Source organism: Catellatospora sp. TT07R-123, assembly GCF_018327705.1.
In the GTDB taxonomy this organism is placed as follows: domain Bacteria; phylum Actinomycetota; class Actinomycetes; order Mycobacteriales; family Micromonosporaceae; genus Catellatospora.
In genome coordinates this window covers 2,750,395-2,805,821 of sequence record NZ_BNEM01000001.1, presented here as the reverse complement: position 1 = coordinate 2,805,821, position 55,427 = coordinate 2,750,395, and the positions used below count along the sequence as shown (strand labels likewise).

The 55,427-nt window shown below is 72.9% G+C and carries 53 protein-coding genes (1 of these 53 running past the window's edge); 25 read left to right on the top strand and 28 right to left on the bottom strand.

The window, feature by feature from the left end; genetic code table 11:
- The first annotated feature begins 136 nt into the window (after nt 1-136).
- Nucleotides 137-1,405, top strand: coding sequence for an aspartate--tRNA(Asn) ligase (aspS, locus tag Cs7R123_RS11915; RefSeq protein ID WP_212826046.1), 1,269 nt, complete (start codon nt 137-139; stop codon nt 1,403-1,405).
- A 277-nt stretch (nt 1,406-1,682) separates the two neighbouring features.
- Here the strand turns inward: aspS and lipB are convergent, their stop codons facing one another.
- Nucleotides 1,683-2,336: a lipoyl(octanoyl) transferase LipB gene (gene lipB / locus Cs7R123_RS11910; RefSeq protein WP_212826044.1), complete on the bottom strand. Its 654-nt coding sequence runs from the start codon at nt 2,334-2,336 to the stop codon at nt 1,683-1,685.
- A gap of 314 nt (nt 2,337-2,650) precedes the next feature.
- Here lipB and Cs7R123_RS11905 point away from each other — a divergent pair, with 314 nt between their 5' ends.
- Entirely contained in the window at nt 2,651-4,657 is a 2,007-nt protein-coding gene (locus Cs7R123_RS11905) for an MMPL family transporter (RefSeq protein WP_244871994.1), read from the top strand.
- A gap of 71 nt (nt 4,658-4,728) precedes the next feature.
- On the opposite strand, the gene Cs7R123_RS11900 is transcribed toward Cs7R123_RS11905, so the two are convergent.
- Both Cs7R123_RS11900 and Cs7R123_RS11895 read right to left on the bottom strand, forming a co-directional pair.
- Nucleotides 4,729-5,859 carry a hypothetical protein gene (locus Cs7R123_RS11900; RefSeq protein ID WP_212826040.1) on the bottom strand — a complete coding sequence of 377 codons (1,131 nt, stop codon included), beginning with the start codon at nt 5,857-5,859 and terminating at the stop codon, nt 4,729-4,731.
- A gap of 66 nt (nt 5,860-5,925) precedes the next feature.
- The gene (locus Cs7R123_RS11895; protein ID WP_374706936.1) at nt 5,926-7,776 is read right to left on the bottom strand and encodes a DUF2079 domain-containing protein; all 1,851 of its coding nucleotides are present in this window, start codon (nt 7,774-7,776) and stop codon (nt 5,926-5,928) included.
- A gap of 83 nt (nt 7,777-7,859) precedes the next feature.
- Between Cs7R123_RS11895 and Cs7R123_RS11890 the strand changes: the two genes are divergently transcribed.
- The 3 genes from Cs7R123_RS11890 (at nt 7,860) to Cs7R123_RS11880 (ending at nt 10,601) form a co-directional block, all read left to right on the top strand.
- A complete protein-coding gene (locus Cs7R123_RS11890; protein WP_244871768.1) occupies nt 7,860-8,831 on the top strand; it encodes an ATP-binding protein in 972 nt (323 codons plus the stop codon).
- 14 nt (nt 8,832-8,845) lie between these two features.
- A complete protein-coding gene (locus tag Cs7R123_RS11885; RefSeq protein WP_212826036.1) occupies nt 8,846-9,241 on the top strand; it encodes an SCO5389 family protein in 396 nt (131 codons plus the stop codon).
- 211 nt (nt 9,242-9,452) lie between these two features.
- Complete coding sequence (locus Cs7R123_RS11880; RefSeq protein WP_212826034.1) at nt 9,453-10,601, top strand: polyprenyl synthetase family protein; 1,149 nt, start codon at nt 9,453-9,455, stop codon at nt 10,599-10,601.
- Nucleotides 10,602-10,644: 43 nt separating this feature from the next.
- Here the strand turns inward: Cs7R123_RS11880 and Cs7R123_RS11875 are convergent, their stop codons facing one another.
- The 3 genes from Cs7R123_RS11875 to lpdA all read right to left on the bottom strand — a co-directional run bounded on the left by Cs7R123_RS11875 (nt 10,645) and on the right by lpdA (nt 14,853).
- The gene (locus Cs7R123_RS11875; protein WP_212826032.1) at nt 10,645-11,547 is read right to left on the bottom strand and encodes a TIGR01777 family oxidoreductase; all 903 of its coding nucleotides are present in this window, start codon (nt 11,545-11,547) and stop codon (nt 10,645-10,647) included.
- A gap of 128 nt (nt 11,548-11,675) precedes the next feature.
- On the bottom strand, nt 11,676-13,412 hold the full coding sequence (sucB, locus tag Cs7R123_RS11870) for a 2-oxoglutarate dehydrogenase, E2 component, dihydrolipoamide succinyltransferase (RefSeq protein WP_212826030.1): 1,737 nt from the start codon (nt 13,410-13,412) through the stop codon (nt 11,676-11,678).
- Between the two features lie 64 nt (nt 13,413-13,476).
- Nucleotides 13,477-14,853 carry a dihydrolipoyl dehydrogenase gene (gene lpdA / locus Cs7R123_RS11865; RefSeq protein ID WP_212826029.1) on the bottom strand — a complete coding sequence of 459 codons (1,377 nt, stop codon included), beginning with the start codon at nt 14,851-14,853 and terminating at the stop codon, nt 13,477-13,479.
- 196 nt (nt 14,854-15,049) lie between these two features.
- On the opposite strand from lpdA, the gene Cs7R123_RS11860 reads away from it, so the two are divergent.
- A complete protein-coding gene (locus Cs7R123_RS11860) occupies nt 15,050-15,361 on the top strand; it encodes a hypothetical protein (protein ID WP_212826027.1) in 312 nt (103 codons plus the stop codon).
- A 115-nt stretch (nt 15,362-15,476) separates the two neighbouring features.
- Here the strand turns inward: Cs7R123_RS11860 and Cs7R123_RS11855 are convergent, their stop codons facing one another.
- Entirely contained in the window at nt 15,477-17,045 is a 1,569-nt protein-coding gene (locus Cs7R123_RS11855) for a leucyl aminopeptidase (RefSeq protein ID WP_212826025.1), read from the bottom strand.
- A gap of 72 nt (nt 17,046-17,117) precedes the next feature.
- Between Cs7R123_RS11855 and gcvT the strand changes: the two genes are divergently transcribed.
- The gene (gcvT, locus tag Cs7R123_RS11850) at nt 17,118-18,239 is read left to right on the top strand and encodes a glycine cleavage system aminomethyltransferase GcvT (protein ID WP_212826023.1); all 1,122 of its coding nucleotides are present in this window, start codon (nt 17,118-17,120) and stop codon (nt 18,237-18,239) included.
- A 19-nt stretch (nt 18,240-18,258) separates the two neighbouring features.
- Nucleotides 18,259-18,606 (top strand): MmcQ/YjbR family DNA-binding protein, encoded by a 348-nt coding sequence (locus tag Cs7R123_RS11845; protein ID WP_212826021.1) that lies wholly within the window; start codon nt 18,259-18,261, stop codon nt 18,604-18,606.
- A 6-nt stretch (nt 18,607-18,612) separates the two neighbouring features.
- Here Cs7R123_RS11845 and Cs7R123_RS11840 read toward each other — a convergent pair whose 3' ends face one another.
- From Cs7R123_RS11840 to Cs7R123_RS11830, 3 genes are read right to left on the bottom strand one after another with little or no spacing between them, the layout of a single operon-like run.
- Complete coding sequence (locus Cs7R123_RS11840) at nt 18,613-19,671, bottom strand: hypothetical protein (protein ID WP_212826019.1); 1,059 nt, start codon at nt 19,669-19,671, stop codon at nt 18,613-18,615.
- Between the two features lie 10 nt (nt 19,672-19,681).
- The gene (locus Cs7R123_RS11835; protein ID WP_212826017.1) at nt 19,682-20,470 is read right to left on the bottom strand and encodes an adenosylcobinamide-GDP ribazoletransferase; all 789 of its coding nucleotides are present in this window, start codon (nt 20,468-20,470) and stop codon (nt 19,682-19,684) included.
- On the bottom strand, nt 20,445-22,343 hold the full coding sequence (locus Cs7R123_RS11830; protein WP_212826015.1) for a bifunctional adenosylcobinamide kinase/adenosylcobinamide-phosphate guanylyltransferase: 1,899 nt from the start codon (nt 22,341-22,343) through the stop codon (nt 20,445-20,447). The genes Cs7R123_RS11835 and Cs7R123_RS11830 overlap by 26 nt, the downstream gene beginning before the upstream one ends.
- A gap of 89 nt (nt 22,344-22,432) precedes the next feature.
- On the opposite strand from Cs7R123_RS11830, the gene Cs7R123_RS11825 reads away from it, so the two are divergent.
- Nucleotides 22,433-22,630 (top strand): hypothetical protein, encoded by a 198-nt coding sequence (locus tag Cs7R123_RS11825; protein WP_212826013.1) that lies wholly within the window; start codon nt 22,433-22,435, stop codon nt 22,628-22,630.
- Between the two features lie 88 nt (nt 22,631-22,718).
- Here Cs7R123_RS11825 and Cs7R123_RS11820 read toward each other — a convergent pair whose 3' ends face one another.
- Nucleotides 22,719-23,717 (bottom strand): aldo/keto reductase family protein, encoded by a 999-nt coding sequence (locus Cs7R123_RS11820; RefSeq protein WP_212826012.1) that lies wholly within the window; start codon nt 23,715-23,717, stop codon nt 22,719-22,721.
- 62 nt (nt 23,718-23,779) lie between these two features.
- Nucleotides 23,780-26,407 carry a WG repeat-containing protein gene (locus tag Cs7R123_RS40130; RefSeq protein ID WP_244871767.1) on the bottom strand — a complete coding sequence of 876 codons (2,628 nt, stop codon included), beginning with the start codon at nt 26,405-26,407 and terminating at the stop codon, nt 23,780-23,782.
- Between the two features lie 171 nt (nt 26,408-26,578).
- On the opposite strand from Cs7R123_RS40130, the gene Cs7R123_RS11810 reads away from it, so the two are divergent.
- From Cs7R123_RS11810 to Cs7R123_RS11785, 6 genes are all read left to right on the top strand, one after another.
- Complete coding sequence (locus tag Cs7R123_RS11810) at nt 26,579-27,388, top strand: ABC-2 family transporter protein (RefSeq protein ID WP_212826010.1); 810 nt, start codon at nt 26,579-26,581, stop codon at nt 27,386-27,388.
- On the top strand, nt 27,381-28,184 hold the full coding sequence (locus tag Cs7R123_RS11805) for an ABC transporter permease (protein ID WP_212826008.1): 804 nt from the start codon (nt 27,381-27,383) through the stop codon (nt 28,182-28,184). The genes Cs7R123_RS11810 and Cs7R123_RS11805 overlap by 8 nt, the downstream gene beginning before the upstream one ends.
- Before the next feature lie 11 nt (nt 28,185-28,195).
- Entirely contained in the window at nt 28,196-29,170 is a 975-nt protein-coding gene (locus Cs7R123_RS11800; protein ID WP_212826006.1) for an ATP-binding cassette domain-containing protein, read from the top strand.
- A gap of 123 nt (nt 29,171-29,293) precedes the next feature.
- Nucleotides 29,294-30,547 (top strand): MFS transporter, encoded by a 1,254-nt coding sequence (locus Cs7R123_RS11795; protein WP_212826004.1) that lies wholly within the window; start codon nt 29,294-29,296, stop codon nt 30,545-30,547.
- A gap of 263 nt (nt 30,548-30,810) precedes the next feature.
- Entirely contained in the window at nt 30,811-31,536 is a 726-nt protein-coding gene (locus tag Cs7R123_RS11790) for an AzlC family ABC transporter permease (protein ID WP_244871766.1), read from the top strand.
- Nucleotides 31,533-31,859 (top strand): AzlD domain-containing protein, encoded by a 327-nt coding sequence (locus Cs7R123_RS11785; protein WP_212826002.1) that lies wholly within the window; start codon nt 31,533-31,535, stop codon nt 31,857-31,859. The genes Cs7R123_RS11790 and Cs7R123_RS11785 overlap by 4 nt, the downstream gene beginning before the upstream one ends.
- A gap of 146 nt (nt 31,860-32,005) precedes the next feature.
- On the opposite strand, the gene Cs7R123_RS11780 is transcribed toward Cs7R123_RS11785, so the two are convergent.
- The 7 genes from Cs7R123_RS11780 to nadA form a co-directional block, all read right to left on the bottom strand.
- Entirely contained in the window at nt 32,006-32,611 is a 606-nt protein-coding gene (locus tag Cs7R123_RS11780; protein ID WP_212826000.1) for a response regulator transcription factor, read from the bottom strand.
- The gene (locus Cs7R123_RS11775; RefSeq protein ID WP_212825998.1) at nt 32,611-33,798 is read right to left on the bottom strand and encodes a sensor histidine kinase; all 1,188 of its coding nucleotides are present in this window, start codon (nt 33,796-33,798) and stop codon (nt 32,611-32,613) included. The genes Cs7R123_RS11780 and Cs7R123_RS11775 overlap by 1 nt, the downstream gene beginning before the upstream one ends.
- A complete protein-coding gene (locus Cs7R123_RS11770) occupies nt 33,795-34,526 on the bottom strand; it encodes an ABC transporter permease (RefSeq protein ID WP_212825996.1) in 732 nt (243 codons plus the stop codon). The genes Cs7R123_RS11775 and Cs7R123_RS11770 overlap by 4 nt, the downstream gene beginning before the upstream one ends.
- On the bottom strand, nt 34,523-35,425 hold the full coding sequence (locus Cs7R123_RS11765) for an ABC transporter ATP-binding protein (RefSeq protein WP_212825994.1): 903 nt from the start codon (nt 35,423-35,425) through the stop codon (nt 34,523-34,525). Before Cs7R123_RS11765 ends, Cs7R123_RS11770 begins: the two co-directional genes overlap by 4 nt.
- Before the next feature lie 77 nt (nt 35,426-35,502).
- Nucleotides 35,503-36,132 (bottom strand): DUF3043 domain-containing protein, encoded by a 630-nt coding sequence (locus Cs7R123_RS11760; protein WP_212825992.1) that lies wholly within the window; start codon nt 36,130-36,132, stop codon nt 35,503-35,505.
- 142 nt (nt 36,133-36,274) lie between these two features.
- Nucleotides 36,275-37,591, bottom strand: coding sequence for a UDP-N-acetylglucosamine 1-carboxyvinyltransferase (gene murA / locus Cs7R123_RS11755; protein ID WP_212829099.1), 1,317 nt, complete (start codon nt 37,589-37,591; stop codon nt 36,275-36,277).
- A gap of 181 nt (nt 37,592-37,772) precedes the next feature.
- Complete coding sequence (nadA, locus tag Cs7R123_RS11750) at nt 37,773-38,927, bottom strand: quinolinate synthase NadA (protein WP_212825990.1); 1,155 nt, start codon at nt 38,925-38,927, stop codon at nt 37,773-37,775.
- Between the two features lie 106 nt (nt 38,928-39,033).
- Between nadA and Cs7R123_RS11745 the strand changes: the two genes are divergently transcribed.
- The 3 genes from Cs7R123_RS11745 to Cs7R123_RS11735 all read left to right on the top strand — a co-directional run bounded on the left by Cs7R123_RS11745 (nt 39,034) and on the right by Cs7R123_RS11735 (nt 41,789).
- Entirely contained in the window at nt 39,034-40,158 is a 1,125-nt protein-coding gene (locus Cs7R123_RS11745) for a glycerate kinase (RefSeq protein WP_212825988.1), read from the top strand.
- A 114-nt stretch (nt 40,159-40,272) separates the two neighbouring features.
- Entirely contained in the window at nt 40,273-40,620 is a 348-nt protein-coding gene (locus Cs7R123_RS11740; RefSeq protein WP_212825986.1) for an iron-sulfur cluster assembly accessory protein, read from the top strand.
- Nucleotides 40,621-40,799: 179 nt separating this feature from the next.
- Nucleotides 40,800-41,789, top strand: coding sequence for a carbohydrate kinase family protein (locus tag Cs7R123_RS11735; protein ID WP_212825984.1), 990 nt, complete (start codon nt 40,800-40,802; stop codon nt 41,787-41,789).
- A 109-nt stretch (nt 41,790-41,898) separates the two neighbouring features.
- On the opposite strand, the gene Cs7R123_RS11730 is transcribed toward Cs7R123_RS11735, so the two are convergent.
- Both Cs7R123_RS11730 and Cs7R123_RS11725 read right to left on the bottom strand, forming a co-directional pair.
- Nucleotides 41,899-42,162 carry a sulfurtransferase TusA family protein gene (locus Cs7R123_RS11730; protein WP_244871764.1) on the bottom strand — a complete coding sequence of 88 codons (264 nt, stop codon included), beginning with the start codon at nt 42,160-42,162 and terminating at the stop codon, nt 41,899-41,901.
- A complete protein-coding gene (locus tag Cs7R123_RS11725) occupies nt 42,159-43,295 on the bottom strand; it encodes an aminotransferase class V-fold PLP-dependent enzyme (RefSeq protein ID WP_212829097.1) in 1,137 nt (378 codons plus the stop codon). Before Cs7R123_RS11725 ends, Cs7R123_RS11730 begins: the two co-directional genes overlap by 4 nt.
- A 272-nt stretch (nt 43,296-43,567) precedes the next feature.
- Here Cs7R123_RS11725 and coxB point away from each other — a divergent pair, with 272 nt between their 5' ends.
- Together coxB and Cs7R123_RS11715 are read left to right on the top strand one after the other, a co-directional pair.
- A complete protein-coding gene (coxB, locus tag Cs7R123_RS11720; protein WP_212829096.1) occupies nt 43,568-44,398 on the top strand; it encodes a cytochrome c oxidase subunit II in 831 nt (276 codons plus the stop codon).
- A 6-nt stretch (nt 44,399-44,404) separates the two neighbouring features.
- A complete protein-coding gene (locus Cs7R123_RS11715) occupies nt 44,405-44,830 on the top strand; it encodes a cytochrome c oxidase subunit 4 (RefSeq protein ID WP_212825982.1) in 426 nt (141 codons plus the stop codon).
- A 79-nt stretch (nt 44,831-44,909) separates the two neighbouring features.
- On the opposite strand, the gene trpD is transcribed toward Cs7R123_RS11715, so the two are convergent.
- The 3 genes from trpD to Cs7R123_RS11700 all read right to left on the bottom strand — a co-directional run bounded on the left by trpD (nt 44,910) and on the right by Cs7R123_RS11700 (nt 47,498).
- The gene (gene trpD / locus Cs7R123_RS11710) at nt 44,910-46,007 is read right to left on the bottom strand and encodes an anthranilate phosphoribosyltransferase (protein WP_212825980.1); all 1,098 of its coding nucleotides are present in this window, start codon (nt 46,005-46,007) and stop codon (nt 44,910-44,912) included.
- Nucleotides 46,008-46,124: 117 nt separating this feature from the next.
- Nucleotides 46,125-46,532, bottom strand: coding sequence for a hypothetical protein (locus tag Cs7R123_RS11705; RefSeq protein ID WP_212825978.1), 408 nt, complete (start codon nt 46,530-46,532; stop codon nt 46,125-46,127).
- Between the two features lie 9 nt (nt 46,533-46,541).
- Nucleotides 46,542-47,498, bottom strand: a complete 957-nt coding sequence (locus tag Cs7R123_RS11700) for a cytochrome c oxidase assembly protein (protein WP_374706935.1) — start codon at nt 47,496-47,498, stop codon at nt 46,542-46,544.
- A 108-nt stretch (nt 47,499-47,606) separates the two neighbouring features.
- On the opposite strand from Cs7R123_RS11700, the gene Cs7R123_RS11695 reads away from it, so the two are divergent.
- The 5 genes from Cs7R123_RS11695 to Cs7R123_RS11675 all read left to right on the top strand — a co-directional run bounded on the left by Cs7R123_RS11695 (nt 47,607) and on the right by Cs7R123_RS11675 (nt 52,968).
- Entirely contained in the window at nt 47,607-48,212 is a 606-nt protein-coding gene (locus Cs7R123_RS11695) for a heme-copper oxidase subunit III (RefSeq protein ID WP_212825976.1), read from the top strand.
- Between the two features lie 8 nt (nt 48,213-48,220).
- Nucleotides 48,221-49,036: a c-type cytochrome gene (locus Cs7R123_RS11690; RefSeq protein WP_212825974.1), complete on the top strand. Its 816-nt coding sequence runs from the start codon at nt 48,221-48,223 to the stop codon at nt 49,034-49,036.
- Nucleotides 49,033-50,097: a ubiquinol-cytochrome c reductase iron-sulfur subunit gene (locus tag Cs7R123_RS11685; protein ID WP_212825972.1), complete on the top strand. Its 1,065-nt coding sequence runs from the start codon at nt 49,033-49,035 to the stop codon at nt 50,095-50,097. The genes Cs7R123_RS11690 and Cs7R123_RS11685 overlap by 4 nt, the downstream gene beginning before the upstream one ends.
- Nucleotides 50,094-51,683: a cytochrome bc complex cytochrome b subunit gene (locus Cs7R123_RS11680; RefSeq protein WP_212825970.1), complete on the top strand. Its 1,590-nt coding sequence runs from the start codon at nt 50,094-50,096 to the stop codon at nt 51,681-51,683. Before Cs7R123_RS11685 ends, Cs7R123_RS11680 begins: the two co-directional genes overlap by 4 nt.
- Nucleotides 51,684-51,768: 85 nt before the next feature.
- On the top strand, nt 51,769-52,968 hold the full coding sequence (locus Cs7R123_RS11675; RefSeq protein WP_212825968.1) for a cytochrome P450: 1,200 nt from the start codon (nt 51,769-51,771) through the stop codon (nt 52,966-52,968).
- Nucleotides 52,969-52,995: 27 nt separating this feature from the next.
- Here the strand turns inward: Cs7R123_RS11675 and Cs7R123_RS11670 are convergent, their stop codons facing one another.
- The 4 genes from Cs7R123_RS11670 to Cs7R123_RS11655 all read right to left on the bottom strand — a co-directional run.
- Nucleotides 52,996-53,826: an alpha/beta fold hydrolase gene (locus Cs7R123_RS11670; RefSeq protein ID WP_212825966.1), complete on the bottom strand. Its 831-nt coding sequence runs from the start codon at nt 53,824-53,826 to the stop codon at nt 52,996-52,998.
- Between the two features lie 66 nt (nt 53,827-53,892).
- Nucleotides 53,893-54,168, bottom strand: a complete 276-nt coding sequence (locus Cs7R123_RS11665) for an Lrp/AsnC family transcriptional regulator (RefSeq protein ID WP_203687908.1) — start codon at nt 54,166-54,168, stop codon at nt 53,893-53,895.
- A gap of 89 nt (nt 54,169-54,257) precedes the next feature.
- The gene (locus Cs7R123_RS11660; protein ID WP_212825964.1) at nt 54,258-55,091 is read right to left on the bottom strand and encodes a sugar phosphate nucleotidyltransferase; all 834 of its coding nucleotides are present in this window, start codon (nt 55,089-55,091) and stop codon (nt 54,258-54,260) included.
- Nucleotides 55,088-55,427 carry the 3' portion of an NUDIX hydrolase gene (locus Cs7R123_RS11655; protein WP_244871762.1) on the bottom strand. 212 nt of this gene lie beyond the right edge of the window, so the window shows 340 of its 552 coding nt (coding positions 213-552); its start codon lies beyond the right edge, outside the window — the gene reads right to left on this strand; it ends in the stop codon at nt 55,088-55,090. Before Cs7R123_RS11655 ends, Cs7R123_RS11660 begins: the two co-directional genes overlap by 4 nt.

The following is a 55,427-nucleotide window of genomic DNA, read 5'->3' as shown; positions in this document are numbered from 1 at the left end:
CGTGTGGCTCCGAACCCGCTGCAAGAGGCCCCGATCCGTCCGGATCGCGGGTGAAGGTGTGGTGGCACCGCGGGTTCCCAAACCGCCCACACCCCTTTGGGGATGGCGTTGCGGAAGAACCCGGAGGTAAACACCCATGCAACGCATCCTTTCCGCTGAGCTGCCCGCGCACGTGGGCGCACGGATCACCATCGCCGGCTGGATCCATCGCCGCCGGCTGCTCAAATCGGTCGCCTTCCTGATCGTGCGCGACGCCGCAGGACTGAGCCAGGCCGTCATCGCCGAACCCGGGCTGCGCGAGCTGGTCGAGACGCTGCCCGAGGAGACCGTCGTCGCCGTCGAGGGCACGGTGACCGCCAACCCGGCGGCTCCCGGCGGGGTCGAGCTCACCGAGGTGGGCGTACGGCTGCTCGGCGAGCCCGCGCAGGCGCCGCCGTTCGACCTGTACCGGCCGGTGCTGACCGCGGGCCTGCCCAGTCAGCTCGACCACGCGCCGGTGTCGCTGCGCCACCCGTCCCGCTCGCGCGGGCTGCGGGTCGCCGCCGCCGCCACGGGCGGGTTCCGCCGGACGCTGGACTCCCTCGGCTTCACCGAGATCCACACGCCGAAGATCACCGCGACCGCGACCGAGTCCGGCGCCAACGTCTTCGCGATCGACTACTTCGGCCGCCCGGCCTACCTGGCCCAGTCGCCGCAGTTCTACAAGCAGATGATGGTCGGCGTCTTCGAGCGGGTGTACGAGGTAGGGCCGGTGTTCCGGGCCGAGCCCAGCGACACCACGCGGCACCTGGCCCAGTACACGTCGCTCGACGCGGAGCTGGGGTTCGTCGGCGACCACCGGGACGTGATGGCGGTGCTGCGCGAGGTGGTGGCCGGGATGGTCGGCCGCGTCGGCGAGCTGGGCTTCGAGCTGAACCTGCCCGAGGTCCCGGCCGAGATCCCGGCCCTGCACTTCAGTGAGGCGCTGAAGATCGCGGGCGCGCCGGAGGACGAGCCGGACCTGGCGCCCGCGCACGAGCGGGCGATCGGGGACTGGGCGGTGCGCGAGCACGGCAGCGAGTTCGTGTTCGTCACCGGGTATCCGATGGTCAAGCGGCCGTTCTACACCCACCCCGAACCGGGCGACCCGCGCTGGTCCAACAGCTTCGACCTGCTGTTCCGGGGTCTGGAGATGGTGACCGGCGGTCAGCGGCTGCACCGGTACAGCGACTATGTCGCGGCGCTGGCGGCGCACGGCGAGAGCCCGGCGGCGTACGAGTCGTACCTCCAGGCATTCCGGCACGGCATGCCTCCGCACGGCGGCTTCGCCATCGGGCTGGAGCGCTTCACGGCGCGCATCACCGGCGCCCCCAACATCCGCGAGGTCACCGCCTTCCCGCGCGACCTCAACCGCGTCACGCCCTGACCCGGCGACCGCGCCGCGCCCGTTCGCTCCGCGTTCGACCGCGCCGTGTCCGGCCGGGGCGCGGCGCGGCCGTTCGGGCTGCGCTTGACTGCCCTGCCCTGCCCCGCTGCGCCCTGTCCGCGCCGCACTTAGCATCGACGCTGGCCTATCTAGAAGACGGATTCTTTGAAAATGTCCTCTAGATAGGCCAGCGTCTATGAAAACGGGCTGGGCGGCCGGGCGGCCGGTCGCCCGGGTGGCTGGGCGCTGGGTGGGCCGGAGTCGGGGGCCGGGATGGTCAGCCGAGGATGGCGGGGAGGTGGTGTTCGACGATGGGGAGGACCTCGTCGACCGTCACGTCGCGGCCGAGTTCGGCCGTCAGCGAGGTCACCGAGGCGTCCTTGATGCCGCACGGGACGATGCGGTCGTACCAGGTCAGGTCGGGGTTGCAGTTGAGGGCGAAGCCGTGGAGGCTGACGCCGCGCGCGACGCGGATGCCGATCGCGGCGACCTTGCGGTCGGGGCCGCGCTCGTCGGCGCGCACCCACACCCCGGACCGGCCCTTGACCCGCTCGGTGGCCAGGCCGAGTTCGGTGCAGACGTCGATGAGCATCTGCTCGGTCCGGCGTACGTGCGCCACGACGTCGGCCAGGCCGCCGCGGATGACGGGCAGCTTGACGATGGGGTACCCGACGATCTGGCCCGGCCCGTGCCAGGTGATCTTGCCGCCGCGGTCGACGTCGACGACCGGGGTGCCGTCGAACGGTCGTTCCCAGGGTTCGGTGAGCTTGCCGGCGGTGTAGACGCTCGGGTGCTCCAGCAGCAGCACGGTGTCGGGCTCGGTGCCCGCCACGACGCCCTCGTGCAGGCGGCGCTGCTCGTCCCAGGCGGTCAGGTAGTCGACGGTGCCCGCGCGGCGTACGGCGAGCGTGGGGATCGCAGTGCTGGTCACGTCGCCAGGCTACTCGCGCGGCGGGTCGCGGCGGCCGACAGTGGCGGGGGTCACCCGCACCCGTGAATGCGTGCCCCGCTCGCGATCGGTAATGTGAGCCACAAGCGTGCTCGTGAAAGTTTTCACAAATAGTGGCACGTACTGCCATCTTATGAAGTTGACAGGGAAGGCTCGCTATGACGGCGACGCGGGAGAAGAAGGAGCCCCGGGTGGGCGACCCGGGCACGGGCGAGGACCGGCCGGGTCCGGCCCGGCGGCTGCACTGGGTGCTGCCGGCCGTGGCCCTGGTGCTGTGGCTGCTGGTCGGCGGCGGCATGGGCAGCCTGGCCCAGAAGGTCAGCGAGGTGCAGAAGAACGACAACGCCTCGTTCCTGCCCGAGAGCGCCGAGGCCACGTCCGTGCTCGACCTGGCCCAGAAGTTCGCCGGGATCGAGGCCGTGCCCGCGCAGCTGATCTACGGCCGGAGCACCGGCCTCACCGCGGCCGACGAGGTGACGATCGCCGACCAGCTCCGTGCGATCAAGGCGGAGCTCGGCGCGCACCTCGTCGACGTCCCGCTGATGCCCGAGCGTTCGACCGACGGCAAGTCGATGCAGGTCACCGTGCTGTTCTCGGAGACCGACGCGCAGAAGAACGTCGAGTACGTCGAGTGGATCCGCGACCACACCGGCACCGCCGACGGCCTGGAGGCGCACGTCGGCGGCCTGGGCGGCATCCTCACCGACATGATGGCCGTCTTCGGTTCCATCGACGGGCTGCTGCTCGGCGTCACCGTCGGCATCATCGCGGTCATCCTGCTGATCGTGTACCGCAGCCCGATCCTGCCCGTGGTCGTGCTGGTCGGCGCCGGGCTGGCGTTCGCCCTGGCCAACGGCGTGGTCTACCTGCTGGCCAGGAACGACGTCATCACCGTCTCCGGCCAGAGCCAGGCCATCCTGGACGTGCTCGTGCTGGGCTCCGCCACCGACTACGCGATGCTGCTGGTCTCCCGCTTCCGCGAGGAGCTGCGCCGCACCGAGAGCCGGTATGACGCGATGCGGGTCGCCCTGCGCGCCTCGTTCGAGCCGATCCTGGCCAGCGGCGCCACCGTCATCCTCGGCCTGCTGTGCCTGCTCGTGTCCGACCTCGCCTCCAACAAGGGCCTGGGCCCGGTCGGGGCCATCGGCATCGCCAGCAGCCTGCTCGTCTCGCTGACCCTGCTGCCCGCCATCCTGGTCCTGCTCGGCCGGGTCGCCTTCTGGCCGGTGCGCCCCAGGTTCGGCTCCGCCCCCGCCGAGGAGCGCGGCATCTGGGCGAAGGTCTCCGCCCTGGTCGGGCGCCGCGCCCGGCTGGTCTGGATCGCCACCGCGTTCCTGCTGCTGGCTGGCGTGGCCGGGCTGACCCAGCTCAAGGCCGACGGCATCCCGCAGACCGAGGGCTTCACCGGCCACCAGGACTCCGTCGCCGCCCAGGAGCTGACCAACGCGCACTTCCCCGGCGGCACCGGCAGCCCCGCCGAGATCGTCGTCCGGGCCGACAAACTGGACCAGGCCCTGGCGGTGGTACGGCAGACCGCCGGCGTCGCCGAGGCGCACGTCTACACCGGCCCGTTCCCGATCCCGGGCGCGCCGCCCAAGGTGGTCGACGGGCTGGTCCGCATCGACGCCACGCTGGCCGACGCGGCCGACTCGCCCGCCGCCACCGCGGCCGTCCAGCGGCTGCGCGACGGCGTGCACGCGATCGAGGGCGCCGACGCCAAGGTCGGCGGGTTCACCGCGATCAACATGGACGTCCAGCACACCTCGCAGCGCGACCGCAACGTGATCATCCCGCTGGTGCTGGGCGTGATCTTCCTGATCCTGATGGTGCTGCTGCGCTCGATCGTGGCACCGCTGCTGCTCATCGCCACGGTCGTGCTGTCGTACCTGGCGACGCTGGGCATCTCCGGGTTCGTGTTCACCGACATCCTGGACTTCCCGGGCGCCGACTCGTCGTACCCGCTGTTCGCGTTCGTGTTCCTGGTGGCGCTCGGCGTCGACTACAACATCTTCCTGATGACGCGGGTCCGCGAGGAGGCCGGGAAGATCGGCCACCAGGCGGGCACGCTCAAGGGCCTGGCGGTGACCGGCGGCGTGATCACCTCGGCGGGCGTGGTGCTGGCGGCGACGTTCGCGGCCCTGGCCGTGCTCCCGCTCGTGTTCGTGGTCGAGATCGCGTTCGCGGTGGCGTTCGGCGTGCTGCTGGACACGCTGCTGGTGCGGTCGCTGCTGGTCCCGGCGCTGACCGTGGACCTCGGCCGAGTGGTGTGGTGGCCGGGCAACCTCTGGCGCCAGTCCCGCTGACCCAGGCAGCAGAAAGGGCACCCTCTACATCGCATTCGATGAGAAGGTGCCCTTTCTGCCGCCCGCCGGTTCTACTGCCCGCCGGGGCGCTGGTAGCGCCAGCGGCGGACCCCGCCGGTGACCGGCTGCGCGAAGTCGCCGGTGACCGGGTCGTGCCCGGTCGGGTCGATGCCGTCGATCCGCCCCAGGTGCGCGCCGCCCGCCGGGTCCCAGACGTCCACGCCGGACCCGCCGGCGCTGAACAGGTGCCAGCCATCGCTGAACAGCGCACCCTTCGGCCCGTCGAACCGTGCCGTCTCGGCGCACCAGTCGTGGCCGTGCCGCCGCTGCGTGCGGGTCACGTCGTAGACGGCGACATCGGGACGGCCCGGCTCGCCGCCGCCGCCCAGCGCGACCGTGTGCGCGTCCAGCCAGAGCATGGGCGCGTTCCAGCCGTAGTCGCGGTCGCACACGTCGACGCGGCTGCGGCCGTCCTCGGACTCGTACGGGTCGAGCTCCAGCCACCGGCCCAGCTCCCATACGGCGGGCAGGCCCACCGGGTGCCACATCCAGCCGCTGTCGAGCACCCGGGCGCCGTTCGGGCTGACCAGTAGCGCGCCGTGGAAGTAGTCGAGGTAGTGGGCGCTGTCGCCGTCCGCCGGCGACTCCCGGGCGGTGAGCAGTTCACCGGTGGCCGGATCGCTCACGTCCAGCCGGTTCCAGGCGGTCCGGTGGAGCACCACCGGCCGCCCCCGGTGCTCGGCGAACGCCAGCGAGAACGGCACGGTCTCCGGGTTGTCGTCGTCGGCGGACAGCTCCATCGTGACCCGGCCCCCGGCCAGGTCCAGCACCTGCCCGCGACTGCCGCCGTCGAGCACGACCGCCGCGTACCGCCCGCGCGGGTCGGCATGCAGCCGCCGCCCGGGCCGGAAACCGTGCTGGGGTGCCTCGTCGTCGTCCGGTGCGGGCACGCTCGACTTGGCGAGCAGCCGGTACGCGCCGAAGTCCCGGTCGCACCACCCGATCCGGCCCGAGGCGTCCAGCACCAGCCAGCCCCGCCCGCGCCGGGCGTCGACCGGCACCAGGTCGGCCACCCCGCCCACGGCGTCGGGCAGTTCGATCTCGTCGACCACCCCGGACCAGTCCGTGCACAGCCCGTCGAGGATCAGCGACGCCCGGACCGGCTCCTCGCGCGCGTCGCCGCCCTGCGTGTCGCCGTCCATCCGCTGCCGCCGTTCGTCGTCGTCGCCGTCAGACCGCCCGGGTGACCGGTCCCCACATCCTCGCTGTCAGGCGGGGACGTGCCAGAGCCAGACGTCGTCGACGCGCTCGGGGGCGCCGAGCAGCGCGGTCATCGTCTGGAGCAGGGCGGGCTGGTACGTCTGCCAGTGGGCGCCGTGCACGTCGTCGGCGAGCACCACGATCGAGCCCTGCCAGTACCGCAGGTCCTCGCGCAGCGCGGTGCGCTCGGCGTCGCCGATCGGCGGGACGGTGCCGGTCTTGGCGACCTCTTCCAGCAGGGTCTGCGTCGGGCGCGGGACGGGGCCGATGCGGCCGGTGCCGTTGGGGCCGCCGGGGCCGAGGAAGAACCCGGCGGGCAGGCGGAACACGCTGCCGCCGTCGGTCAGGGCGGCAGCCTGCCAGCGCTGGCCGTCGGGGAGCAGGTCGTTGGTGATCGGTACGGGCACGACGGTGCCGCCGTCGGCGACGTACTGCCGCCAGGTGCCCGCGGCGAAGAAGTGCGGCACGGGGGCCCGGTCGCGGGCCAGCAGCGGGGTGGGCACCAGCGGGACCAGCGCGACCGCGAACGCGGCGACCCAGGCCCAGCGCGGGCCGGGCAGCGGGCGGGCGGCGCCGGGGCGGGTCAGCGCGGTGCCGAGCCAGGCCAGGATCAGGCCGAACACCGGGGCGACGATCAGGGCCAGCCGGGACGGCAGCGCGGCGTTGAAGACGGGCAGGCCGCCGACGAGCGCCTCGGGCATCGGCACTCCGGTGAGGTGGTGCAGCCAGCGCAGTTCCGGGCCGAGCGACAGCAGGGCGAAGGCGCCCGCGACGACCGCCAGGGCGCGCAGGGTGGCCCGGTGCGCTCCGTCGGCGCGGCGCCACAGCAGCACCAGGCCGACGGCGATCAGCACCAGCAGCGGGGCGCCGAAGAACGAGTTCTCCTCGGTCGGGTTGGCGGCGAGTTCGGCGTTCAGGCCGAGTGCCCCGGCGAGCGAGCGCTGCGGCCAGGCGGCGTACGCGGCGAGGTCCTCGTTATGGATCTTCGGGTCGAAGCCGGTGCCGTGGTAGCCCTGCGGGCCGAGGAAGTGCAGCCACAGCGGGTATGCCAGCAGGACGCCCGCGACCAGCGCGGCGGTGCCCAGCCCGGCCAGGGCCGGGCGGACCAGCGACCGCGCCGCCGTGCGCTGGGACAGCGCCCAGACCAGCGTGAACACGCCGAGGGCGAGGGCGGTGAAGAACAGCGCCTCGGCGGCGATGGAGAAGCAGACCGCGATCAGCAGGCCCAGGATCACGCCGTCGCGGACCGGCCTGCCGCGGCGGACGAGCAGCAGGCAGCGCCCGATGATCAGCGGGATGACCCACTGCGCGGTCCAGTTCAGGTGCGCGTTGGCGTGGGAGATCATCGCGGGGGCGAAGCCGCAGAACAGGCCGCCGACCGCGGCCGCCCAGGGGGCGGCGCCCAGGTGCCGGGTGAACAGGCGATACCAGGCGAAGGCGCTCAGGGCCAGGTTCAGGGTGAGGATGACCAGGAAGGTCACGGCCGGCCCGGCCAGGTAGGTCAGCGGGGCGAAGGCGACCGCGTACACCGTGATCGAGGTGTTGACGGCGAGGTTCACGCCGTCGGGCACGTTGAGCAGGTGGGTGAAGAGCGGGTCGGCGCCGTGGCCGACCGCCCACGCGCCGTACGACAGCAGCCACTCGAAGAACGCCTGGTCGCCGGAGTTGACGCCGCTGGCGCGGTGCGCCGGATCGGCCCACAGGGAGCTGGTGACCCACAGCGCGGTGAGCAGCGACACGGCTGCGACCAGCAGATCCGCGCGCCAGGCCCGGGGACGGGCCGGTGCCGGGTCCGCGGGCGGGGTGCTCGGCTCGGACGCGGGCGGGTTCAGCGGGGCGTGCTGCGGGGCGATCGACACTCGGCGCAGTTTATCAGCGGGGACACGCCGGGCCGGTGGTGGTTGAACCCTTATTGAAAATGGGTATCAATAGCAGTATGAAGATGGCATTCGTTGGCAAGGGCGGTAGTGGCAAGACCACCCTTGCGGCGCTGGTGGCCCGGCACCTGGCCGCGGAGGACTCCGCGGCCCTGCTGGCCGTCGACGCCGATATCAACCAGCACCTGGCCGCGGCCCTGGGCATCAGCGAGGACGAGGCGGTCCTGCTGCCCTCCCTCGGCGACCACCTGGGCCAGATCAAGGAGTACCTGCGCGGGGACAACCCGCGGATCTCCTCGGCCGCCGCGATGGTCAAGACCACCCCGCCGGGGCGCGGCTCGCGCCTGCTGCGGGTGGCCGAGCCCAACCCGCTCTACGACCGGCTGGTCCGCCGCGTCGGCGGGGTCCGGCTGGCGGTGACCGGCCCGTTCGCCACCGAGGACCTGGGCGTGGCCTGCTACCACTCCAAGGTCGGCGCGGTCGAGCTGCTGCTCAACCACCTGATCGACGGGCCGGGGGAGTACGTCGTGGTCGACATGACCGCCGGCGCGGACAGCTTCGCCTCGGGGCTGTTCACCCGCTTCGACGCCACCTTCCTGGTGTGCGAGCCGACCCTGCGCAGCGTGGGGGTGTACCGGCAGTACATCGGGTACGCCCGGGAGTTCGGGGTGCGGGTGCACGTCGTCGGCAACAAGATCGACGACGACTCGGACGTCGACTTCCTGCGGGAGCACGTCGGCGCGGACCTGCTCACCTGGATCGGGCGGTCGTCGTTCGTGCGCGCCGCCGAGCGGGGCGTCGCGCGCCCCATCGCCGAGCTGGAGCCCGCCAACCGGGCCGCGCTCGACCGGATCCGCGCCGCCGTGGACGGCAGCGTCAAGGATTGGGCCCGCTACACCGCCCAGGCCGTCGAGTTCCACCTGCGCAACGCGCAGGCCTGGGGCAACGCCCGCAGCGGCGAGGACCTCGCCGCCCAGGTCGACCCCGGATTCGTGCTCGGGCCGCAGTGGCTCGAGCTCGCCGAGCACCACCGCTGAAGAGAGGAAAGTCCATGTCCCTTGAGGTGCCCGTGGCACTGCTGGAGCGCGCCGAGGCCGGTCAGGTCGACGACGCCGAGTTCGTCGACTGCGTCCGCCAGTCGCTGCCGTACGCGTGGGAGGTGTTCACCGTCGCCGCGCAGCGCCTGGCCGACGAGCCGGGTGCGGCGTTCGGCGAGCACGCCGTGCCGCCGCCGAGCGAGGCCGAGCGCGGTCAGCTGCTGCGCGCGCTGGCCAGCGACGCGATCCGGGGCGGGGTGGAGCGGCACTTCGGCGTGAAGTTCGCGTTCCAGAACTGCCACCGGGTGGCGGCGTTCGCCCTGTCGGCCGTCGGCGGCCCGGAGTACGTCGAGTTCGTCTCGCCGCTGGCGCAGGTGCGCAACCAGTCGCCGGAGCTGCGCGACTGCTGAACGGCGCGACCGTCGCGTGCGGCCGGGGGATGGTGCATCCCCCGGCCGCCGTAACGTCCGGGCCCGTTTCATCGATGAATGAGAGGGCCACTCGCGTGAGTGGACAGGCTGAGGTTCAGTGTCATGTATGCATTGATGCAACTTGCTATATGATTGACTAAGTCAAGTTGGTAGCGCTGTACTCGGGCGCCCAGCCGGAGAGGAGCCGGCCATGTCGACCGTCCGCGCCGTACCCACGATCGCTCCCCGCGCCACCGGCACCACCCGCACCGCACTCACCGAGCCCGCACCGCTGCGCCAGCGTTTCGACGCCGCGCTCGCGCACTTCCTGAACCACCGCGCCGACGAACTGGGCGCGCTCGAAGCGCAGACCCCGGCGACCCGGGCGTCCGGGCTCGCCGAGGCGATGAGCCTCATCCGCCGCTTCGTCCTGGCCGACGGCAAGCGCCTGCGGCCGCTGTTCTGCTACTGGGGCTGGCGCTGCGCCGGGCCGGACCACGACCCCGCCGCCGAGGACGCGGTGATCGCGGCCGCGGCCGCGCTCGAACTCTTCCACAGCTTCGCGCTGATCCACGACGACCTCATGGACGCCAGCGACCTGCGCCGCGGCGAACCGACCCTGCACCGTGCCTTCACCGGGCTACCGCCGCTGAGGGGGGCGAAGGCCGAGCGCGAACGGCTGGCCGCGAGCCTGGCCATCCTCGCGGGCGACCTGTGCGCGATGTGGTCGGACCAGATGTTCGAGGAGGCCGGTGCCGACCGCGACCGCGTCGTGGCCGCCCGGCACTGGCTCGCGCTGATGCGCAGCGAGGTGATGGTCGGGCAGTACCTGGACCTGACCGTCGCGGGCGGCTCGCTGTCCCTGGCCGAGCAGGTCATCAGGTACAAGACGGCGCGGTACACCGTCACCCGGCCGCTGCAGATCGGGGCCGCGCTCGCGGGTGCGCCCGCCGAGCTGCTAGACGGCTTCGAGCGCTTCGGCGACCCGCTGGGCGCGGCGTTCCAGCTGCGCGACGACCTGCTCGGCGTGTTCGGCGAGCCCGAGCAGACCGGCAAGTCGGTCGTGGACGACCTGCGCGAGGGCAAGCCGACCGTGCTCATCGGACTGGCGCTGGCCCGCGCCGACACGGCCCAGACCCGGACCATCACCTCGCTCTACGGCCGCGCCGACCTGACCGAGCGCGCCGCTCGGCGGCTGCGTGCGGCCATCGCCGCCACGGGTGCGCCCGAGGCGGTCGAGATGCTGATCGAGCAGCGCTGGGCACAGGCCCTGGCGGTGCTCGACGAGCTGCCGGTCGCCGCCGACGCCCGTGCCGCGCTGTGTTCCCTGGCCGCGGCCGCCGTCACCCGGCGCCGCTGAGCCCGACCGGCGCCCGGCCGCGCACCCTGCGCGGCCGCGGCGCTCACCGCGGGACGGAGGTGGGCAGGGGGTCGGTCAGGGCGGCGCGCAGCGCCAGGGACAGGGTGCGGTGCTGGTACGGGTACGCCGTCTCCTTGAGCACCGTCGGCAGCACCCGCAGGCTGCGGAAGGCCTCGTTGCCGAACTCGCCGTACAGCATCTTCAGGGCGGCCTTGGGGATGGGCAGCAGGGTGGGACGGTGCAGCTCGGCGCCGAACGCCTTGGTGAACTGGGTGTTGGTCACGGGCTCGGGGCCGACCATGTTGACGGGGCCGTCGATGCGGTCGTCGCCGAGCACGTGCAGCGCCGCGCCCAGCCAGTCGGCCAGCGAGATCCACGGCACCCACTGCCGCCCGCTGCCCAGCCGCCCGCCCACGCCCATCTTGAACGGCACCAGCTGGGCCTTCAGGAACCCGCCGTCGCGGTGCAGCGGGTAGCCGGTGCGCAGCAGCACCACCCGGGCCCCGGCGTCGGAGGCGGGGCCGGTCGCTCGCTCCCAGTGCTGCGACACCTCGGCCAGGAAGTCGTCCCCGGCCGGGGACGACTCGGTCACCTCGCGGTCGCCGGTGTCGCCGTAGTAGCCCACCCCCGACGCGTTGACCAGCAGCGGGATGCGCTGCTCGGCCACGGCCCGGGCCAGGGTCGCGGTCGGCACGATCCGGCTGGACAGGATCAGCGCCTGGTACTGCTCGGTCCAGCGGCGGTCGCCCACGCCGACCCCGCACAGGTTGACCACGGCGTCGGTGCCGTCCGGCAGCCGGATCGGCCCGGCCGGATCCCACTGGCGCTCCGACGGATGCCCGGCCGGGCGGCGTACCAGTTGGACGACCTCGTGGCCGTGTGCCTGCAACGTCGCCAGCAAGGGCTGTCCGAGGAAGCCCGAGGCTCCCGCCACCACGATCCGCATACGACAATCATGCCCGAGGGGCGGCGCCGCGCGGAGCAGGCACCGCCCGGTTCGGCCGGTCGGCCGGGTGCCGGAGACGGCGCAGGGCGCCCCGGCCGAGGCCGGGACGCCCTGCGCTGACGGTGGCTCTACAGGCCGAGCTCGGCCTCGAAGTTGCCCGCCTCCAGGCGCTCCTTGACCGCGCTGAGGAACCGGGCCGCGTCCGCGCCGTCCACCAGGCGGTGGTCGTAGGACAGGGCCAGGTACACCATCTGCCGGGGCAGGATCAGCTCGCCCAGGTCCGGGTCGTCCACGACCACGGCGCGCTTGACGACCGCGCCGGTGCCCAGGATCGCGACCTGCGGCTGGTTGATGATCGGCGTGTCGAACAGGGCGCCCCGGCTGCCGGTGTTGGTCAGCGTGAAGGTGCCGCCCGACAGCTCGTCCGGCAGGATCTTGTTGGTACGGGTGCGCTCGGCCACGTCGGCGATGCGACGCGACAGCCCGGCCAGGTTCAGGTCGCCCGCGTTGCGGATCACCGGGACGATGAGGCCCTTGTCGGTGTCCACGGCCATGCCCAGGTGCTCGGCGTCGTGGTAGGTGACCGTGCCGGCCTCCATGTCGATCGACGCGTTCACGTTCGGGAACTGCCGCAGCGCCTCGATCGCCGCGAGCGCGAAGAACGGCAGGAAGGACAGCTTCACGCCGTGCTTGGCGACGAAGTCGGCCTTGGCCTGCTCGCGCAGCCGGGCGATCCGGGTGACGTCGACCTCGACGACGGTGGTGAGCTGCGCCGAGACCTGCAGCGACTCCACCATGCGCTTGGCGATGGTGGTACGCAGCCGCGACAGCTTCTCGGTGCGGCCCCGCAGCGGGCTCGGCGCGGCCTTGGGCGCGGCGGCCGGGGCGGCCTGCGCCGGGGCCGCGGCGGCGGCCGGAGCCGGTGCCTTGGCCTTGGCGGCGGCGTCCAGGACGTCCTGCTTGCGGATGCGGCCGCCCACACCGGTGCCGGCGAGGGTGTTCAGGTCGACGCCGTGCTCGGCGGCGAGCTTGCGCACCAGCGGGGTGACGTACCCGTCGGCGTTGCCCGCGGCCGGGGCGGCTGCGGGAGCCGCGGCCACCGGGGTCGCCGCCGGCGCGGGCGCCGGGGCGGCAGCGGCGGGGGCAGCCGGAGCCGGGGCGGCCGGAGCCGCGACGGGTGCCGGGGCGGCCGGAGCCGGGGCCGGAGCAGCCGGGGCGGGCGCGGGCGCGGCCGGGGCGGCGGGTGCCGCGGCGGCACCGGCCGCGCCGATGAGCGCGAGCTGCGCGCCGACGGCGGCGGTCTCGTCCTCGGCGACGGTGATCTCCAGCAGGGTGCCCGCCACCGGGGACGGGATCTCGGTGTCGACCTTGTCGGTGGACACCTCCAGCAGCGGCTCGTCGACCTCGATGGTCTCGCCGACGGCCTTGAGCCAGCGGGTGACGGTGCCCTCGGTGACGCTCTCGCCCAGGGCGGGCATGCGCACCGGGGTGCCCGCGCCGGCCGGAGCGGCCGGGGCCTGCGGGGCGGCGGCGGGCGCGGCCGGGGCCGCAGCCTGCGGGGCGGCGGGGGCGGGCTCGGCCGCTGCGGGCGCCGCCGGAGCGGGCGCGGCGGCGGCTGGGCTCTCGCCCTCGCCCGAGATGACAGCGAGCTCGGCCCCTACCTCAGCGGTCTCGTCCTCACCGACGAGGATCTTGCTGAGAATGCCGGCAGCCGGCGACGGGATCTCGGTGTCGACCTTGTCGGTCGACACCTCGAGCAGCGGCTCGTCGACCTCGACGCGGTCACCCTCCTGCTTGAGCCACCGGGTGACGGTGCCCTCGGTGACGCTCTCGCCGAGCCGCGGCATGGTTACCGATACCGGCATTGCTTCAGACTCCTCAGTTGATGCAGATCCGCAGTATGGAATAGGACGAGGCGAGCTTAATCGCTCAGTTGTGCGCGTGCAGCGGCTTGCCCGCCAGGGCCAGGTGAGCCTCGCCCAGCGCCTCGTTCTGAGTCGGGTGGGCGTGGATGAGCTGCGCGACCTCGGCCGGGAAGGCCTCCCAGTTCACGATCAGCGAAGCCTCGCCGACCTGCTCGCCCATCCGGGCGCCGATCATGTGGATGCCCACGACCGGGCCGTCCTTCTGGCGCACCAGCTTGACGAAGCCCTGGGTGTTGAGGATCTTGCTCTTGCCGTTGCCGCCGAGGTTGTAGTTGTACGACTCGACGTTCTCGGCGCCCAGCTTCTCCTTGGCCTGCGCCTCGGTGAGGCCCACCGACGCGATCTCGGGGTCGGTGTAGGTCACGCGCGGGATGCCCGACTCGACGACCGGGGCGGGGTTGAGGCCCGCGATCTCCTCGGCCACGAAGATGCCCTGGGCGAAGCCGCGGTGGGCCAGCTGGAGGCCGGGCACGATGTCGCCGACGGCGTACACGTTGGGGAGGTTGGTGCGCAGGCGCTCGTCGGTCAGCACGAAGCCGCGCTCCATGGTGACGCCCTGGGCCTCGTAGCCGCAGTTGGCGGTCGCCGGGCCGCGGCCCACCGCGACCAGCAGCAGCTCGGCCTCGAGCGTGTCGCCGCCGGCGATGGTCACCTTGACGCCGGTGTCGGTCTTCTCGACCTTCTCGAACGGCTTGCCGACCTTGAAGTTGATGCCGCGCTTGCGGAAGGTGCGCTCCAGCTGCTTGGAGATGTCCGGGTCCTCGGCGGCGACCAGGCGCGGCAGCGCCTCGATGATGGTCACGTCGGCGCCCAGCGACTTCCACGCGCTGGCGAACTCGACGCCGATGACGCCGCCGCCCAGCACGATCGCGGAGGCGGGCACCCGGTCCAGCACGAGCGCGTGCTCGCTGGCCATGACCTTCTCGCCGTCCAGCTCCAGGCCGGGCAGGCTCTTGGAGTACGACCCGGTGGCCAGCACGATGTTGCGGCCGGTGTAGCGCTGCCCGTTCACCTCGACGGCGTTCGGCGCGACCAGGGTGCCGGTGCCCTCGACGTAGGTGACCTTGGCGGCCTTGATCAGGCCCTGGAGGCCCTTGTACAGGCCGGCGACGACGCCGTCCTTGTACGCGTTCACGCCGGCCATGTCGATCTCGATCAGCTCGGCCTTGATGCCGACGTGGCCCGCGTCGCGGGTGTGGTCGGCGACCTCGCCGGCGTGCAGCAGCGCCTTGGTGGGCACGCAGCCCCGGTGCAGGCAGGTGCCGCCCAGCTTGTCCTTCTCGATCAGCGCGACGGACAGGCCCAGCTGTGCCGCTCGCAGCGCGGTGGCGTAACCGCCGCTACCGCCGCCGAGGATGACTACGTCAAAGGTGTCGCTCACGATCGCTCCAAGGTCGCGTCATTGCCACTGTGAGGCCCAGGGGCGGGCCGCGCCAGCGTGTGCTCAGCCCACCACCGGCCATCTTGTCACTGCCGACAGCGCTGCGGTGCACCGAGGTGCTGAAGGACACGTCTGGCTAGTCTTGTGTCCCATCGGTAGGTTCACTCCGACGCCGTCGCGGAGAAGGAGAGGCACAGTGGGCTGGTTCCGCCGTCGCGGCAGCGGTCCCTCGGGCGACCGTCCGGCGAATCCGTCAGATCTACAGCATCTGGAGCAGTTCGTACGATCTCGCCGGGGGGTGGAGGCGTTCATCGAGCCGCGTACCACGGTGACGGGCACCACGGTCATCCTCATCGCGTACGACGGGGAGTGGACCCGGCGCAACATGCCCAGCCCCGGCGCGGTGCGGCAGTTCGCGCAGCGGCTGGCGATGCCGGTGTACGACGTCCAACTCGTCGGCTACCCGCAGCGGATGCGCGACTACAACGCCCGGCAGAAGCGCACATAGCGAGTAGTGGCCGCTTGCGCCGAAGCGCACATAGCATTGATGCTGGCCTATCTAGAGGACTGTTTTGGAGAAAACGTCCTCTAGATAGGCCAGCGTCAATGTAAAGCGGATCCGGTCAGCCGTTCGCGACGATGTCGTCGAGCAGGGCCAGCAGGGTGCGGACCGGCACGCCGGTGCCGCCCTTGCTCCAGTGGCCGGTCGGCTCACCCGAGTGGAACGACGGGCCCGCGATGTCGATGTGCACCCACTCGACGCCCTCGCCGACGAACTCGCGCAGGAACACGCCGCCCTGCAGCATGTGCCCGGCGCGCTCCATCCCGGCGCTGACCTGGAGGATGTCGGCGACGTCGGACTCCATGGTCTTGCGTACGTCGTCCGGCAGCGGCATCGGCCAGGTGGGCTCGCCCACGACCTCGCCCGCGGTCTTCACCCGCTGCGCCAGCGCGTCCGAGCCCATCACGCCGGAGATCTTCTTGCCCAGCGCGACGACCTGGCCGCCGGTCAGCGTCGAGGTCTCGACCAGGTAGTCCGGGTTGCTCTCGCAGGCCAGCGTGATCGCGTCGGCCAGGACCATGCGGCCCTCGGCGTCGGTGTTGAGCACCTCGACCTTCTTGCCGCCCCGCATGGTGATCACGTCGCCGGGCCGGTAGGCCTCACCGGACAGCATGTTCTCCGCGATCGGGATGTACGCGCTGACCGCGACGGCGGGCTTCAGCTCGGCCAGCGCGATCATGGTGCTGGCCACGGCCGCGGCACCGGCCATGTCGGACTTCATCTCCCACATGCCCTGCGGCGGCTTGATGGACACGCCGCCGGTGTCGAAGGTGATGCCCTTGCCGACCAGCGCGACCGACTTCGTCGACGACGCCGGGGTGTAGGTCAGCTTGACCAGGCGCGGCTTGGCCGCCGAGCCCATGCCGACGGCGAGCACGCCGCCGAAGCCGCCCTTGATCAGGTCCTGCTCGTCGAGCACCTCGACCTCCAGGCCCGCCTTCGCGGCGGCCTCGGCGATCTCGTCGGCGAAGTTCGGCGGGCGCAGCAGGTTGGCGGGGGCGTTCACCCAGTCGCGGGTGCGGGCGACCGCGGTGGTCACCACGGCGGCGCGCTTGAGCTCGCCCTGCGCGCCCTGCTCCTTGGCGTCGGGCACCAGCACCGACACCGCGGAGACCGGGTCCTTGCGGGTGGGGGCAGGCTTGGCCTTGTAACCGGCGAAGCGGTACGCGCCCAGGGCCGCACCCTCGGCGACCGCGCGCAGGGCGGGGGCGCCGGTGTCCTCGGCGTCGTCGGAAAGGGGCAGGGCCAGGGCGACCTTCTTCGCGCCGGCCAGGGCGCGCACGGCCGCGGCGGTGGCGCGGCGCAGCGTGTCCGGTGCGGGGGCGGCACCGACGGGCTCGGCGCCCAGCCCGACGGCGACCAGCACCGGCGCGGCGATGGTGCCGAAGGTGGCCACCTTGGTGACCTCACCGGCGCCCCCGGTCGCGCCGAGCGCCGCCAGGGTAGCGGTGAGCTTGCCGTCGAACGCCGCCGCGATGCTCTCTGCCCCGGACGCCAGCAGCAGCTCGCCACCTGCGCCCTCGGCGCCGTCCTGGCTGTGCACGCCGATGACGACGGCGTCCACGGTCAGGTCTGCGGGATCGGTGTCGGCGAGGCTCAGCGTAGGCAGAGCCGTGGTGGGCGTGGTCACAAAGTTCTCCTGATGGACGTGGGTTGCTGCGCCGATGCTAGCCAACCGTATGTGCCAGGGTAAGTTGCGCTCATGACCGACGTGGGTTCAAAAGACTCAACCGCCCTGCTCAGGTCGCCGCTGCACGAGCGGCACGCTGCGCTGGGAGCCAAGTTCGCCGCGTTCGGCGGCTGGGACATGCCGTTGGAGTATGCCGGGGGCGGGGTGCTGAAAGAGCACGCCGCCGTACGCGAGGAGGTCGGCGTCTTCGACGTCAGCCACCTCGGCAAGGCCCGGATCGCGGGACCCGGCGCGGCCGAGTTCACCAACGCCTGCCTGACCAACGACCTGGGCCGGATCAAGCCCGGCAAGGCCCAGTACACGCTGTGCTGCGACGAGGCGAGCGGGGGCGTGGTGGACGACATCATCGCGTACCTGCACGGCGAGGACCACGTCTTCCTCATCCCGAACGCCGCGAACACCGCGGAGGTCGTCCGGCGGCTGCGCGCCGCCGCGCCCGACGACCTGGAGATCACCGACGAGCACCGCGACTTCGCCGTGCTCGCGGTGCAGGGGCCGCGCTCGGCCGAGCTGCTGGCCCGCCTCGGGCTGCCCACCGAGCACGAGTACATGAGCTTCACGACCGCGCGCCTGGACGGCGTCGAGCTGACCGTGTGCCGCACCGGCTACACCGGCGAGCACGGCTACGAGCTGGTCGTCCCGGCCGCCGACGCGGTCAGGGTGTGGGACGCGCTGTTCGGCACCGACCTGCCGGTGCGCGCCTGCGGCCTGGCCGCCCGCGACACCCTGCGCACCGAGATGGGCTACCCGCTGCACGGGCAGGACCTGTCGTCGGACATCACGCCCGTGCAGGCCCGCTCCGGCTGGGCGGTGGGCTGGAGCAAGCCCGCGTTCTGGGGCCGGTCGGCGCTGGTGGCCGAGAAGGCCGCGGGCCCGCGCCGGACGCTGTGGGGCCTGGTCGCCACCGACCGGGGCATCCCGCGCCCGCACATGCAGGTGCTCGCCGGCGACCAGGTCGTCGGCGAGATCACCAGCGGCACGTTCTCGCCCACCCGCAAGATCGGTATCGCGCTGGCGCTGCTGGACAGCGCCGCCGGTCTGTCCGAGGGCGACACCGTCGAGGTGGACGTGCGCGGCCGCCGCTCCACGATGACCGTCACCAAACCCCCGTTCGTCCAGCCCTCCGTCCGCTGACAGACGCGGGGGAGGGGCCATGGCGGTGACGTACGAGCAGGTGCGCGACTGGGTGCTGGCGCTGCCCGGTGGCGAGGAGGTCATGGTCGCCGAGTGGGGCCACCCCACGCTGCGGGTCAACGGCAAGATGTTCGCCGGCGGCGCCCCCGACAGCCCGACCATGTCGCTCAAGGCGAGCAAGGAGGAGCAGGCCGCCCTCATCGCCGGTGCGCCGCACGTCTACTCCGTCGCCGCGTACGTCGGCCGGTACGGCTGGGTGCGGGTGGAGCTCGCCGGGGTCGACCCCGGCGAGCTGCACGAACTCGTGGTGGAGGCGTGGCGCCGCACCGCCCCCAGGAAACTGGTGCGGCAGTACGACGCCGGGTGAACCGCGTCAGGCACCCAGCTGCTTGGCGGGGGCGACGCGGGACAGCCAGGCCGCGGCCTGGTCGGGGCCCATCACCTCGTCCAGCGTGATCCACGCGGGCATCAGCGGGAAGCGCCGCGCGTTGTCCCAGGTCCGCTCGTAGGGCGGCGGGTCGAGCACGACCACGCGCACGCCGTCGAGCAGCGGGACGTCGGCCGGGGTGCCCTCGTTCCAGATCCAGTTGCCGTGCGCGTCGACCAGGTTGAACTGCCCCCGGACCGGCCCGCCGAACGCCGAGCGGGGCGCGTCGGCGGCCACCGCCGTCCACGCCGGATCGACGGCGTACCCGGTCAGCAGGCCCTGCTCGGCCGGGCCGGACAGCTTCCCCGCCAGCAGCGTGTGCAGCTGGAAGTTGTCGCCCACCCCGCCGATGCTCACCCGGTAGCCGCGCCGCTGCGCCCGGTGCAGCACCACCAGCTGCTCGCCGTCCATGACCTCCAGCAGTGCCGACACCCAGGTCATGTCCTCGCGGTGGGCCTCCAGCTCGGTCACCATCGAGCGCAGCGCCGGATCGGTACGCAGGAACTGCCGCGCCATCGGCGAGGTCTGCAGCAGCGTCGTCGCGCAGCGCAGCCACGAGATCAGGGAGAACCACGCCTCGGTCAGGCGGGAGGCCTCGTCGGGCGCCATCCGCGCGTCCAGCAGGTCCAGCGCGGTGTCGAAGTTCTCCATGTCGGGCTCGGGCAGCGCGACCCCGGGCGCCTCGCGCGCCCAGGCGTCGGTGAAGCCGACCGCGTCGTTCAGCACCCCGGGCAGCCGGACGGCCAGGACCATCATGAGCGGGTCGGACATGGCGCCGATCTCGATGAGCGCGCCGCACAGCACCGCGAACTCGCCGCCCATGCTCGCGTCGAGCACCGCCAGCAGCGGCGCGACGTGCGCCAGCGCCGCGGTGAGCTCGTCCGGGCCCGCGTTCTGCGCCGCGGCCCACAGCGCCTCCAGCGCCTCGTCGAACGCGTCGGAATCGTGCGCGGCGCGCGCCTCGATGAGGGTGTCCGTGGCGCGTAGCAGGGGTGACTCGATCATTCCCGGGATGCTAGTGGCTACCGGCCGGGAAGAGAACCGCCGCCAGCAGGGTCACGGTGGTCGCCGCCTCGGACAGGAATCCGAGCACGTCGCCGGTGACGCCGCCGAGGCGCCGTACGGCGTGGGCGCGCAGCCCCAGCGCCAGTGCCGGCGCGGCCAGCACGGCGAGCGGTCCCTGCCAGGGGCGCTGCGGCACGGCGGGCACGGCCACGGCCGCCACGAGCAGCGTGTTCACGGCCAGGGCGGCCGGGCCGACCGTACCGGCGACGAGCGCGCCCATGCCGCCGGGCCTGGCCGCGGGCACGCCCCGGGCGCAGCCCACCGCGATCGCCAGGCGCCCTGCCGCCACCGCCGCGGCGACCGTCGCCAGCAGCGCGGGCAGCGGGCGGTCGGCGACAGCCGCCAGCGCCGCCGCCTGCGTGCCCAGCACCAGCACCAGCGCCACGACCCCGAACGGCCCGACCTCCGGCGACTTCATGATCTCCAAGGCCCGCTCCCGCGACCGGTACGACCCGATCGCGTCGACGGTGTCGGCGAGCCCGTCCAGGTGCAGCCCCCGGGTCAGCAGCGCCGCCAGGCCCACCGCGAGCAGCCCGGCGAGCAGCGCGGGCAGCCCCGCCGCCAGCAGCGCCAGGGCACCGCCGAGCAGCAGCCCCAGCAGCACGCCGACGGCCGGGGCGAGCCGCATCGCCACGCCGCCGACCGCCCGGTCCAGCCGCTGCGGGCCGGACACGGGGGCGACGGTGAACGTGGTCAGCGCCAGCCGCAGGCCGTCACTCCACCGCGGACGGTCGGCCATCGGCGTGCTCGGTCTCCGGCTCTGCCGCGGTCGGCGCGTCGGTCGGGTGGTCCACCTCGGCGACCGCCGGGGCGTCGTCGGCCGCGGCCGGGTCGGCGACCGGGGACTCCGGCTCCTGCAGGTGCTCCGGCGGCGCGTCCAGCACCGGCGGCAGCGCGGGCAGCGTCGCGGCCAGGGTCAGCGCCGAGCGCATCAGCGGCAGAGCGAGCAGCGAGGTCGCGCCCTCGCCCAGCCCGGCCTGCACGTCCACCAGCAGCGGCACGCCGAGCACGTCGGCGGCGAGCATCGTGGTCGGGTGGCGGCCGTGGTCGGCCATGCCCAGCCACAGCCGCGACGGGCTGCCCAGGTCGCGGGCGATCAGACCGGCGGCGACGCCGACCGGGCCGTCGATCAGCACCGGCGTACGGCGGGCGGTCGCGCCCAGGATCACCCCGGCGGCCACCGCGAGGTCCGCGCCGCCCAGCTCCGCCAGCATCTCCTTCGGCGACAGCATCCGGCCGCGCACCCGCTGGAGCGCGTCGCGCACCGCCCCGCAGCGTTCCATCCAGGCGGTGTCGTCGACGGCGCCGTCGGGGCCGACCACGCGGGCCAGCAGCGCCGGAACCTCCGCGCCGGTCACCGCGGACACGATCGCGGCGGAGGCCGCCTCCGCGCCCGCGCCGCACGAGCCCAGGATCAGCAGGTCGACGCCGCCGTCAGCGGCCTCGTCGGCCAGCTGCCAGCCCTGCCGCAGTGCCGCCTCCACCACGTCGAGCGAGGTCGCCGCCTCGAACTCGATCGGGGCGGCCGGTGCCGCCCCCACCACCTGCAGGCTCACCGCGTACTCACCCGCGAGCAGGCCGATCGGGCCGCCGCCCTGGCGCGCCTCATCGGCGATGCGGGCCGAGCGGGACGCGGACTGCCCCGCAGCCACCCCGCCCGCGTGGTCGCCGTGCAGCAGCAGCAGTCGCGGCCTGCTCCACGGGGCGGGCACCGCACGGCTCTGCGCACCGGCGGCGAACAGCACCACCTCGGTCAGCCTGCCCAGCCCGCTGCCCGCGATGTCCAGCAGGTTCAGGTGGTCGCGGGCGGCGTCGCGGGCGTCGCCGTCCGGGATCGGCAGGTCCATGCCCTGCTGGATCACCAGACCGGTCGCCACGATCGGCAGCGCCTGCGTGCGCTCCTGCATCGCCTGCGAGGGAGCCGCCACGGCCGGCGTCGGGGTCACCACCTCCGGGCTGGCCACCGGTGCGCTCGCCACCACCGTCGGCACCGCCGCCACCGGCGCGGCAACCGCCGCCGCACGCGCGGTCGCGGGCACCTCCGAAGTCTCCAGCGCGTCCGTCGCGCCCGGCCGGCGCAGCCACGACGGCTGCCCGGCGACGACCAGCACCACCGAGTCGCAGGCGGCGGCCACGGCCTGGTTGGCCAGCCCCACCAGGTCGGCGAAGCGGACCCCGGCCTCCGTCGGCGGCACCACAGACAGGCCCACCTCCGGGCTCACCAGCACCAGGCGGGCGCGGCAGCCGCGTACCGCGTCGGCGAGCTCGCGCACCCGCTGGTCGGCGCCGTCGGCCCCCAGCAGCGCCGCCGCCCAGCCGCCGAGGTCGTCGACGAGCAGCGTCTCCTCCGGCAGCGCCTCCACCAGCGCCCCCAGCAGCACCGCCGGGTCGCCCTCGGTCTGCACCGTCAGCCAGCTCTGCGGCCGGCGCTGCCGGTGCGCGGCCACCCGGGCCGCGAACGACTCGTCGTCGCCGATCACCGCCGTCGCGAGGTAGCGCACCGAGGGTGCGTCCGACAGCAACGACTCGGCGAACTCGCTCTTGCCCGAGCGGATACCGCCCAGCACCAGCACCCGCGCCCCGATGTGTGAGGGCCACCCGTCATGCGACATGCCCGAACTCTACTGTCGGCGCCCGCCGAAGGCTGGCGCGGGCTTGCGTCTGCGGTGGGTGAGGCCGGGGGCGGACTAAGCTGATCGCCATGACGTGGAGCTGGCGGTACGAGGACGCGGAAGGCAAGCCGGTCGAGGGCCCGAACGAGACGTTCACCAACCAGGCGGACGCCGAGTCGTGGCTGGGTCAGGTCTGGCGGGAGCTGGTCTCCGCCGGTGCCACCGATGTGGTGCTGGTGGAGGGCGACCGGGAGGAATACCGGATGAGCCTGCAGGGCGCGCAGTAGCGCGGAGAAGCTTCTCAGACGCCGCGAGCCGCGGGCACCGTTCCGGATGGACGGTGCCCGCGGCTCGCCGCGTGTAGGCCGGACGCGCTCAGGGGCGCTGCGCGGGCGACTCGGTCTTGGCCGGGTCGCGTTCGGTGACCGGCTCGACGATCTCGTCGATCGCCTTGAGCAGGTCGGCGTCCAGTTTGACCCCGGCCGCCTTGACGTTGTCGTACACCTGCTCGGGGCGGCTGGCGCCGATGATCGCCGAGGAGACGTTCGGGTTCTGCAGCACCCAGGCGACGGCGAGCTGGGCCATGGTCAGCCCGGCCTGGTCGGCCAGCGGCCGCAGCAGCTGCACCTGGGTCAGCACGTCGTCGGCGAGCCAGCGTGAGATGAAGTTCGCGCCCGACTTCTCGTCCGTGGCCCGGGAGCCGGCCGGCGGCGGCTGGCCGGGCAGGTACTTGCCGGACAGCACGCCCTGCGCCATCGGCGACCACACGATCTGGCCGAGCCCCAGCTCCTCGCAGGTGGGGACGACCTCGGTCTCGATGACCCGCCACAGCATCGAGTACTGCGGCTGGTTGGACACCAGCGGGATGCGCAGCTCCGTGGCCAGCGCGTGCGCGGCGCGGATCTCGGACGCCTTCCACTCCGAGACGCCGATGTAGTGGGCCTTGCCGCTGTGCACGATGTCCGCGAAGGCGACCATGGTCTCCTCCAGCGGCGTGCTGTAGTCGTAGCGGTGCGCCTGGTACAGGTCGACGTAGTCGGTCTGCAGGCGGCGCAGCGAGCCGTCGATCGACTCCATGATGTGCTTGCGGGACAGGCCCCGGTTGTTGCGTCCGGGGCCGGTCGGCCAGAACACCTTGGTGAAGATCTCGACGCCGTCGCGGCGCTCGTCCTTCAGCGCCCGGCCGAGCACCTCCTCGGCGCGGGTGCCCGCGTACACGTCGGCGGTGTCGAACGTGGTGATGCCGCTGTCGAGGGCCGCGCGTACGCACGCGAGCGCGGCGTCCTCCTCGACCTGCGAACCGTGGGTGATCCAGTTTCCGTACGAGATCTCGCTGACGAGCATCCCGGAACGGCCCAAGTGCCGAAACTCCATGGCCCGACCCTAGACCAGCACGGAAATCGCTCTCCGGGCCGGGGGATGGACTGCGGGTGGCGTCAGAGCACCGGCTTGGTGTCGGCGAGCAGGCGGTCCAGCTCCTCCATCACGACCTGGCGGCTGGGCAGCTCGGGGTCGATGAAGGGGCGGCCCTTGCGGTCGAGCGCGCCCCACCGGCCGGTCGGCCCGGCGATGAGGAAGGCCACCGGGTGGATGACCAGCGCCGGGTGCACGGGCGGGACCACGACCGCACCGGTACGGTCCACGACGCCCTTGCGGCCGCCCGCGTCCACGATGGCCAGACCCTCGTCGGAGAACCCGTCGACGTAGCGGCCGTCGGTCAGCGCGGTGGCGAACCCGGTGAACTGGAACGGCACCACGACCCGGCCCTGCTTGTCGACCGCGCCCCAGCCGCCCCGGCGCACCGCGGCCAGGCCGCGGCGGAACGGGCGTACGTCGTCGAAGCCGGTGGAGATGACCACCCGGCCCTGCTTGTCGATGGCGACCCAGCCGCCCGCGCCGTCCCGCGACACCCAGGCCAGCCCGTCGGAGAACGAGCCGACGCCGAGCCATCCGGCGCGGCCGTCGATGAGCCGGTTGCCCGCCTCGTCGATCAGCTCCCAGGTCTCCATCTCCGGGCGCCGCACCCAGGCCGCCCCGTCCCGGAACGGCTGCACGTCGGCGAAGGCGGGGGAGATCACGGTGCGGCCGTCGGAGCCAGCGAAGCCCCAGCACTGCACCCGGTCGTCGAAGCGCGGCACCGGGGGCTTGCTGACCTGGAGGATCTCGTCGGAACTGCGCGGGTACGGCCCCATGCCGTTCTCGGCGATCTTCATCGAGACGGCGTCGAGGGCCATCTCGGTGCGCGCGATCAGCTCCGGGTCTTCGACCTTGCGCAGTTCGAGAGCCTTCTCGAAGTGGTTGAACGCCTCCATGTAGCGGCCCTGGTCCAGGCAGGACCGGCCCGCGTGCTCGTGCATGGTGGCGCGCAGCCGGTCGGGCAGCTCGCTGGAGTTGGCCTCGGCGAACAGCTTGTCGGCCTCGGTGAAGTCGCCGCGCCACTGGAGCACATGCGCCAGCCGGGCCTTGGCCAGCGCGATCCGGCGCAGCTCGCCGGTCGCCTCGGCGTGCACCAGCGCCATCTTGCCGTCGGACATGGCCTTGCTCAGGTCGCCGAGGATGCGCGACACGACGGCGCGCAGGCTCAGCAGCCGGGCCCGGGTCGGGTTGTCGGTGGCCGGGGTGAGCTTCTCGGTCAGCTTGTCGCGGATCTCGCGCAGCTCGTCGGGGCTGTCGACCAGCTCGCGCAGCGTCTCGTGGTGGAAGCGCCACTGGTATGCCGCGAGCACCTGCTCCGGGTCCGGCCCGCTCTCGGTCGGCTCCGGCGTCTCGTCGGCCGCGGCCTCCTGCGCCGCCGCCGTGGTGGCCGGGTCGGGCTCGGCCGCCGGGGCCGCGCCGGGGCGCACCAGCGGGTGCAGCATGGTCGGCGCCGACAGCGCCGTCGCCGCGCCCGCAGCGACAGCCGCGACGGGCAGCACCGTGTCAGGGCTGGCCACGACCGGTGCCGACGGCGTCGCCGGGGAGACCGGGTTGACCGAGACGGGGGCGGCGGAGACCGGCGCGGGGGAGACCGGGGCCGCTTCGGCGGCCGGGGTCTGCGCCGTCGGCGCCGGGGTGTCGTCGGTGATGGCGGCCATCATGCCGGTGTCGGCGGTCGAGTGCCGTCCCCGCTTGCCGGGCGCGGCGGGCGACACCGGGGCGGCCTCGGCCGCCGAAGGTTGCGCCGGGGCCGGCGGTGCGGTCACCGGCTGCGCGGCGATGACGGCGGCAGCCGCGGCCTGGGCCGCGGCGGGCTGCGCGGCACCGGGCTGGGCCGGGGCCTGCGTGCCGGCGCCGGGCACGGGAGCATTGGCCACGGGCGCACCGGGTGCCTGCGCGGCGACGCCGGGCTGGCCGGGCACGGGCTGAGCGCCCGTCGGCTGGCCGGGCTGCGGCGGCATCGGGTGGCCGGGCTGGCCGGGACGTCCCGGCGGCATGCCGGGCTGGCCCTGCGGCGGCTGGCCGTAGACCTGGCCCTGCTGCGGCGGGCGCGGGCCCTGCGGCGGGCCGTACTGCTGACCGGGGCCGCCCTGCTGACCGGGCCCACCCTGCTGGCCGGGCGCGCCCTGGGGGCGCCCGTAGACCTGGCCCTGCTGGGGCGGGCGGGGGCCCTGCGGGGGCTGGCCCTGCCGCTGCTGCGGCGGACCGTACTGCCCCGGGCCGCCGGGCTGGCCCTGCGGCGGCGGACCCTGCGGGTGCTGCGGCTGGCCGTAGACCTGGCCCTGCTGCGGACCGTTCGGGCCGTTCGGGCGGAACTGGGGCTGACCGGGCTGCGGCGGCATCGGGCCGGGGCGGCCGCCCCGCTGCGCGTTGGGGTGGCCGGGCTGGCCGGGGCGCTGGCCGGCGGCGGGCGGGAACGGGCCGGGCGGGTTCTGGCCGGGCTGCTGCTGGCCGTACTGCTGCGGGGCACCCTGTTGGGGTGCGCCGTACTGCCCCTGCGGGGGCTGCTGGGCCTGCTGCTGCGGGGGCTGCTCGCTCTGGGCCTCGGCGGGCGGACGCTGTCCGGGCACGCGCGACCACGGCGACGTTGGCGTGCCGGCCCAGGCCGGGGTGCCGCGGTGCCGCTCGTCGGTGCGCTCGTCGCTCACGCCCCACCTCGCCTGTCTAAGTGCCACTGCCGCGCAAACGCATCGCGGCCCGGAAGGACGCAAGGGTATGGTCTTCCGGCCCGGAAAAAGAATGCGGTTGCGAGTGGAGGGTACGGGGTGGGCTTCATCACCGCCACTGCGGATCGGCCCACAATCCGAAACTTCACCGAGATGGCCGCGCTAATACGGACATTAGGCGCATCAGGCTTCCGCAGATTCGCCACCTACCGGCAGGCCACCGTGGCGGCGACGGTCACCAACTCGGTGTTCGGCCTCCTGCGGACGTACGTGATGCTCGCCGTCTCGGCCGCCGCGACCGCCACGGGCGCCGCCGCCGCCGGGTACAGCGGCGAGCAGCTGGTCCTCTACGTCTGGGCCGGGCAGGGCCTGATCGGCGTGGTGATGCTCTGGGGCTGGACCGACCTGGCCGACCGGATCCGCTCCGGTGACGTGGTGATCGACCTGCTCCGCCCGGTCGACCCGGTCTTCGCCTTCCTCGCCGCCGACCTGGGCCGCGCGCTGTACGCCGTGCTCACCCGCTTCGCCGTGCCCATCGTGACCGGCGCGCTGATCTTCGACATGTACCTGCCGCGCCGCCCCGCGACCTACCCGCTGTTCCTGCTGTCGGCGCTGCTGGCGACCGTGGTCAGCTTCGCCTGCCGGTTCCTGGCCAACGCCACCTGCTACTGGCTGCTGGACTACCGGGGCGTGGGCATGGCCTGGGCCGTCTTCTCCGGCCTCTGCGGCGGCCTGTTCTTCCCGATCCGGTTCCTGCCCGACTGGGCCGCCGCGCTGCTGTGGTTCGGCACCCCCGGCCCGTCGCTGCTCCAGGCGCCGCTGGACGTGCTGACCGAGCGCGACGGCTGGGCCGTCCAGCTCGGCATCCTGGGGATCCAGGCGGCGTGGGCGGTGCTGCTGCTGTGGCTGTGCCGGGTCGTGCAGCGGCGCGCCGAGCGCAGGCTGGTGGTGCAGGGTGGCTGAGCGGCTGCGGATCTACCGTGAGCTGGTCCGCGCGCAGGTGCGCGGGCAGGCGTCGTACCGGCTGAGTTTCGCCCTGGACCTGCTGGGCAACCTGCTGTTCTTCGGCTCGGACCTGATCGCGGTGCTGGTGGTGTTCCGGCAGGTGCCGGCGCTGGGCGGGTTCAGCCTGCGCGAGACGCTGGTCGTGTTCGGCCTGGCCGCGACCGGGTTCGCCCTGGCGGACCTGGCCGTCGGCAACATCGAGCGGATGAAGATGTACGTGCGCACCGGCCTGCTCGACGCGGTGCTGATCCGCCCGCTGGGCGTGCTCGGGCAGCTGCTGGCCCTGGACGTCGGGGTGCGCCGGATCGGCCGGGTGGTGTACTCGATGCTGCTGCTGGTCGTCGCCCTGGACGCCGCCGACGTGCGGCTGACCCCGGTGCGGGTGCTGATGCTGGTGCTCACGCCGCTGTCCGCGGCGGTGTTCTTCTGCGCGTTCTTCGTCGCCACGTCCACGGTCGCGTTCTGGTGGGTGGAGTCGGGCGAGCTCAGCAACTCGCTGACCTACGGCGGGCGCGACTTCACCTCGTACCCGATGCCGGTCTACGGCACCTGGCTGCGCCGCTTCTTCGGCTTCGCGCTCGGCTTCGGCTTCGTCAGCTACTACCCGTCGCTGGTGGTGCTCGGCCGCGCCGACCCGCTCGGCGCACCGGCCTGGCTGAGCTGGTCCGGCCCGGCCGTGGCCGCGCTGGCCGCCACCGTGGCCTGGCTGATCTGGCGCACCGGGGTGCGCCACTACCGCAGCACCGGCTCGTGAGGGGGAGCGCGATGAACGTCATCGAGGCGTACGGCCTGCGCAAGGAGTTCGACGTCCGGGTCCGCACCGGGCGGTTCCGCCGCGAGCGCCGCACCGTCGAGGCGGTCGCCGGGGTCGACCTGGTGGTCGAGCGCGGCGAGATGCTGGGCTACCTGGGGCCCAACGGGGCCGGGAAGTCGACCACGCTGAAGATGCTCACCGGCGTGCTGCACCCGTCCGGCGGCCGGGTCTCGGTGTGCGGGCTGGCCCCGGTGCCGCAGCGCATCAGCCTGGCCCGGCGCATCGGCGTCGTGTTCGGCCAGCGCTCGCAGCTGTGGTGGGATCTGCCGCTGCGCGACTCGTTCGAGCTGCTGCGCCACATCTACCGGGTGCCCGCCGCCGAGCACGCCGCCCGGCTGCGCCGCTGCCGCGACCTGCTCGACCTGGACGCGTTCCACGACACCCCGGTGCGCCAGCTGTCGCTGGGCCAGCGCATGCGCGGCGAGCTGACCGCGGCGCTGCTGCACGGGCCGCGGATCCTGTTCCTGGACGAGCCCACCATCGGCCTGGACGTGGTCAGCAAGCAGGCGGTGCGCGGCTTCCTGGCCGAGCTCGGCGCCACCGGCGACACCACCATCGTGCTGACCACGCACGACCTGGCCGACATCGAGCGGCTGTGCCGCCGCATCGTGGTGATCGACCACGGCCGGGTGGTGCACGACGGCTCCATCGAGGCCCTGCACGCCCGGTACGGCTCGCAGCGCCGCCTGGTCGCCGAGCTGGACGAGGTCCCGCCCCGGCTGCCCGACCTGCCGGGCGTGCGGCTGGAGTCGGCCGAGGGCGGGCGGCTGACCTTCGCCGTCGACCGCACCGCACCGATCGGCACGCTGGTGGCGCAGCTCACCGCCACCGGCGCCCTGCGCGACCTGTCCGTCACCGAACCGGAGATCGAGGCGGTCATCGCCCGGCTGTACCAGGGCGCGCAGGTGCCCGCGCCCCGGGAGTGAGGACGCCGACAGTCCCGCCCTTAACCGATCTTGGCCGGGTACAGTGGTCGGCGCACAGGGCCGCAAGGGGTGCGTCGGTTGGGTGGGACGACGCGCATGACCTGCGTCGTACCTGGAGAGATCTTGTCGGCCCCTCGTGCCTCCTACCGTGAACTGGTCCAGCTGACCGGACCCTGGTTCCTCGTCCTCGCCTTCCTGGCCCGGCTGCCCGCCGCCATGGGCCCGCTCGGCGTGATCACCCTGGTCGTGGCCGCGACCGGCAGCTACGGCACCGCCGGTCTGGCCGCGGCCGCGTTCGGCCTCGGCGCCGCGGTCGGCGGCCCCGTCGTCGGCACCCTCGCCGACCGGTACGGCCAGCGCGCCGTCGGCGTCGCCGCCGCCGGGCTCGACGCCCTCGCCTACGCCGCGCTCGTCGGCGCCGTCCTCGGCGGCCACCGCACCGCCGTGCTGCCGCTGGCCGCGCTGGCGGGCTTCGCGATGCCGCAGGTCGGCCCGCTGGTGCGGGTCCGCTGGGCGGTGCTGCTGGGCGAGCGCGGCCAGCAGCGCAGGCTGCCCACCGCGATGGCGTACGAGGGCGCCGCCGACGAGGCCTCGTTCCTGGCCGGACCGGCGCTGGTCGGAGTGCTGGCCCTGACCGGCCGAGCGGCTGCGCCGCTGCTGGTGGCCGCCGTGCTGACCCTGCTCGCCGCGATCCCGTTCGCCCTGCACCGCACCGCGCCGCCGGTGGTACGGCTGCCGCGCACCCCGGGCCGGCCCGACGCCGGGCAGCGCCTGCCGGTCGGCCGGGTGGCGGTGCTGGTCGCCGCGATGTCCGTGATCGGCGTCGTGTTCGGCGCCACCCAGACCGCCGTCACCGCCTTCGCCGACGCGATCGGATCCGCCGGTTCGGCCGGGCTGATCTACGCGGTGCTCGGCGTCGGCAGCGCCCTGTCCGGACTGGCCATGGCCTGGCTGCCCGCCACGTTCGGCCCGGTCAGCCGATATGTCGCCGCGGCCGCCGCGCTGGTCGGCGGGGCGGCGGCGCTGCTGCTCGCCGGGTCGATCGCCACCGCCGTGGTCGCCGTGATCGTGCTCGGGGTCACCGCCGCCCCGTACCTGATCTCCGGGTACGCCCTGGCCGGCCGGCTCAGCCCGCCGCGCCGCGCGGGCATGGTGATGACCCTGCTGGCCAGCGGCGTCGTCGCCGGGGTGTCCCTGGGCGCCGCGATCGCGGGCCGCTTGGCTGACACGGCCGGTTACCGGGGCGCCTTCGCCGTTCCGCTCGCCGCCGCCCTGCTGGGGCTGGTGCTCGCCCTGCTCGCGGCGCCGCGCCTACGACGCGCGCTGTCGACCCCCGAGCCCGCACCCACCCACCCCGCCCTGGCTCCCGCCCACTGAGGGTGGAGGGGCAGACCTCCACCCCTCCACCCCTCCACCCCTCCACGCCGCCACGCCCCGTTTTTCATAAACGTTGGCCTATCTCATCGAGTTTGATCTCGCCCCATTCGATGAGATAGGCCAACGTTTATGGAAGGCGCTCTCTTGGCGCGCGTCTCGCGCGGTGGTCCAGGTGATGGGACCGGCGGTGCGGGGGACGGGGGCGCGGAGGGGTCCGGTTAAGGTGGGTGTAACTACCGGACAACCCCAGAGGTGGTTACAGAGTGGGCTCCACTGAGCGTGCCGACGGTGCGGTACGGGACACGGCGCTGCTGCGCGACGCGCTGGCGATCGGGGCGGCGGCCGGGGTCATCGGCCTGTCGTTCGGCGCCATCGCCGTGGCCGGCGGCCTGCCGCTGTGGGCACCGGTGCTGATGTCGCTGGTCGTGTTCGCGGGCGGGTCGCAGTTCCTCGCCGTGGCGTTCGTGGCGGCCAGCCCCGTCGCCGCCGTGCTCGGCGGCATCCTCGTCAACGCGCGGCACCTGCCGTTCGGCCTGGCCGTCGGCGGCTCGGTCGGTGACACCCTCGGCGCCCGGCTGCTCGGCTCGCACCTGCTGATCGACGAGTCGACGGCGTTCGCGCTGGCCCAGCGCGACCCGGCCCGCAGCCGCCGGGCCTTCTGGGCGGTCGGCATCGCGATCTTCCTCACCTGGAACATCGGCACCGTGGCCGGAGCGCTGCTCGGCGGCGCCGTCGGCGACCCCGCCGTGTACGGCCTCGACGCCGCGTTCCCCGCGGGCCTGCTCGCCCTGCTCATGGCCTCACTCAAGGACCGCCCCACCCGGTACGCCGCCCTCGCCGGCGCCGCGATCGCCGTGCTGACCACCCCGCTGCTGCCCGCCGGGCTGCCGGTCCTCGTGGCGCTGGCCGGGGTGGGCGCGGCGCTGCTGGTCCCCACCCCGCGCCCGCGCACCGCCGCGGCCGCCGACCCCGAGCGGGAGACGGTATGAGCACCACGACGACGACCCTGCTGGTCATCTTCGGGCTGGCCGCGGGCACGTACGCGTTCCGGGTCGCCGGGGTGCTGCTGCGCGACCGCCTGGTGCTGCCCGAACGCCTGCGGCACCTGCTGCCCATCGCGGCCACGACGCTGCTGGCCGCCCTGGTCGCCACCGCCGTGTTCACCGAGTCGGGGCGGGTGGCGCTGGGCTTGGCGCGGCCGGTCGGGGTGCTGGTCGGCGCGGTCCTGGCCTGGCGCCGCGCCCCGTTCGTCCTCGTCGTCGTGGCGGCCGCCGCCACCGCGGCCCTACTCCGCCTGGCCGGCCTCCCCTGATCCGGCTCGGCCAGGACATCGCGCGTTGAGGTGACCGGAAATCGCGATCTTCGGGCCCGGTCCGGTCGTTGATCGGCATCTCCGGTCGGAACCTGGCCCTCCAGCCGAGATTCCGACCGCAGACCGCGATCATCGCGGCCCGCGGGTTAGAGCCAGCCGGCGGCGCGGGCGGCTTGGACGGCTTCCATGCGGTTGCGGGTGTTGGTCTTGCCGATGGCGGCCGACAGGTAGTTGCGGACCGTGCTCTCCGACAGGTGCAGCCGTGCCGCCAGATCGGCGACCGTGGCGCCGTCGGCGGCGCTGGCCAGCACCTCCCGCTCGCGCTCGGTGAGCGGGCTCGGCCCGGCCGACAGCGCCGCCGCGGCCAGCGCCGGGTCGATCACGGTCTCCCCGGCCAGCACCCGCCGGATCGCCGCGGCCAGCGACTCCACCGGCCCGTCCTTGACCAGGAACCCGCGCGCTCCGGCGTCCATGGCCCGGCGCAGGTAGCCGGGGCGGCCGAAGGTGGTCAGGATCAGCACCCGGCACTGCGGGGCCTGCGTACGCAGCAGCGCGGCGGCGTCGAGGCCGGACAGTCCCGGCATCTCGATGTCGAGCAGTGCCACCTCGGCCCCGCTGCGCAGCGCCGCGTCCACGACCTGGTCGCCGCGGTCGACCTGCGCGACGACCTCCAGGTCGGGTTCCAGGTCGAGCAGCAGCGCGAGCGCGCCGCGCATCATGCCCTGGTCCTCGGCGAGCAGTATGCGGGTCATCAGGCTGCCTCCGGCGCGGTGGCGCGCAGCACGAAGCCGCCGCCGTGGCTGGTGCTCAGGTCGATCACGGCCAGCACGCCGCCGACCAGGGCCAGCCGTTCGGCGAGTCCCCGCAGCCCGTTGCCGTGGGCAGTGGGGTCGGCGCTGCCGCCGCGACCGTCGTCGCGCACCTCCAGCTGCCACTGCCCGGGGCGGCTGAGCGCGATGACGCAGGTCCCGGCGCCGCTGTGGCGGATCACGTTGGTGGCGGCCTCGCGTACGACCCACGCGAACGCGTCGTCGAGCTGCGGCGGCAGCGCCTCCTCGGTGGTCTTGACGGTGGTGTCGATGCCCGCGTCGGCCAGGGCGGCGCCGGCTCCGGCCAGCTCGGCGGTGAAGGCGCGGGTGCGGTACCCGGTGATGGCCTGGCGCACCTCGGTCAGCGCGGTGCGGCCGATCTGCTCGATGTCGCCGGCCTCGCGGGCGGCGGCGGCCGGGTCGCGTTCGGCCAGGCGCCGCACCACCTCGGCCTTGACCACGATCACGGACAGGCTGTGGCCGAGCAGGTCGTGCAGGTCGCGGGCGAAGCGCAGCCGCTCCTGCTCCACGGCGGCATGGGCGAGCTGGTCGCGGGTGGTGCGCAGCTCGCGGACCAGGCGCATGAGACGGCGTACGACCAGGACGAGCGCACCGGCCATGACCAGGTTGAAGGCGTTGTCGCCGAGGTCGGACCAGTGCTGGCCGTGCAGGTGGCCGACGCCCACGAGCGCGGCGACGCAGCCGACCAGCCACAGGTGCGCCCACGGGGTGGGGTAGAGGGCGGCGCCCGCGGCGGCCAGGTAGAGGGTGAGGCCGGTCCAGCCGCCGGGCTGGGCGCCGTACGCCAGGGCCAGGGCGAGGCCGAGCACGGTGAGCAGCCCCAGCATCACGTGGTCGCGGGGTTTGGGCACCGGGTCGGGGTCGCCGAACCCGCGCACCACCACGGTCAGGTAGAGCGGGATGAAGGCGATCAGCCCCAGCACCGCGAACAGCACCGGGTGGACGTGCCCCTCCAGGATGGCGCGGAAGGTGGGCACGAGCGGCCAGAGCCAGATCGCGGCGAAGACCACGCCCCGCCGCATGCCCCGGCGGTGCGCGGTCTGCTCGTCGACGCCCGAGGGCGGATACGGCACCGCCGTACCCGCCCCGCGCGTGAACAGTCCGATCACTTCTGCGCCGCCGAGCGGCGGTACATCAGGGCGGCCAGGCCGCCGAAGACCAGGGTCCAGCCGACCAGGATGGCCACGCCGCCCAGCGGCGGCGCCTTGTCCCCGGCGACCGACCAGCCGAGCTCGGCGTACCGGTTGCTCGGCAGCCAGGTTGCGATCTTGGCCAGCGCGGTCGGCATCGCCTCCACCGGCACGAACAGGCCACCCAGGAACGCCAGGCCGAACACGCCGAGCATGCTGGCGGGCTGGATCAGGTTCGGCGGCAGCGAGAAGCCCAGGGCCAGGCCGAGCGCGGCGAACGGCAGGCTGCCCAGCCACAGCAGCCCCACCAGGGAGACCCACTGTAGGGCCGACAGGTCCACCCCGTTGCGGGTCGCGGCGATGATGCCGACCGCCGCGACCGACGGGATCGCCATGATCGAGGCGAGCACCGCCTTGACGACGACGACCTGCCCGGGAGCCAGCGGGGAGATGCGCAGCTGGCGCAGCCAGCCCGCAGCCCGTTCGTGGGCCACGCCGATGCCGACCGACATCACGCCGACCAGCGCGCCGTACGCCGCCATGCTCACCATCAGGTATGCCGCGACCTTGACCGAACCGATCTTGTCGGCGGCACCGGCGCTGCCGGTGCTGATGAAGTAGATGAGCACCGGCAGCACGATCGTGAACACGATCACGCGCGGGTCGCGGATGAGGCGCCGCAGCTCGAAACGCAGGTAGGCGATCATCGGGCCGGCTCCATCTCGGGCTTGGCGGTGAGGGTGAGGAAGGCTTCTTCGAGCCCGGCGCCGGTGACCTCCAGGTTGACGACCCGGTGGCCGCCCTCGAACAGGGCGCGCACGGTCAGGTCGGAGTCGTCGCAGCGCAGCACGACCCGCTCGCCGCGGGCCTGTGCGGAGACCACCCCGGGCAGGTCGGCGTAGGCGTCCGGCTCTCGGCCGTCGCGGTCGAAGCTGACGGTACGTCCCCCGGCCAGCTTCTTGATCTCGGCGCCGCTGCCGTCGGCCACCACCCGGCCGCCGGAGATCACGATGACCCGGTCGGCGAAGTCGTCGGCTTCCTCCAGGTAGTGCGTGGCGAACAGCACGGTGCGGCCGGTGGCGGCGTAGCGGCGCATCGCGGCCCAGAACTGCTGGCGGCTCTCGACGTCCAGCGCGGCGGTGGGCTCGTCCAGGATCAGCAGCTCGGGGTTGCCCGCCAGGGCGAACGCGAACCGCAGCCGCTGGGACTGGCCGCCGGAGAGCTTGTCCGAGCGGCGGTCGGCGATCGAGGCGACGTCGGCGGTGGCCATGATCTCGGCCAGGGGGAGCGGGTCGCGGTAGAGCGAGCGGGCCAGCTCGACCAGCTCGCGTACGGTCGCGCTGGCGGGGAAGCCTGACTCCTGGAGCATGGCGCCGACCCGGCCGGCCCGCACCGCGTCGGCGGGGGAGGTGCCGAACACCTCGACCGTGCCCTCGGTCGGCGTCAGCAGGCCGAGGATCATGCTGATGGTGGTGGACTTGCCGGCACCGTTGGGGCCCAGCAGGGCCACGGTCTGGCCCCGGGCGATGGACAGGTCCACCCCGTCCACCGCCCGGACCGCGCCGTAGTTCTTTGCGACCGCGTTCAGCCGCACCGCGTCTGTCATGGGCCCAACGTTAGATTCGCGCCGTATCGGCGGGCAGAGCCGCTGATACGGAGTGCGGCAGGACAGATGTCCTATGCCTACTTCTGCGCGACGACCGGGTCGCCGATCTTGACCTGGCAGTTGGGCATGCGCATGCGGCGGAAGCTGATCGCGCGCATGATGCCGTAGAAGTACAGCGAGCCCATGCGCTCGGTGTTCTTCGGGAAGTTCTGGCTGACCAGCTTCTTGATCTTGCGGCTCAGGATGAAGCTGTCCACGATCACGGCCAGGCCCAGCGCCAGCCAGGCGATGTTGCCCGCCAGCGCCACGCGCGGGTCGCGCCACATCATCAGGAAGAAGATGATCAGGGTGGCGCCGAAGAAGTAGCTGCCGATGTTGCGGCGCGAGTCGACGATGTCGCGCACCATGCGGCGCACCGGGCCCTTGTCCCGCGGCATCAGGTGGCGCTCGTCACCGCTGCGCATGCCCGCCATCGCCTCCTGGCGGTCGGAGCGGGCCTGCTCGCGGGCGAGGCGCTTGGCCTCGCGGCGCTCCTCCGGCGTACGCGGCTGCTGCACGGCGGCGACGCGGCGGCGCTGCGCGGTGCGCTTCGGGGTGGCCTTGCCCTTGCTGGGCGTGTAGGCACGGGGACCCGCCGCCGCCTCGACCTCAGCCTCAGGCTCGGTCACGGTGGGGGCGTTGCTGGTTTTACGGGAGAACAACGGCACGCCAGCAAGGGTACAGCGGCATCGGGGGGTGGTGACACGGCGTCACGTGCGCCGGCCTCCCCCGGAATGTCGCAGGTCACATGAGTGGAGAAGGGGCCCTTCCCCATCGCGGCGCGATGAGAGGGGCCCCTTCCTCAGCTCGTCAGCGCGAGACCGTGGCGCCGAGACCGGCGAGCTTGGCCTCGAAGTCCTCGTAGCCCCGGTTGATCAGGTCGACGCCGTGCACCCGCGAGGTGCCCTCGGCGGCCAGGGCCGCGATCAGGTGGCTGAACCCGGCGCGCAGGTCCGGGATGACCAGGTCGGTGGCGTGCAGCTTGGCCGGGCCGGCGATGACCGCCGAGTGCCGGAAGCCGCGGCGGCCGAAGCGGCACGGGGTGCCGCCCAGGCACTCCTGGTAGACCTGGATGTTCGCGCCCATCTGGTTGAGCGCGCTGGTGTAGCCGAAGCGCTTCTCGTACACCGTCTCGTGCACCACCGACAGGCCGTTGGCCTGGGTCAGCGCCACGACCAGCGGCTGCTGCCAGTCGGTCATGAAACCGGGGTGCACGTCGGTCTCCAGCGCCACCGCGCGCAGGTCGCCGCCGGGGTGCCAGAACCGGATGCCGCCGCCGACCGGGTTGTCGTCGATCTCGAACTGGCCGCCGATGCTGCGGAACACGTTCAGGAACGTGGTCATGTCGGCCTGGCGGGCGCCGCGGACCAGGATGTCGCCGCGGGTGGCCAGCGCGGCCGAGGCCCAGCTCGCCGCCTCGATCCGGTCGGGGATCGGCCGGTGGCTGAAGCCGCCCAGGTGCGGCACGCCCTCGATCTCGATCACCCGGTTGGTGTGCACCTTGATGATCGCGCCCATCTTCTGCAGGATGCAGATCAGGTCGATGATCTCGGGCTCGACCGCGGCGTTGCTCAGCTCGGTCACGCCCTCGGCGCGTACGGCGGTGAGCAGGATCTGCTCGGTGGCCCCGACCGACGGGTAGTTCAGCTCGTACTTGATGCCGTGCAGGCCGTCCGGCGCGGACAGGTGCAGGCCCTCGGGGGACTTGTCGACCACGGCACCGAAGCGGCGCAGCGCCTCCAGGTGGTAGTCGATCGGGCGCGGGCCGATGTGGCAGCCGCCCAGGTCGGGGATGAACGCGTGGCCGAGCCGGTGCAGCAGCGGGCCGCACAGCAGGATCGGGATGCGGCTCGACCCGGCGTGCACGTTGATCTCGTCGACGCCCGCGCGCTCGACGTTCGACGGGTCGAAGCGCAGCTCGCCGTCCAGCTCGCCGTCGACCACCTTGACGCCGTGCAGCTCCAGCAGGCCGCGGACGATCTCGACGTCGCGGATGCGCGGCACGTCGTACATCACGCTCGGCGACTCGCCCAGGACCGTGGCCACCATCGCCTTCGACACGAAGTTCTTGGCCCCGCGGACCCGGACTTCACCCTTCAACGGGTTTCCGCCGGTGACGACGAGCATGTCCGACAAGGCAGACCTCCTGGGTATGAGACACGGGCCGGGCAGCAACTTTACGGCGGGGCCTGGTGGGCAACCTCGGCAGCATAGCGCTGAGTGATGTGTGACGGAATACACGCGAAGCTTAAACAAGTACGAGCGCCGCTAATCGGACACGGCGCCCGTACGCAGAGTTACAGAACGCCTACGGCAGGGCCAGCATCTGATCAAGCGCCACCCGCGCGTGGTGCGCGGTGTCCGGGTCGACCGTGATCTGGTTGGGCACCCGGCCCGCGACCAGCTCCTCCAGCGCCCATACCAGGTGCGGCAGGTCGATCCGGTTCATCGTCGAGCAGTAGCAGACCGTCTTCTCCAGGAACATGACCTGCTTGTCCGGGTGCATCCCGGCCAGGCGGCGCACCAGGTTCAGCTCGGTGCCCACGGCCCACTTCGAGCCGGGCTCGGCCGCGTCCAGCGTCTTGATGATGTACTCCGTCGAGCCCACGTAGTCGGCCGCGGTCACCACGTCGTGGCGGCACTCCGGGTGCACCAGGATGTTGACGCCCGGCACCTGCTCGCGCATCGCCAGCACGTTCTCGCGGGTGAAGCGCCCGTGCACCGAGCAGTGCCCGCGCCACAGGATCATCTTCGCGTCGCGCAGCTGCTGGTCGGTCAGGCCGCCGTTGGGCTTGTGCGGGTCGTAGAGCACGCAGTCGTCCAGCGAGTAGCCCATCTCCAGCACCGCGGTGTTGCGCCCCAGGTGCTGGTCCGGCAGGAACAACACCTTCTCGCCCTGCTCGAACGCCCAGTCCAGGGCGCGCTTGGCGTTGGACGAGGTGCACACCACGCCGCCGTTGCGGCCCACGAACCCCTTGATGTCGGCCGAGGAGTTCATGTAGGTCACCGGCACCGTCGACCCGGCGATGCCGAGGTCGGACAGCAGGTCCCAGCACTGCTCGACCTGCTCCAGCACCGCCATGTCCGCCATCGAGCAGCCCGCCGCCAGATCCGGCAGCACCACCTTCTGCGCCTCGGAGGTGAGGATGTCGGCCGACTCGGCCATGAAGTGCACGCCGCAGAAGACGATGAACTCCGCGTCGGGGCGTGCCGCCGCCTCGCGGGCCAGCTTGAAGGAGTCGCCGGTGACGTCGGCGAACTGGATGACCTCGTCGCGCTGGTAGTGGTGACCCAGCACGAAGACGCGGTCGCCGAGGGCGGCCTTCGCGGCGCGGGCCCGTTCGACCAGGCCGGGGTCGCTGGGCGCGGGCAGGTCGCCCGGACAGTCGACGCCGCGCTCGGAGTCGGGATCCTTGCCGCGACCGAGCAGTAACAGCACAGGGGCCGAGGTTGATGCAGTCACGCGTCCATACTCGCACCAACCCCACCCGTCGTCGTCGCCCGCGGCGCTGTGGCCTGCCCCACGGTCTCGGCGCGCGGACGGGAAAGCGCTTTACTAGGGTGCTGGCATGCGCGTGCTGATCTGTCCCGACAAGTTCGCCGGCACCCTGAGCGCGGTCGAGGCCGCCCAGGCGGTCGCCGCGGGCTGGCACCAGACCGCCCCCGGCGACGAGCTGGTCTGCCGCCCGATCGCCGACGGCGGCCCCGGGTTCGTCGAGGTGCTGCACGCCTCCGTGGGCGGGCAGCTGGTCGAGGTCGACACCACCGACCCGCTGGGCCGCCCGGCGGCCGCGACGGTGCTGCTGGCCGGGACCACCGCGTACGTCGAGAGCGCGCAGGCCTGCGGCCTGCACCTGGTGCCACCGGCCGAGCGCGACCCGAGGACCGCCTCCTCGTACGGCCTGGGCACCCTGATCCTGACCGCCGTCGACCGCGGCGCCACCCGGGTCGTGGTGGGCCTGGGCGGCTCGGCCACCAACGACGGGGGCGCCGGACTGCTGGCCGCCCTCGGTGCGGCCGGCCTCGCCGCCGACGGGGCGCCGCTGGCCCCCGGCGGCGCGGCCCTGGCCGGGTGCGCCTCGCTGGCCGTGGACGCCCGCCCGCTGCCGGCCGGGATCGAACTGGTCGCCGCCACCGACGTCGACAACCCGCTGACCGGCCTGCACGGCGCCTCCGCCGTGTACGGCCCGCAGAAGGGCGCCACCCCCGCCGACGTCAGCCTGCTCGACCGGGCGCTGGCCCAGTGGGCGCGGGTGCTCGAACGCGACCTGCCCGGGTGCCCGGCCGGGCTGGCCGAACTGCCCGGCGGGGGAGCCGCCGGGGGCCTCGGCGCGGCGCTGCTGGCCCTGGGCGGGCGGGTCGCCTCCGGCATCGACCTGGTCCGCGAGCTGACCGGCCTGGACGAGGTGATCGAGTCGGCCGACCTGCTGATCACCGGCGAGGGCTCGTTCGACCACCAGTCGCTGCGCGGCAAGGCCATCTCGGGGCTGGCCGGGGCGGCCCGCGACCTGGGCATCCCGTGCGTGGTGCTGGCGGGACGGGTCACCACCGGCCGCCGGGAGCAGGGCGTGGCGGGCGTCACCGAGGCGTACGCCCTGGTCGACCACTTCGGCGACGTCGCGACCGCCCTGGCCGAACCCGCCCGCGGCCTGCGCGAACTCGCCGCCCGCCTGGCCCGCCAGTGGTCCCGCTGACCACTCCCGCACCACCGCCGAGTCGGTGACAGTGAGGCGGGATGGGGAATCAACCCGGCCCGCGCTAGCGTTACCTCCAAGGATTATCCGCACTTCACGCTTGGGGAGCACCACGTGACGACGCCCGACATCAAGACGGACGGCATCAACCTCACCGAGGTCGCGGCCGCGAAGGTCAAGGCCCTGCTGGAGCAGGAGGGTCGTGACGACCTCCGGCTGCGGGTCGCCGTGCAGCCGGGCGGCTGCTCGGGGCTGCGCTACCAGCTCTTCTTCGACGAGCGCTCGCTGGACGGCGACATCGTCAAGGAGTTCGGCGGCGTCGAGGTCGTCGTCGACCGCATGAGCGCGCCGTACCTGAACGGCGCCTCGGTCGACTTCGCCGACCGGATCGACGCTCAGGGCTTCACGATCGACAACCCGAACGCGGGCGGCTCGTGCGCCTGCGGCGACTCCTTCCACTGAGCCGAAGCTCAGGGGAAGCGAAGGCTCTGTCACTGAGCCGAAGGCTCAGGGAAGAAGCGAAGGCGCGCCACCAGGGCGGGCAACACGCAGCGGCACTCGGCAACGTGCGAGTGCCGCTGCTTCGTGTCCGGCCTATAGGCTTTGCGGGCCCCCGCCCCAAGCCGACCCCGAGGTCAGTCATGAACAAGCTGTGCATTACCGGATCCATCGCCACAGATCACTTGATGCACTTTCCGGGCCGCTTCGCGGACCAGCTCATCGCTGACCAGCTCGACAAGGTCTCGCTGTCCTTCCTCGTCGACGACCTCGTGATCCGGCGCGGCGGCGTCGCCGCCAACATCGCCTTCGGCCTGGGCAAGCTCGGCCTGCGCCCGGCGCTGGTCGGCGCCGTCGGCGCGGACTTCGCCGACTACCGCTCGTGGCTGGAGCGCCACGGCGTCGACTGTGACTCGGTGCACGTCAGTGAGGTCGCCCACACCGCCCGCTTCGTGTGCACCACCGACGAGGACCTCTGCCAGGTCGCGTCGTTCTACGCCGGTGCGATGAGCGAGGCCCGCAACATCGAGCTCAAGCCGGTGTACGACCGCCTCGGCGGCCTCGACCTCGTCATCGTCGGTGCGAACGACCCGGTCGCGATGGTGCGCCACTCGCAGGAGTGCCGCGAGCGCGGCTACGCCTTCGCCGCCGACCCGTCGCAGCAGCTGGCCCGCATGGGCGGCGAGGACGTGCTCCAGCTCATCGAGGGCGCGCAGTTCCTGCTCACCAACGAGTACGAGAACTCCCTGCTGGAGGCCAAGACCGGGCTCACCGCCGACCAGGTGCTGGAGCGGGTGCAGATCCGGGTGACCACGCTGGGCAAGAACGGCGTCGTGATCACCGGCCGGGAGATCGGCACGATCCGGGTGCCCGTGGCGCGCGAGATCCAGGCGTACGACCCGACCGGCGTCGGCGACGGCTTCCGCGCCGGCTTCTTCGCCGCCCTGTCCTGGGGCCTGGGCCTGGAGCGGGCCGCCCAGACCGGCGCCCTGCTCGCCACCCTCGTCCTGGAGACCGTCGGCACCCAGGAGTACGACGTCGACCCCGACAACTTCCTCAAGCGGATCGCCGAGTCGTACGGCGAGGCCGCCGCCGCCGACCTGCGCCCCCACCTGGGCGCGCCCACCCTCTGACCCGCATCGCCCACGCCGCCTGAGCCCTGCCGTGCCGCACCCGGCACGACCGTGGCCCGGGCGGCGTTCGCGTGTGCGGCTGTCGCGGGTGCGCTGCGGGGGCGACGGCTCAGCTGAGGCGGCGTACGTCGAAGGCGGGCCGGCCGCCGACCGAGACGGCGCCGACGTACTGCTGGGCGCGCATGCGGCACCACGCGGGGATGTCGACGGCGGCGGCGGGATCGTCGGCCAGCACCCGGACCACCGCCCCGACCGGGATCGACGGGAAGCGCCGGGCCAGCGCGATCACCGGCAGCGGGCAGCGCTGGCCCAGGCAGTCGAGTGTCTCGACCGGGTCGGCGGGGGCGGCGGGCACGGGGGGCTGCCCGGTCACATCCCCACCTCCGCGCGCAGGGCCGCGACGATGCCGGGCAGCTCGGCCAGGAAGCGGTCGACCTGTTCGGCGGTGGTGCCGCGGTGCAGCGACAGCCGTACGTTGCCGTGGGTGAGCACCCCCATGGCGGCCAGCACGTGGCTGGGCACCAGCGTCGAGGAGGTGCACGCCGAGCCGGACGACACGGCGAAGCCGCGCCGGTCCAGCGCGGACAGCAACGCCTCGCCGTCGACGTACAGGCAGGAGAAGGTCACCACGTGCGGGAGCCGGTCGACCGGGTCGCCGACGATCTCCACATCGGGCACGGTCGCCGCGACGGTGGCGCGTACGCGATCGACCAGGGCGGACAGGCGGGCCGCCTCGGCGGCGGACTCGGCGTGCACCGCGTGCAGCGAGGCCGCCGCGGCGACGATCGCGGGCAGGTCGGGAGCGCCCGCGGCGCGGCCGGACTCCCGGTCGTCGGCCGGGTACGGCGAGACCCAGCGGGTGCCCTTGCGCAGCACCATCAGCCCGACCCCGGGCGGCCCGCCCCACTTGCGGGCGCTGCCGGTGAGCAGCTGCCAGCCGCCCGGCACCGGGACCCGGCCCAGCGACACGGCCGCGTCGACCAGCAGCGGCACCCCCGCCTCGGCGCAGGCGGCGGCGGCTTCCACCACCGGTTGCACCGTGCCGACCTCGTGGCTGGCGCTGATCAGGCAGGCCAGCGCGGTGCCGGGGGCGGCGACGGCGGCCCGCCACGCGTCGAGGTCGACCCGGCCGAGCCGGTCGACGGGCACTTCCACCTCGGTCCCGCCCGCGGCGGTGTGGCGCTGCCCGGCGTGCAGCACGGCCGAGTGCTCGATCGCGGAGCGGACCAGCGCCGCCCCGGCGCGCCTGCGCCCGGCCAGTCCACCCAGGACGGCGGCGTGCACGGCGGCGGTGCCGCTGGCGGTGAAAGTCACCTCGTCGGGCCGTACCCCCAGGACTTCGGCGACCGTGGCCCGCGCCGCGTCCAGCAGGCGGCGGGACCGCCGGGCCTGCGTGTAGAGCTTGCCCGGGTCGGCCCAGCCGTCATCCAGTGCCGCGAGCAGTGCTTCTCGGGCCGCGGGGTGCGGCGGTGCCGCGGTGGCGGCATCGAAGTACGCCGCCGGTATGTCGTCGCCGCGGCCGATAGGGCCAACCTGCCGGGGATCTGCCACCCCCCGACGGTATCGTGATCTAGCAGTGGCGGCGCGCGCCGCCGTCGGTGAACCCGCGGACACGCCGGTTTTCCGGGCCGACCCCAGGCCCGGCCGGAGGCCCTGGGTCGAGTACTCTGCGACCGTCGGTCACGCCCTCAGCGGTGCGTCCGAAGGTGACGCTGCTAGAGAGGCAGGAGCAGGTGGTGGCAACACGAGCCCGCAGACGAGCCGTCGGCCTGAGCGCGATGTCGGTCGCCGCGGTGACACTGCTCGGTGGATGTGACGTCGGTTCGGCCTTCGGCGGCTTCGGCTGGCCCCAGGGCGGGATCACCGAGCAGTCGCAGCGCATGTACGACCTGTGGATCGGTTCCGTGGTCGCCGCCATGCTGGTCGGCGTATTCGTCTGGGGCCTCATCTTCTGGTGCATCGGCATGTACCGGCGCGGCAAGGTCGGTTCCGAGCTGCCGACGCAGACGCGGTTCAACCTGCCGATCGAGATCCTGTACACGGTGCTGCCGTTCCTGGTGATCTCGGTGCTGTTCTACTACACGGCCGTGATCCAGACCGACGTGAACAAGGTGTCGGCCAACCCCGACGTCACCGTCGACGTGGTCGCGTTCAAGTGGAACTGGCAGTTCAACTACCCCGAGGGCAACGCGATCGACGCCCCGGTGGTGGAGAGCACGGTCGGTGACAGCAGCTACATCCCGATCGTGGTCATCCCGATCAACCGGACGGTGCGCTTCCGCGAGCACAGCCAGGACGTCATCCACTCGTTCTGGGTGCCGGAGCTGCTGTTCAAGCGCGACGTCTTCCCGGGCAGCGTCTACAACGAGTTCCAGGTGACGGCGACGCAGGAGGGCCACTTCGTCGGCCGCTGCGCCGAGCTGTGCGGCACCTACCACTCGATGATGAACTTCGAGCTGCGCACGGTGACCCCCGAGAAGTTCGCGCAGTACGTCGCGGCGCTGAAGGCGGGCAAGACCACGCCGGAGGCCCTGACCGCCATCGGTGAGGCGCCGTACGCGACGACGACCGTGCCGTTCCCGACCAAGCGTGACGCGGACAAGGGCTGAGCAACCATGAAGACGGAATACCGCATCTTTGTCGGCGTCTCGCTGTTCCTCATCGTCACCGCCGCGGTCTACGGCTGGTGGACGAACCACACCCTGGGCGGCGTCGAGTGGATCGGCGTCGTGGCGCTGATCATGTCGACGCTGCTGTGCGCGATGTGCGGCGGCTACTTCTGGTTCGTGTCGCGCCGCATCGACCTGCGCCCGGAGGACCGGCTCGACGCCGAGATCGCCGACGGCGCCGGTGAGCTGGGCTTCTTCAGCCCCGGCAGCTACTGGCCGTTCGGCATCGCGGTCTCGGCCCTGATCGCCTCGCTCGGCCTGGTGTTCTGGATGTGGTGGCTGATCGCGCTCGGCATCATCTGCGTGCTGCTGTCGGCCTCGGCGCTGCTGTTCGAGTACTACACCGGCACCCGGCGCACCGCGGAGCACTGAGGACATACGACGAAGCGGCCCGGTTCCCCCAGGGGAGCCGGGCCGCTTCCGTATGTGCCGTGGGACGGGGAGAGCGGGCCTAGACCGCGTACTTGGCCTCGGTCGCGGCCGTGATCCAGCGGTCGAGCGTGGCCGCGGCGGCACCGGAATCCACCGCGGCGGCCGCGCGCTCCAGATTGGCGCGTACGGCGTCGGCCAGCTCGGCGGCGACCGTGTCCGGATCGGCCGGGCCCAGGCCCTGCTGCGCCCAGTCGTGCGCGGTCAGCGCCACGGCGGTGTTGGCCAGCACGGCGTCGCGCACCGGCCCGGTCTCGCCGCCGACCAGGCGGCGCACCACCTCGGCGTTGTAGGACACGTCGCCGCCGCTGAGGTCGCCGGAGCCGGCCCGGGGCACCCCGAGGTCGACCAGGTCGAGCACCAGCGGGGTCACCCGCCCGCCACGAGCCAGCCAGAGGCGCGTAGGCGCCGCGGTGGTCACCTCGTCCAGGCCGTCCTCGCCGCGGACCACCAGGACCGTGTCACCGCGTTCGGCGAACACCTCGGCCATCACCGGCGCCATGCGCACGTCGGCGCAGCCGACCGCGGCCGCGCGCGGGCGGGCGGGGTTTGTCAGCGGGCCGAGGAAGTTGAACGCGGTCGGCACGCCCAGCTCGCGGCGGGGGGCGCCGGCGTGCCGCATGCCCGGGTGGAACCGGGCGGCGAAGCAGAAGCCGATGCCGACCTCGTCGGCGACCCGGGCGACCTGCTCCGGGCCGAGGTCGAGCGGGATGCCGAGGAACTCCAGCACGTCGGCGGTGCCGCAGGACGACGACGCGGCCCGGTTGCCGTGCTTGACCACGCGCGCGCCCGCGCCGGCCGCGACGATCGCGGCCATGGTGGAGATGTTGACGGTGTGGGCCTGGTCACCACCGGTGCCCACGATGTCGAGGGTGGCGAGCCGCTGCTCGTCGGTCTGCGGCATCGCGGCCGAGGCCGCCATCATCGCCGCGACCAGGCCGCGCATCTCGCTGGGGGTCTCGCCCTTGGCCCGCAGCAGCAGCGCGAACCCGGCGATCTGGGCCGCGGTCGCCGCGCCGTCCATGACCTCGCCCATGGCCCAGGCGGTGTCGTCGGGGGTCAGCTCCTCCCGGCGCAGCAGCGCGCCGAGCAGTCGTGGCCAGGTGTGCTGATCGCCCATAGGGGCCTCCCGTAACAGGTGCGCCCGCCGCCGCGGCCGGGCCGGTCCGCGCTCGGCGGGGGCACCGGCGGCCGCGGCCGCGGGCTCGCAGATGGAGGGGCGTGGCGCTCCTCGCGATCAGGCCGCGACGGCCTGGTCTGACGCCACTTCGCGGTGCAGGATGTCGGCGATGACGCGACCGGTCTCGATCGGGTCGAGCGGGTGCACCAGGGTCGCGTCGACCCGGGCGTACGCGGCGAGCCAGCGGTCGGCCGCTCGGGCGATCACGACGCAGGTGGGCGGGCAGTCCTCGATCTCGTCTCTGAGCTGGCGCGCCACGCCCAGGCCACCACCGGGGGTCGCCTCGCCGTCCAGCACCAGCAGATCGATCTCGTAGTCGTCCACGAGCTTGACGCACTCGGCGTAGGTGGACGCCTCGACGAACTCGACGGTCAGGTCCTGCGCGGGGTGCTCGCCGATGGCCAGCCGCATCCGGTCGCGGACCTTGGCGTCGTCGCTGTAGAGCAGGACGGTCTTGGTACTCATGGGCACATCCTAGAGGTTGGCGTGATCCAGCGGTTGCTCGGTGCGCGCGGTGGCGGCCAGCGCTTCCTCGCGGTCGAGCTGGCGGTCGATCCGGGCCGCCTCCAGCCGCGACTGGCGGATCCACTGGGCCACGAGGATGCCGAGCATGGTGACCGACACGAGTTCGCCGCCGGCCCACAGCACCCCGCCCGCGGTGACCTGGTCGGCCCACGGATCGGCCCAGCTCAGCCCCAGTGCGGGGTACCAGTCGCCGCCGAGCAGGGTCTTGGACTGCATGATGGTCAGCCCCAGGACCGTGTGGAACGGCACACTGAGGAGCATCAGCAGAGCTCGCGCCGGGTACGGCCAGCGTCCGGGCAGCGGGTCGCGCCCCAGCAGCGGCCAGAAGAACAGGCAGCCGGTCGCGATGAAGTGCGCGTGCATCACCTCGTGCAGCCACTCGTGGCGCAGCGTCAGCTCGTAGAGGCTGGTGAAGTACAGCGCGAACGGGTTGGCGACGAAGATGGCGAAGGCCGTGAGCGGGAACGCCAGCACCGCCGCGACCCGGCTGTGCAGCACCGCCAGCAGCGTGCGGCGGGGCCGCGGCGGCAGCGTGCGCAGCGCGAGGCTGACCGGGGCGCCCAGGGCCAGGAAGATCGGGGCGACCATGGACAGCGTCATGTGCTGGACCATGTGCACGCTGACCAGCGTGGTGTCGTAGGCGCCGACGCCGGTGACGGTGACCACGGCGATGAGGGCCAGGCCGCCGAGGAAGGCCAGGGTGCGCCCGGCCGACCAGCGGTCGCCGCGGCGGCGCAGGGTGTGCGTGCCGTACAGGTACAGCGCCCCGGAGAGCACCAGACCCACCGCGAGCCACGAGTCGAGTCGGGTCTGCGTGAAGACCGTCGTGAGGCCGAACGGCGGCAGCGGGTCGCCGGAGACCGCAACGATCGAGGTCAGAGCGCTGAAATGATCGACAGGGGGCACGAGTCGAGGCTAGACCGTGGCGCCGGACACGCCGAGGTCGGGCCACGACACGCCGCCAACCAGGCACCCCGACGCTCGCCGATGCAGGTCGGGGGCAATAATGACCGCGTGACTGCCGCCTCAGCCATCGACAAGAGCAGGATCCACTCCCTGACCAGGCCGAACATGGTCAGCGTCGGGACGATCGTGTGGCTCTCCAGCGAACTCATGTTCTTCGCGGCGCTGTTCGCGATGTTCTTCGCCATCCGCGCAGCGGACTACGGCCAGTGGGAGAGGCACTTCCACGTGCTGAACCTGCCGTACGCGCTGACCTTCACGACGATCCTGGTGCTGTCTTCCATCACCTGTCAGATCGGCGTGCTGCGCGCGGAGCGCGGCGACGTGTACGGCCTGCGGTTCTGGTTCACCATCACGTTCCTGATGGGTCTGACCTTCGTGCTGGGCCAGGTGAACGAGTACATCCACCTCGTCCACGAGGGCATCAAGATCAACGCTGACGGCTACGGCTCGATGTTCTACCTCACGACGGGCTTCCACGGCCTGCACGTGACGGGCGGTCTGATCGCCTTCATCATCTACTTGATCCGCACCACCATGGGCCGGTTCACGCCGGCGCAGGCGACCTCGGCCATCGTCGTGTCGTACTACTGGCACTTCGTGGACGTGGTCTGGATCGGTCTCTTCTTCATGATCTACCTGCTGGAGCGGATGTGAGCTCGGCCATGAAAACCGAAAACGCCGTGCCGGCGCCGGGTGCCCCCCGGCAGCGCGGCCGGGCCCGCCGCCGGATGTCCGGCGCCCTGCGCATGCTTGTGGCGCTCGTGTTCGCCGGCGGCCTCTACACGACCTTCGCCCCTGGCATCCAGGCGTCCGGGGCCGCGCCGCTGAGCGACGCCGCCCAGGCCGGCCAGGCGCTGTACGACACGTCGTGCATCAGCTGCCACGGCAACAACGCCCAGGGCGTCGACGGCCGCGGCCCGAGCCTGATCGGCGTCGGCTCGGCGGCGGTGGAGTTCCAGGTGGAGACCGGCCGCATGCCGGCCGCCCGCCAGGAGGCGCAGGCGGAGCGCAAGCAGCCGCAGTTCACCAGCGACCAGTCGCGCCAGCTCGGCGCGTTCATCCAGGAGCTGGGCGGCGGCCCGCAGCTCCCGGCCGGGGAGGACTTCGCCAGCAAGGGCGACGTGTCCCGCGGCGGCGAGCTGTTCCGGATCAACTGCTCGTCCTGCCACGCGTTCTCGACCGGCGGCGGCGCGCTGTCCAGCGGCAAGTACGCCCCGACGCTGAGCGAGTCGACCGACCGCCAGCTGTACGCGGCGATGCTGACCGGCCCGCAGAACATGCCGGTCTTCGGTGACACGGAACTCACCCCGCAGGACAAGTACGACGTCATCGCCTACGTCCGCGCCCTGCAGGACGACCAGGACCCGGGCGGTTGGGGTCTCGGCCGATTCGGTCCCGTCACCGAGGGTCTGGCCATCTTCCTCGTCGGCGTCGTGGCCCTCGTCTTCGCGGCCCTCTGGATTGCAGGTAAGTCATGAGCGAGTCGAACACCCCGGTCCTGGTGGACCTGGACGACCCGAACCTCACCACGTTCGACATCGTCCGCGAGGGCGCCCGTCGGGACGGGATCGAGATCGTCCACTACGAGCCGCAGTACCCGGCGGGCTCGAAGGGCGAGCGGCGCATGGTGCGCATCGTCTCGTTCTTCTTCCTGCTGACGGGTATCGCCTCCACCGCTTTCGTGGTCGCCTTCATCTGGTGGCCGTGGGAGTACGAGATGGGCAGCAACCCCAGCAAGGTCTACACCCCGATCCTGGGCCTGACCCTGGGCCTGGCCCTGATCGGCGTGGGTCTGGGCATCCTGACCTGGGGCAAGAAGCTGCTGCCGCACGAGATCGCGATCCAGGACCGGCACGACGGCCCGTCCGACCCGGTCGAGCGCAAGATCACGGGCGAGACGCTGAAGTTCATCGGCAGCGAGCTGAGCGTGGCGCGCCGCCCGGCGCTGAAGCTGTCGCTGCTCGGCCTGCTGCCGCTGGGCGCGGTCGCGGCCGCGGTGCCGATCGGTGCCATGATCAAGGACCCGCACCACCCGGACGTCCTGTTCAAGACCGGGTTCGCGGGCGCCACGCCGGAGAACCCGATCAAGCTGGTCCGCGACGACTACACCCCGATCCGGCCGGAAGAGGTCAGCACCGGCGGCCAGATCACGGTGTTCCCGGGCATCCCGGGCGGCGTGAGCAACAAGTACGCCGACTCGCCGACGCTGCTGATCCACCTGCGCGAGGACGACGCGGAGGTGCTGCGCCAGAGCCTGTACCAGATCAACAACGGCAGCCCGTGGCAGAGCTACGTGGCCTACTCGAAGATCTGCACCCACGCGGGCTGCCCGGCCTCGCTGTACGAGCAGCAGACCAACCGCCTGCTCTGCCCGTGCCACCAGTCGCAGTTCCTCATCACCGACAACGCTCGGCCCGTCTTCGGCCCGGCCACCCGGTCGCTGCCGATGCTGCCGATCACGGTCGACAAGGATGGCCACTTCGCGGCCACCAGTGACTACAAGGTGCCGGTCGGCCCGGCGTTCTGGGAGAAGTCATGAAGCGTCGGAAAGTCGATCTGAAGGCCCTGCCGGGGAAGACGGCCGAGGAGGTCGACGCCCGGCTGCACGTGGCCACGCCGCTGCGCTCGCTGCTGAACAAGGTCTTCCCCGACCACTGGTCGTTCCTGCTGGGCGAGATCGCGCTGTTCTCGTTCATCGTGCTGCTGCTGACCGGCACCTTCCTGGCGCTGTTCTTCGAGCCGTCGATGCAGGAGACGCACTACAACGGGTCGTACGTCCCGCTCCAGGGCGTGCAGATGTCCCGGGCGTACGAGACGGCGCTGAACCTGTCGTTCGACGTGCGCGGCGGCCTGATCATGCGCCAGATGCACCACTGGGCGGCGCTGCTGTTCATGGCCGCGATCGTGGTGCACATGATCCGCATCTTCGTCACCGGCGCGTTCCGCAAGCCGCGTGAGCTGAACTGGATCATCGGCCTGTCGATGTTCTGGCTGGGCTTCACCGAGGGCTTCGCCGGCTACTCGCTGCCCGACGACGCGCTGTCCGGCACCGGTCTGCGCATCGCCTCGGCGATCATGCTGTCGATCCCGGTGGTCGGCTCCTGGGTGACCACGTCGCTGTTCGGCGGCGAGTTCCCCGGCGAGATCATCCTGTCCCGCCTGTACATCCTGCACGTGTTCCTGCTGCCGCTGATCCTGCTCGGCCTGGTCACCATCCACCTGGCGCTGGTGTTCATGCAGAAGCACACCCAGTGGCCGGGGCCGGGCCGGACCAACAGCAACGTGGTCGGCGAGCGGATGTTCCCGCGGTACGCGCTCAAGCAGGGCGGCTTCTTCATGCTCGTCTTCGCGGTGATCGCGCTGATGGGCGGCCTGTTCCAGATCAACCCGATCTGGCTGTTCGGCCCGTACGAGGCGGCGGTGGTCTCCGCGGGCAGCCAGCCCGACTGGTACGTCATGTTCCTGGACGGCTCGACGCGTCTGATGCCGGCCTGGGAGATCAGGGCGTTCGGCTACACCATCCCGCCGCTGTTCTGGCCCACGGTGGTGCTGCCCGGCATCCTGACGGTGCTGCCGATGGCGTACCCGTGGATCGAGGCGCGCTGGAAGAAGGACAAGGGCCACCACAACCTGCTCCAGCGTCCGCGTGACGTGCCGGACCGCACCGGTCTGGCCGCCATGGCGCTCACGTTCTACATGGTGCTGACGATCTCCGGCGGCAACGACATCGTCGCCGACAAGTTCCACATCAGCCTGAACGCGATGACCTGGGCGGGCCGCATCGGCATCCTGATCCTGCCGCCGCTGGCGTACTACATCGCCCGCCGCATCGCGCTGGGCCTCCAGCAGCACGACCGCGAGGTGCTGGCGCACGGTGTCGAGACCGGCATCATCAAGCGCCTGCCCAGCGGCCAGTTCGTCGAGGTGCACCAGCCGCTGGCGCCCGCCGACGACCACGGCCACACCGACCTGCCGTACGTCGGCTGGACGGTGCCGAAGAAGATGAACCGGCTCGGGGCCCTCGGCCCGGCGGTCCGGGGCTTCTTCCGGCCGGTCGAGCAGGCCGCCCCGCCGGCCCAGGAGCAGCCGCCGGCCCGCGAGGAGATCACCAGCGGCAAGCACTGACGGCTCAGGCGCAGTCACACACACGGAAGGGCGATCGCTTCGGCGGTCGCCCTTCCGCTCTATCCTTCCCGTGGGGGAGGTGCCCATGGACGCACTGGCCGCGATACAGACGCTGGCGACCGCCGAGGGCCGCGCCGACCCCTACCCGCAGTACGAGCGGCTGCGCGCGGCAGGCCCGGTCGTGGCCCTGGGGGAGGGCTTCTTCGTCGTCACCGGGCACCAGCAGGCCGACCGCGTGCTGCGCGATCCGTCGTTCCTGGTCACCGACGAGGCGGCACTGGAGCGCACCCTGCCCGGCTGGCGGTCGTCGGCGGCCTGGCGCTGGCTCGGCCGGACCATGCTGTGGCGCAACCCGCCCGACCACGGGCGGTTGCGGCGGCTGGCCGGCGCGGCCTTCACCGCCCGCCGCACGGCGCAGCTGCGCCCCGACGTCGTACGGCTCGTCGACGGCCTGATCGACGCGATGGGCGGCCCCGGGCCGGTCGACTTCATGGACGCGTTCGCGTTCCCGCTGCCGGTGGCGGTGATCTGCACGCTGCTCGGGGTGCCCGAGTCGGACCGGGACTGGTTCCGGCCCCGCGCCCACGACCTCACCCTCGCGCTGGAGATGTTCGCCGCGGACCCCGACAGCATGGCCCGCGCCGACGAGGCCGCCACCGACCTGGAGGACTACTTCGTCGGGCTGCTCGCGCACCGGCGCGCCCACCCCGGCGACGACATGCTCAGCGACCTGCTGGCCGCGGGTGCCGCCGGTCAGATCGGCGGCGCCGAGATGGTGGCGCACCTGGCGCTGCTGCTGGTCGCGGGCTTCGAGACCACCGTCAACCTGCTCGGCAACGGCCTGTCCGCCCTGCTCGCACGGCCCGCGCTCACCGCCGAGCTGCGCGCCCACCCCGAACTGGCCGGGGCGTACGTCGAGGAGATGCTGCGCTTCGATCCGCCGGTGCAGGCCACCTCCCGCTTCGCGGGCCAGGACACCGACCTCGACGGCGTACGGATCCCCGCCGACGGCGAAGTCATGGTGATCCTGGCCGCCGCCGCCCGCGACCCGCGCCGCTACCCCCGGCCGGAGCGGTTCGACCCGCACCGGGACTCGGTGCCGTCCCTGTCGTTCGGGGCGGGGGCGCACTACTGCCTGGGCGCGCCGCTGGCCCGGCTGGAGGCGCAGACGGCCTTCCCGATGCTGCTGCGGCGCCTGCCGCGGCTGCGCCTGGCCGGGCCGGCGGTCCGCCGCGATCGGCTGGGTTTCCGCGGCTTCGCCGAACTGCCGGTGCTCGACGGCTGAGCGCGCCGTCGGCGAGGGCGGGACGGGTCAGGAGGGCTGGCGGGCGGGCAGCCAGGCGGTGATGCGGGCGGCCAGCGGGGCGCCGGCTTTGACCCATACGAAATGGTCGAGGGCGAGTCCGGCCTGGTCGCTGGTCAGGTGCTCGCGCTGGACCGGGGCACCGGACAGCAGGGCGGCGAGGTGGTCGACGACGCCGCGCGGGGTGTACCGGTCGTTGTCGACGCTGACGACCAGCGCCGGTACGTCGATCGCGGCGAGCTGCGCCGGGGTGCACACCGTCGCGGGGAACCGGCCCCAGCGTGCCGAGTAGGCCCAGTCCCGGATGACGCCACGCGCCTGGCGGCCGCCGAAGCCCCAACCCGGCCACACCCGCAGCAGCGCCGACACCGCGCCGACGGTCTGGGTCATGGCCAGCACGCCCAGCCGCTGCCCGCGCGGATAGTCGCGCCAGTACGGCAGCCCGACGGCGATCAGGACCAGCCCGTCGACGTCGGCCGGGCCCCGGCGGGCCAGGTGCATGACGCAGGCCTGGCCGCCCAGGGAGTGTCCGAGCAGGATGGTGCGCCGGCCGGCGCGGTGCTCGGCGAGCGCGTCGAGCACCGCGGCCACGTCGTCGACGGTCTCGGGGTAGCCGTAGCGGCTGGACCGGCTGGGCGCGGGCGTGCTGGCGCCGGTGCCGCGCAGGTCGGCCACGGCGACACCCAGACCGGCCGCGTTCAGCGCGACGGCGAACCGCTTGTAGTAGCCGCCCGGCACGCCCATCGCCGGAAACACCACGACCAGCGGCGCCGCCGGATCGTCGACGGGGTGCAGGTGCACCGCCAGCCGGTCGCTGCCACGCTCCACGCTCAGCTGCATGCCCGGCAGCCTAGCGAGCCGAGGTTACTCCCCGGTAGACACCGCCGGTGTGACACTTCCCGCCGCTCAGAACCCGATCGCGAACGCCTGCTCCAGATCATGCCGCGAGTAGGACCGGAACGCGATGTGCGTATCGGTGTTCAGCACCCCCGGCACCTTCGAGATCCCACCCGCGATCACCTCCGCGATGTGGTCGAACTCCCGCACCCGCACGATGGCGATCAGATCCACCCCACCCGCCACCGAGTAGACCTCACTGACCCCTTCAAGGTTGGCCAGCTCCTCCGCCACCTCCGGAATCGCGTCCGTGGCGCAGTCGATCAGCACAATCGCCGTGATCATCTCTGTTCTCCAATCTTCATCCCGTCGATCATGAACTTATGGCACGGCTCGACGGTGTGTCTCGGGCACAACCTCATGATCGATGGTGGCTAACCCGCGGGGACGGTGAGGGAGGTGCCGACGCGGACGGCGTCGGTGAGGGACTCCTCGGGGGCGACTTCGGCGCCGGGCCAGAGGACGCAGCGGGTGACCTTGCCGTGTACGCGAGCGCCGGAGCCGACGACACTGGCCGTGGCGGCGCCGGTGAGCTCCACCCCGGGGGCGATCAGGTTGTCGCCGCCCGCGGCGTGCAGGTTCGCGGCCAGGTAGTCGGCGGGGGTGCCGCAGTCGAGGTACAGCCCGCCCAGCGGGACGATCTCCAGCCGCCCGGCGCGCTCGGCCGGGCGCCACGTGGTGCGGGCGAGCTCGGCGGGCAGGTCGGACAGCACGGCCGCGTCGGCGGCGGGCAGCAGCGAGGCTCCGGCGAAGTTCCAGCCGAGGAACGGGTCGGGCTTGTCCGCGCGTACGCCGTGCAGCCGGATCCGCTCGCCGTCCCACCCCGCCAGCAGCGCACCGAGGTCACCGCTGTCGGTGGCGACGTACGCGTCGGCGTTGAGCACCATCACGGCCCGACCGGCGATCCAGCGGCGCAGGTTGCCCAGTGCCCCGGCCGTGCCCAGCGGCTGCTCCTCCACGCTGACGTGGGCCCGTGCGCCGACGTGCCGGACGACCTCGTCGGCCAGCCAGTGCGCGTTGACCGCGACCCGGTCGGGGCCGGACAGGCCCACGGCGGCCAGGCGCGCGAAGGCCCGGTCCAGCAGCGGCACGTTGCCGACCGGCACCAGCGCCTTGGGCAGCAGCGACGTCAGTGGGCGCAGCCGGGTCCCCAGACCGGCGGCGAGCACCACGGCGCACACGTCGGCGGGGGCGGGGTGCCGGGTCATCGGGCGGCCGTGCCGATGACCGGGCGGCCCTGCGCCTCGGGGCCGATGCCGAAGTGGCCCAGCAGCCGGGCCGTCGCCGGGGTGATCACCGGCAGCTCGTCGAGGGAGTGCCAGCGGGCCTCCCACACCTCGGCGCCGTCGACGCTGAGCTCGGTGCTGGCCGCGGGCACCCGGGCGGTGAACACCGTGTCCACCCAGTGGCCCCTGGTGTGCACGACCGCGTTGGGCACGGCGGGCTGGATCTGGTCGGGGCGCAGCACGATGCCGGTCTCCTCCGCGGTCTCGCGGCAGACGCCCTCAAGGGGGGTCTCGTGGCGTCCCAGCAGGCCCGCGGGC

Excerpts from the sequence above, each read along its gene's own strand:
- Cs7R123_RS11680 (WP_212825970.1), top strand. The coding sequence starts at position 50,094 with ATGAAGCGTCGGAAAGTCGATCTGAAGGCCCTGCCGGGGAAGACGGCC.
- Cs7R123_RS11780 (WP_212826000.1), bottom strand. The coding sequence starts at position 32,611 with ATGACCCGCATACTGCTCGCCGAGGACCAGGGCATGATGCGCGGCGCG.
- Cs7R123_RS11715 (WP_212825982.1), top strand. The coding sequence starts at position 44,405 with ATGAAGACGGAATACCGCATCTTTGTCGGCGTCTCGCTGTTCCTCATC.
- Cs7R123_RS11660 (WP_212825964.1), bottom strand. The coding sequence starts at position 55,091 with ATGACCCGGCACCCCGCCCCCGCCGACGTGTGCGCCGTGGTGCTCGCC.
- Cs7R123_RS11705 (WP_212825978.1), bottom strand. The coding sequence starts at position 46,532 with ATGAGTACCAAGACCGTCCTGCTCTACAGCGACGACGCCAAGGTCCGC.
- Cs7R123_RS11875 (WP_212826032.1), bottom strand. The coding sequence starts at position 11,547 with ATGCGGATCGTGGTGGCGGGAGCCTCGGGCTTCCTCGGACAGCCCTTG.
- Cs7R123_RS11685 (WP_212825972.1), top strand. The coding sequence starts at position 49,033 with ATGAGCGAGTCGAACACCCCGGTCCTGGTGGACCTGGACGACCCGAAC.
- Cs7R123_RS11825 (WP_212826013.1), top strand. The coding sequence starts at position 22,433 with ATGACGTGGAGCTGGCGGTACGAGGACGCGGAAGGCAAGCCGGTCGAG.
- Cs7R123_RS11735 (WP_212825984.1), top strand. The coding sequence starts at position 40,800 with ATGAACAAGCTGTGCATTACCGGATCCATCGCCACAGATCACTTGATG.
- Cs7R123_RS11840 (WP_212826019.1), bottom strand. The coding sequence starts at position 19,671 with ATGATCGAGTCACCCCTGCTACGCGCCACGGACACCCTCATCGAGGCG.
- Cs7R123_RS11820 (WP_212826012.1), bottom strand. The coding sequence starts at position 23,717 with ATGGAGTTTCGGCACTTGGGCCGTTCCGGGATGCTCGTCAGCGAGATC.
- coxB (WP_212829096.1), top strand. The coding sequence starts at position 43,568 with ATGTCGGTCGCCGCGGTGACACTGCTCGGTGGATGTGACGTCGGTTCG.
- Cs7R123_RS11900 (WP_212826040.1), bottom strand. The coding sequence starts at position 5,859 with ATGGACGGCGACACGCAGGGCGGCGACGCGCGCGAGGAGCCGGTCCGG.
- Cs7R123_RS11690 (WP_212825974.1), top strand. The coding sequence starts at position 48,221 with ATGAAAACCGAAAACGCCGTGCCGGCGCCGGGTGCCCCCCGGCAGCGC.
- Cs7R123_RS11800 (WP_212826006.1), top strand. The coding sequence starts at position 28,196 with ATGAACGTCATCGAGGCGTACGGCCTGCGCAAGGAGTTCGACGTCCGG.
- Cs7R123_RS11665 (WP_203687908.1), bottom strand. The coding sequence starts at position 54,168 with ATGATCACGGCGATTGTGCTGATCGACTGCGCCACGGACGCGATTCCG.
- gcvT (WP_212826023.1), top strand. The coding sequence starts at position 17,118 with ATGACCGACGTGGGTTCAAAAGACTCAACCGCCCTGCTCAGGTCGCCG.
- Cs7R123_RS11845 (WP_212826021.1), top strand. The coding sequence starts at position 18,259 with ATGGCGGTGACGTACGAGCAGGTGCGCGACTGGGTGCTGGCGCTGCCC.
- aspS (WP_212826046.1), top strand. The coding sequence starts at position 137 with ATGCAACGCATCCTTTCCGCTGAGCTGCCCGCGCACGTGGGCGCACGG.
- Cs7R123_RS11675 (WP_212825968.1), top strand. The coding sequence starts at position 51,769 with ATGGACGCACTGGCCGCGATACAGACGCTGGCGACCGCCGAGGGCCGC.
- Cs7R123_RS11830 (WP_212826015.1), bottom strand. The coding sequence starts at position 22,343 with ATGTCGCATGACGGGTGGCCCTCACACATCGGGGCGCGGGTGCTGGTG.
- sucB (WP_212826030.1), bottom strand. The coding sequence starts at position 13,412 with ATGCCGGTATCGGTAACCATGCCGCGGCTCGGCGAGAGCGTCACCGAG.
- Cs7R123_RS11835 (WP_212826017.1), bottom strand. The coding sequence starts at position 20,470 with ATGGCCGACCGTCCGCGGTGGAGTGACGGCCTGCGGCTGGCGCTGACC.
- trpD (WP_212825980.1), bottom strand. The coding sequence starts at position 46,007 with ATGGGCGATCAGCACACCTGGCCACGACTGCTCGGCGCGCTGCTGCGC.
- Cs7R123_RS11810 (WP_212826010.1), top strand. The coding sequence starts at position 26,579 with ATGGCCGCGCTAATACGGACATTAGGCGCATCAGGCTTCCGCAGATTC.
- Cs7R123_RS11765 (WP_212825994.1), bottom strand. The coding sequence starts at position 35,425 with ATGACAGACGCGGTGCGGCTGAACGCGGTCGCAAAGAACTACGGCGCG.
- Cs7R123_RS11880 (WP_212826034.1), top strand. The coding sequence starts at position 9,453 with ATGTCGACCGTCCGCGCCGTACCCACGATCGCTCCCCGCGCCACCGGC.
- Cs7R123_RS11670 (WP_212825966.1), bottom strand. The coding sequence starts at position 53,826 with ATGCAGCTGAGCGTGGAGCGTGGCAGCGACCGGCTGGCGGTGCACCTG.
- murA (WP_212829099.1), bottom strand. The coding sequence starts at position 37,591 with ATGCTCGTCGTCACCGGCGGAAACCCGTTGAAGGGTGAAGTCCGGGTC.
- Cs7R123_RS11885 (WP_212826036.1), top strand. The coding sequence starts at position 8,846 with ATGTCCCTTGAGGTGCCCGTGGCACTGCTGGAGCGCGCCGAGGCCGGT.
- Cs7R123_RS11785 (WP_212826002.1), top strand. The coding sequence starts at position 31,533 with ATGAGCACCACGACGACGACCCTGCTGGTCATCTTCGGGCTGGCCGCG.
- Cs7R123_RS11905 (WP_244871994.1), top strand. The coding sequence starts at position 2,651 with ATGGGCAGCCTGGCCCAGAAGGTCAGCGAGGTGCAGAAGAACGACAAC.
- Cs7R123_RS11770 (WP_212825996.1), bottom strand. The coding sequence starts at position 34,526 with ATGATCGCCTACCTGCGTTTCGAGCTGCGGCGCCTCATCCGCGACCCG.
- Cs7R123_RS11890 (WP_244871768.1), top strand. The coding sequence starts at position 7,860 with ATGGCATTCGTTGGCAAGGGCGGTAGTGGCAAGACCACCCTTGCGGCG.
- Cs7R123_RS11745 (WP_212825988.1), top strand. The coding sequence starts at position 39,034 with ATGCGCGTGCTGATCTGTCCCGACAAGTTCGCCGGCACCCTGAGCGCG.